This window comes from Paenibacillus sp. GCM10027626, from assembly GCF_042676285.1.
In the GTDB taxonomy this organism is placed as follows: domain Bacteria; phylum Bacillota; class Bacilli; order Paenibacillales; family Paenibacillaceae; genus Paenibacillus_Z.
On sequence record NZ_JBHTHC010000027.1, the window covers coordinates 56,885 to 99,244 of the forward strand.

Consider the following 42,360-nt stretch of genomic DNA (forward strand, 5'->3'; position numbering starts at 1 on the left):
TGTGATAAAATGCTTTTTATTGTATTGAAAGGAGGTGAAATCAAAATAATGAAGAAGCTTCTTATAAACAAAACAGCAGCTGTCCTTGTTTTCGCCATGATGCTATCCATTCTTACTCCTATTATCGCTTTTGCTGCGTCTTTCCAGAATGTTAAGCAAGACGGTAATAGAGTAACAGCGGATGTGTACCTGACTGACTCCGAATACCAACAATTAGGGACAGACAAGACCAAAATCACTGTAGGTGTTTATGGCAAAGATGGAGTTATTACTTCCGTCTATGCGACATATAACACTTATAAAAATGCTTTTGTGCTTGATTACACCATTACTGAGAATACATATTTTATGTATGGTTCAGTAGCCACTGACACTTACCAATACAGTGGTGGTGGTGGATATCCTGGTTTTCCCGGCGGTCCTTTCCTGCCAGGAGGTAACGGCATTGTCAACTCTGACGGTACTGTAAACAAGGCTGCTCTGATCGCTGCTCTTAAAGCAAATGAACACGCGGTGGTAATGACTCCATCTGATGTTGTTTATTTGCCAGCTGACGCTCTCATCGAAGGAAAAATCCTGACTCTGAAAATGGAAGATGGTACTTCCTACACTTTGCCAATCGCTGCACTGAAACTTGAAGAGCTTGCTAAATCCCTCGGGGTTGAGCTTAAAGATCTCATTATCCGTGTAGAGATGAAAAAAGTAACTGGTGAGAATGCAACTAAATTGGAAGAAGCTGCTAAAAAAGCAGGTGTTAAAGAACTTGCTAATGCAGTTGATTTCAAAGTATTTGCAGTAGCAAACGGCAAAGAGAAAGAGTTGAAAAACTTCGATCAGTACATCACTCGTACGCTGCCTCTGAAAGAAGAGCTTGCTGATGCGAAGAAAGCAACTGGTGTTATGTTCGATCCTGTTACAGGTAAGCTGAGCTATGTCCCAGCTACTTTCGCAACAGAGAACGGCAAATCAATTGCTACTCTTCTGCGCAAAGGCAACAGCATCTACACTGTAGTTTCAGCAGAAGCAATATCCTTCAAGGATATTCCTGCTAACCACTGGGGTAAAGCTGAGATTGAAGCTCTTGCAGCTAAGCTGATTGTTCAAGGTACTGGCAAAGACTTGTTCACGCCAAACCGTAACATCACTCGTGCTGAATTTGCGACAATGATCGCTCGTGCACTTGGTTTGGACACTAGCGCGACAACTTCCTCCTTCAAGGACGTTGCATCCAATAAATGGTTCACTGGCGCAGTAGCAGCAGCTGCTGAAGCTGGTATCGTTAAAGGAACTGGCGCTGGTAAGTTCTCACCAGACGCGAACATCACTCGCAAAGAAATTGCAGCTATGGTCGTTCGTGCATTGGCCTACACTGGTAAAAATGTAACGCTGACTGATGCTGAAGCAACACAGGCGCTTGCAGCTTATACTGACGCTGCTAACCTTGGTTGGGCAAAAGGTGAAGTTGCAGCAGCTATCAAAGCGGGTATTGTTAAAGGTCAATCTTCTACGAAAGTAGTTGCTGACGCTAAAGCAACTCGCGCTGAAGCTGCTACAATGATCTACCGTACGCTGGATCAAGCTGGATTCATTAACTAATCCAATTTAAGAAGCACCCTTTGGGGTGCTTCTTTCCTATTTAATAAAGCGCTTCTAGGTCCTCCAAGTTGGGAATCGCACCTGAGAGTTTTTTGTCCTTGCATATGAATTCATAGTAGTCGCAAGAGAAGTCGTCGAATACTGATAATTTTGCTGCTAACACAAGATGTCCGTCAGTTGATGGTGCAAGTTGTCTTGCTGGTGATGGAAAAACTGTCCGAACATGAGGAAGAGAAAGGGAAAATCGATAATTCTCCCTAGATGTCGCACTTAAGTATATGAACGTCAATGATCTGATTTTGTTTTGAGTGCCATAGATAAAACAGTGCGTACATACTTTGTTTATCAACCGAGCGGCACCACTCGAGAACCAATAGATGTCATCGATTGTGACATTGGTGAAGATGTCATGCTCCGTGCCGGTGAATGTCAGTGACCGCGAATGTAATCGCCTGTCTAAGACCGCTCGTAATGCGAAAGCTTTGCACTGTAGGTCGATGCGCCGGCGGATCGCCGCATGCTTGCTGATTGAGGAAGATTCCAAAACCCACTCTGACCGACCAGGATGAGCGCCATGGGCTTTGCGCATCCATATTGAAGTTGAACTTCCTCCAGAATTTCACGATGCAACTGGCGTTTAGTGTCACCACGATAAAACTTGGATTTGCAGCCGAGTTGTTCAATCAATCCTTTGTTGAAATGGTGGGGCCAGCTTGGAGTCGGACAAGTAAAGCGCTTTGTACTTCACCGGATCCAGCACTTCGGTGAGCCGTCGAATCGTCGTCGTTTTACCTGTACCGCATCGCCGGTGATGACCGTGAACCACTGACGCTGTGCAACGTATTCAAGATACCCGAGCGTTTCCTCCAGCATGATCAACTCATGCAACTCACTCATGCACATCTCGCGGGAAAGTCGACCGACCGAGACCGTAAAAGGACTCAAACATGACCACCCTCCGTGCTCACCCGGCGGTAGGCTACAGTAGGAGCATGCTGCGCCTTGCGATCCCAGTTGCGTTCTTCCGCTGCCGATAACAGCCTTGAAGTGTCTGCCGCTGCTACTTTCCCCAGATGCTTCGGCAGCGCGGTGGACAATTGCTAGCGCGTTCATCGATGACAAGCTCACGCACACGCCACGAAGTATGGCTTTGTACTCGAGTGTGAGCTCCAAGATTTCTGCCGGGTCGAATGCCACATCCATCGTACAGCCGATGGGATGGTAGGCCATCCTCGTACTTGCGCCTCATGAAGCTGATGCAGCCGGGTTTGTCGACCTTGCGCGTCTCACAGTGCAGGAAGGCATTCGCGAGCTCAACCAGATCGACGAACCGAAGAGGCTTTTTGTCGTTGCGGTATACGGTTTCTGGGTTGTATTCGGAATACGGCTTTTTCTGATATCACTCTAACAGCCGCACCTGGAACAGTTCATTCAGCCGCTGCAGCGTGGTTTCTCAAGCGCAGCTTCGCTTAGGAACGCATCGACCACGCGATTGAAACGTTCGCCTTGCCTGCACTCCGGCAAATAGGGCTTCGCAAATAGCAGACCGATGAATTGTTATTCCGACCTTGATACTGTTTCTTCTTTTATAGATTCACCAGTAGTAGAATGTAAGTTTCCGTTCTTGAGTAAAGTTGTCTTCACAATACGGTTCGCTGGTCTATCAACCCATAGATAAGTTTCATCTACACGATCAATACCTTGCCCCGATCCATAAGTCGGTGGCTTTATTCGCTCTACAAAATTGAAATTCTTTCCGTCAAAGTGATAATGATCTAGTCCATAGGCATATTCCATTCCAAAATGATTTGATCCATGCAAGTTAGCATAAAGCTCACCGTCTTCAAAAATTATTCCTTGGTATCCTCCCTCTTTCTCAAAACTTGAGGACAGTCGATATTTCTCAAGCAGATTGAATTGCTCATCGAATCTTCGTATTTCATTAATGTCATGGTATACAATCCAAAACGAGTTATCGTAAAAGTCAACTGATTCCGCTGAGCCTTCACCAATATAATACTCATCCACGATCTTCAATGAATTTAGATCATATTTAACAACCCTACTCTCACGTAGGTTTACAGATAATTGAGCGCTACCGCCGTTAAAGTCATATACCGGCACATATAAAGACCCATTAATCACACTACCATCACCAAATGACATAAATTTTCCAGTTCTGCTTTTTTGGGTGTATGCTTCTGTTTTCTCCTTTATAAACTTACCATCAAGTGAGTAAACAGAAATAATGTTGTTAAGCTCAAATTTTTCGTCGCGATCTGAAAATACATAGATGTTGTTCCCATCTGATGCAACTCCCTGCCACATACGATAATCCTTTAATCCACCAAAGTACGAAATAGATGGAATATTTTTGTCCTGATTGAATATCTTAATGATCCCGTAGATTGTAATTGGGGCTACAACAAATAATAATACAAGCATAAGTGCTAGTCTCTTCTTCAATTTATCGCCTCCAACAGTAGATCTATAACTTATCTTTATACTTTTCTATAAGGCAGGGGTTCAGAGAGAATTTATATTCTGTATAGTCATTGCATTTTTTAACGAAAATAAATGCTCTGATAGTGTAATTTTACCCGTTTACTTCAATATTTCGGCATCAAATTTCATAATCTAGGTTTACAATACAAAACCCCACCCCTTCAGCCTAAGCCTCTGGGATGGGGTTTTCACGCACGCAAGCTCACGCCGCGGCTAAATTATTTTTGGATAGTTGCAACTGCGCCGGCGCCTACAGTACGGCCGCCTTCGCGGATCGCGAAGCGAGTACCTTCTTCGATCGCGATTGGAGCGATCAGTTCAACTGTAACAGCGATGTTGTCGCCAGGCATAACCATTTCAGTACCTTCTGGCAGGTTGATGATGCCAGTTACGTCAGTTGTACGGAAATAGAATTGTGGACGGTAGCCTGTGAAGAAAGGCTTGTGACGGCCACCCTCTTCTTTAGTCAGAACGTAGATTTGAGCTGTGAAGTTAGTGTGAGGCTTAACCGAACCTGGCTTAGCCAATACTTGACCACGCTCGATGTCGCTGCGGTCTACACCGCGAAGCAGTGCGCCAATGTTGTCGCCAGCTTGAGCGGAGTCAAGCAATTTGCGGAACATTTCAACGCCTGTTACGACGGATTTACGAGTTTCTTCAACCAGACCGATAATTTCGATCTCGTCGCCAACTTTTACTACGCCACGCTCTACGCGACCAGTAGCAACTGTACCGCGACCAGTGATTGTGAACACGTCCTCAACAGGCATCAAGAAAGGCTTGTCAGTGTCGCGCTCTGGGTTAGGGATGTACTCGTCGATTTGGTTGAACAGATCAACGATGCGGTCAGCCCACTCGCCATCTGGGTTGTTCAGCGCTTCACGAGCGGAACCACGAACGATTGGAGTGTCATCGCCAGGGAACTCATATTCGTTGAGCAGGTCGCGAACTTCCATTTCAACCAGTTCCAGCAACTCTTCGTCTTCAACCATGTCGCATTTGTTCAAGAATACGACGATGTAAGGTACGCCTACTTGGCGGGACAACAGGATGTGCTCGCGAGTTTGCGGCATTGGGCCGTCAGCTGCGGATACAACCAGGATTGCGCCGTCCATTTGAGCAGCACCAGTGATCATGTTTTTAACGTAGTCGGCGTGGCCTGGGCAGTCAACGTGAGCATAGTGGCGGTTAGGCGACTCATACTCAACGTGGGAAGTGGAGATAGTGATACCGCGCTCGCGCTCTTCTGGAGCTTTATCGATTTGATCAAATGCAACAGCTGCACCGCCATTACGTTTCGACAGAACAGTTGTGATGGCAGCAGTCAGAGTTGTTTTACCATGGTCAACGTGACCAATCGTACCAATGTTAACGTGCGGTTTATTACGTTCAAATTTAGCCTTAGCCATTGAACTTCGTCCTCCTTAATATAGAGAAATATTTTATATGTGATCGGGCGGAGCAGACTGCTTAAAGTAGTCTAACTCCGTCCAAAATACAACTTATTCGACAACAATAAGCTATTCGCCTTTGCTTTTCGAGATAATCTCTTCAGAGATCGATTTTGGTACTTCTTCATAGTGCGACAGCTCCATGGAGAATACACCACGGCCTTGCGTACCGGAACGGAGAACTGTCGAGTAGCCGAACATTTCTGCCAAAGGCACCTTAGCACGGATAATCAGTGAACCATAGCGAGCATCCGAACCTTCGATGCGGCCACGGCGGGAGCTCAGCATACCCATAACGTCACCCATGTACTCTTCAGGGACGCTCACTTCTACCTTCATGATTGGCTCAAGCAGAACCGGGTTACATTTGTCCTTCGCTGCTTTAAGCGCCATCGAACCAGCAATTTTAAACGCCATCTCCGAGGAGTCAACGTCATGGTAAGAGCCATCTACGATAGTAGCTTTGATGTCAACCAGCGGGAAGCCGGCAAGGACACCATTCTTCATAGATTCTTCAATACCCGCTTGTACTGGACCAATGTATTCGCGTGGTACTGCACCGCCGACGATTTTGTTTTCGAAGGCAAAGCCAGCACCTGCCTCCTGAGGTTCAAATTCGATCCATACATGTCCGTATTGACCACGGCCGCCGGATTGGCGAACGAACTTGCCTTCAACTTTTGCAGGTGTGCGGAAAGTTTCGCGGTAAGCAACTTGTGGTTTACCAACATTGGTCTCAACTTTGAACTCACGACGCATACGGTCAACGAGGACTTCAAGGTGAAGCTCACCCATACCAGCGATAATCGTCTGGCCGGTCTCTTCGTCCGTATGAGCGCGGAAAGTCGGATCTTCTTCAGCCAGCTTCTGCAGAGCGATACCCATTTTGTCTTGGTCGGCTTTCGTTTTCGGCTCAACCGCGAGCTGGATAACAGGATCTGGGAAGTTCATGGACTCAAGAATTACCGGATTTTTCTCATCGCAAAGCGTGTCGCCAGTCGTCGTGTCTTTCAGACCTACTGCAGCGGCGATATCGCCGGCATACACTTCGCTGATTTCTTGACGGCTGTTGGCATGCATTTGCAGAATACGGCCGATCCGCTCGCGCTTGCCTTTTGTCGCATTTACAACGTACGAGCCGGAGTTAAGAACGCCGGAGTATACGCGGATAAATGTCAAGCGGCCTACGTACGGGTCAGTCATAATTTTAAAAGCAAGAGCTGCGAACGGTTGATCGTCTGCCGATTTGCGGACAGTTTCAGTACCGTCTTCGAGAATACCTTTAATGTCAGCTACATCCACTGGGGATGGCAGATAGTCGACTACAGCATCCAGCATCGATTGCACGCCTTTGTTGCGGTAAGACGATCCGCATACTACCGGGAAGATCTTAACGTCACAAACGCCTTTGCGCAGCGCTGATTTCAGCTCGGCAACTGTAATTTCTTCGCCTTCGAGATATTTCATCGTCAGCTCTTCATCCAGTTCAGCTACACGCTCAATCAGCTCATTGCGAAGCTCTTCGACTTGATCCGCATATTCAGCAGGAACTTCGATTTGCTCCGGTTCTTTGCCAAGATCGTCTTTGTAGCGGTAAGCTACTTGCTCTACCAAATCGATCAGACCGACAAAATCGTTCTCAGCGCCGATAGGCAGTTGGATGGCCACAGCATTGGCTTGCAGACGCTCGCGCATGTCGCGTACGACATTCAGGAAGTCAGCGCCGATGATGTCCATTTTGTTAACATAAGCGATCCGCGGAACGCCATAACGGTCAGCTTGACGCCAGACCGTCTCGGATTGAGGCTCTACGCCTTCTTTTGCACTAAATACCCCAACGGCCCCGTCCAATACGCGCAGGGAACGTTCAACTTCTACAGTGAAGTCAACGTGCCCCGGGGTGTCGATGATATTGATGCGGTGACCTTTCCATTGAGCGGTAGTAGCAGCGGAAGTAATCGTAATTCCGCGCTCCTGCTCTTGCTCCATCCAGTCCATCGTAGCGGAACCTTCGTGGGTTTCGCCGATTTTGTGCACGCGGCCTGTGTAGAACAAGATACGCTCGGTAGTCGTCGTTTTACCGGCATCAATATGCGCCATAATCCCGATGTTGCGCGTATCTTTCAAGGAGAACTCTCTTGCCATAATTACGTCTCCTTCCGTTTATGTGAATCCTACCAGCGGTAGTGTGCGAACGCTTTGTTCGCTTCCGCCATTTTGTGTGTGTCTTCGCGTTTCTTAACGGAAGCACCGGTGTTGTTGGATGCATCGATGATTTCAGCAGCTAAGCGCTCTTCCATCGTCTTCTCGCCGCGGTTGCGGGAGTAGTTTACAAGCCAACGGAGACCAAGCGCTGTACGGCGCTCAGGTTTTACTTCTACCGGAACTTGATAGTTAGAACCGCCTACACGGCGAGCTTTAACCTCTAGCACTGGCATGATGTTTTTAATAGCCGCTTCGAATACTTCCATCGGCTCTTTACCCGTACGCTCATTGATCAATGTGAATGCATCGTACAGAATCGTTTGGGCAACGCCGCGTTTGCCGTCGATCATGATGCGGTTGATCAGACGAGTAACGAGCTTGCTGTTGTACAGCGGATCCGGAAGCACATCACGTTTTGGTACTGGACCTTTGCGTGGCATAATGGGAGTCCCCCTTTCTCAATTATTAACTTCGTCATTTATAGCAATACCTGCCCTGCAGCAGTCTTGCATTACTTCTTAACTTTCGGACGTTTCGTACCATATTTGGAACGAGCTTGCATCCGGTTGTTAACACCTGCAGTATCAAGCGCACCGCGAACGATGTGATAACGTACACCCGGAAGGTCCTTAACCCGGCCTCCGCGAATCAGAACAACACTGTGTTCTTGCAAGTTGTGGCCGATCCCTGGAATATAAGCCGTTACCTCGACTTTATTCGTCAGACGAACCCTTGCGTATTTACGCAATGCAGAGTTCGGTTTTTTCGGAGTCATCGTACCTACACGCGTACAAACACCACGCTTTTGTGGAGAGCTGATGTCAGTAGCTTCGCGTTTCAGTGCGTTAAAACCTCTTTGCAGAGCTGGCGATTTCGATTTCGTTACTTTCGCTTCGCGTCCTTTGCGTACAAGCTGATTAATTGTTGGCATGCTGCCACCTCCTTCCCATATTTTAAAACAAAAGATCAGGCTATTTATAAGCCCACAGATCCAGGCGGTTCATTAAGAAACAAACAAAAATTTTCACCAGAATTATTGCCGGCAAAAACGTAGTCGCTTATTCAATTTCCGGTATGACCGCCGCCATGGCAGCTCCGACTGTGATACCACAGGTTATCCCGAGGTTCTTCATCGTATCGACCCAGGTGATGGGCACATCCGCCGCCCCGCATAGCTGGACAATTCTGTCCTTCATACGCGGATCTGCATCTCGTGCAACATAGACTTGAACGGCCTTCCCTTGCTCTACCATCTTGGCCGTCTGTTTACTGCCAATTATGAATTGCATGAGATCCCTTCCTCCCAATCCGCCGATCCGCTTAATCAACCGGATCATTCCGTTCTGAGTTCTAGCTTTCAGGGGTCATACAAATAGGCACACTTCGACATATTAGCATCTAGACTAGTAACATGTCAAGCAATTTCCACCTTCAGCATAAATAAATATTTTGTAACTGGAATTGCCTGTTCCAATCATAGGAGAAGAGCGAAGCGGATCGCCGTCTTCACGGCTTCCCGCAATTCGCTCTTCCTTGATATGACTAGGATTCTATCGATACAGTCTCAGCTTCAAGCTGATCTGCTGCTTCATCCGCTTCTTCTTCCATGCCGGCGAATCGCACGCTCCGGTAACGGTTCATGCCAGTACCTGCCGGAATGAGCTTGCCGATAATAACATTCTCTTTCAGGCCAAGCAGCTGGTCTACTTTTCCTTTGATCGCTGCATCTGTCAGGACACGCGTAGTTTCCTGGAAGGATGCCGCTGAAAGGAACGAGTCGGTCTCCAGAGACGCTTTTGTAATACCAAGCAGCACCGGCTTTGCTACCGCAGGCTCGAGGCCGGCAAAGATCGCTTCGCGGTTAGCCGCTTCGTATTCATGAATGTCTACAAACGCGCCTGGAAGCAATGTCGTATCGCCAGCATCGACGATGCGGATTTTGCGCAGCATCTGCTTGATCATAACCTCAACGTGCTTGTCGTTGATTTCAACGCCCTGGTTCCGGTATACGCGCTGAACTTCCTGCAGAATGTAGTTCTGCACGCCGCGGATACCTTTAATGCGCAGCATGTCTTTCGGGTCGATTGAACCATCGGTCAATTCGTCCCCTGCTTCAACCTGCTGTCCTTTGGCTACGCGAATGCGGGAACCGTAGCTGACCGCATAAACCTTGTTCTCAGCTTCGCCTTGAACCTCAATTTCACGACGATCCTTAGCTTCGCGAATATCTTTGATGACACCGTCAAGCTCCGTAATCATCGCTTGCCCTTTCGGATTGCGCGCTTCAAACAGCTCCTGGATACGCGGCAAACCTTGCGTAATATCGTCACCGGCAACACCGCCGGTATGGAATGTACGCATTGTAAGCTGCGTTCCCGGCTCGCCGATCGATTGGGCCGCAATAATGCCGACTGCTTCGCCAATCTCTACGTGCTTGCCGGTTGCCAGATTGCGTCCGTAACATACTTTACATACGCCATGGCGCGCGCGGCAGCTCAGTACCGAACGAATTTGCAGTCGTTCAATGCCTGCTTCCACAATCGCTTCCGCTTTGTTCGAATCGATCAGCTCATTGCGGTGAACGATAATTTCACCGGTCTGCGGATGACGGATCGTCTCAAAGGAGTAACGGCCTTCAATACGGTCGTACAGATCCTCGATGACTTCCTTGCCGTCCTGAATCCTGCCGACCATAAAGCCTTTATCTGTGCCGCAATCTTCTTCGCGTACGATCACATCCTGCGCAACGTCAACCAGACGGCGAGTCAAGTAACCCGAGTCCGCGGTACGCAGCGCCGTATCGGCCAGACCTTTACGCGCGCCGTGCGTCGAGATAAAGTACTCGAGGACTGTCAGGCCTTCGCGGAAGTTCGATTTAATTGGCAACTCGATGATACGCCCCGATGGGTTGGCCATCAGGCCGCGCATACCGCCGAGCTGGGTAATCTGCGATTTGTTACCCCGCGCTTTGGAATCGACCATCAACATAATGGAGTTGTAGCGATCCATCGACTTCATGAGGATATCGGTGATCTTATCCTTTGTCTGTCCCCAAATATCGATAACGCGGTCGTAACGCTCCTCGTTCGTAATCAGACCGCGGCGGTACTGATTCGTAACGACTTTAACCTTATCCTCGGACTCCTTCAGAATGCCGGCTTTTTCTTCCGGAACGATAACGTCGGAGACTGCGATGGTAATACCGGCGCGCGTCGAATACGTGAAGCCCAGCTGCTTGATCCGGTCAAGCGTAATCGACGTTTGCGTCGTTTGATAGATCCGGAACACTTCAGCAATAATATTGCCGAGATATTCCTTGCCGACGCCGCCCACTATAGGCAGTTCATTCATGAACTGCAGCAAATCGGTGCCTTTTTCTTTTACAAAATATTTGTCCGGCGTTCCATGAAGCAAGTTAGCTTTGCTTGGCTCATTAATATATGGGAACGTCTCAGGGAAAATCTCGTTAAAAATAATTTTACCCGTCGTTGTCAGCAGCAATGAGTTCTGCTGCTCAGCAGTAAAGGTAACTTTATTAAGCAAGCGCGCAGGAATAAAGACGCGTGCGTGCAGAGAAACGATACCGCGCTGGTAAGCTGAAACAGCCTCATTCACTGACGAAAATACAGATCCGCTGCCTTTGGCTTCATTGTTGTCCATCGTCAGGTAGTAGCTGCCGAGAACCATATCCTGAGACGGAGTAACGACCGGCTTGCCGTCTTTCGGGTTCAGGATATTGCCGGATGCCAGCATCAGCAGGCGCGCTTCCGCCTGTGCTTCGGCAGACAAAGGTACGTGTACTGCCATCTGGTCACCGTCGAAGTCAGCGTTATACGCTGTACATACGAGCGGATGCAGCTTGATGGCGCGGCCTTCCACCAGAATCGGTTCAAATGCCTGGATACCGAGTCTGTGCAGCGTCGGGGCACGGTTCAGCAGAACCGGATGCTCCTTGATCACTTCCTCAAGCACGTCCCATACTTCCGGGCTGACGCGCTCTACTTTGCGCTTTGCGCTCTTAATGTTATGGGCCAGGCCTTTATTGACCAGCTCTTTCATTACAAAAGGCTTAAACAGCTCCAGCGCCATTTCTTTCGGCAGACCGCATTGATACATCTTGAGTGACGGGCCGACAACGATAACCGAACGGCCGGAGTAGTCAACGCGCTTACCGAGCAAGTTTTGACGGAAACGTCCTTGTTTACCTTTCAGCATATGGCTGAGCGATTTAAGCGGACGGTTGCCCGGTCCTGTTACCGGACGGCCGCGACGGCCGTTGTCGATCAGGGCGTCAACCGCCTCTTGCAGCATCCGCTTCTCGTTTTGCACGATAATGTCCGGCGCACCGAGATCAAGCAGACGCTTCAAACGATTGTTGCGGTTAATGACCCGGCGGTACAAATCGTTCAAGTCGGAGGTCGCAAAGCGTCCGCCGTCTAACTGTACCATCGGCCGCAGCTCTGGCGGAATAACCGGAAGCACATCGAGAATCATCCACTCCGGTTCATTGCCCGAGTTGCGGAATGCCTCGATAACTTCAAGACGCTTAATCGCACGATTACGGCGCTGTCCTTGAGCTGTACGCAGCTCTTCCTTCAATGTCTCAAGCTCACGCTCGACATCGATATCCTGCAGCAGACGTTTAACCGCCTCTGCTCCCATGCCTGCCTGGAATCCGTAGCCATATTTTTCGCGATAGCTGCGGTATTCTTTTTCAGACAACAGCTGCTTCTTCTCAAGAGGCGTATCCCCTGGATCAGTTACAACATACGAAGCAAAGTAAATAATCTCTTCCAGTGAACGAGGCGACATATCGAGAGCCAGCCCCATACGGCTTGGAATTCCTTTAAAGTACCAAATATGCGATACAGGAGCAGCAAGCTCAATATGCCCCATCCGTTCACGTCGCACTTTGGCTCGCGTTACTTCAACGCCGCATCGGTCACAGACGACGCCTTTGTAACGCACCCGTTTGTATTTGCCGCAATGACATTCCCAGTCTTTCGTCGGCCCAAAGATCTTTTCGCAGAAAAGACCTTCTTTTTCCGGTTTAAGCGTCCTGTAGTTGATCGTTTCTGGTTTTTTCACCTCGCCGCGGGACCAGGAACGAATTTTGTCTGGCGATGCCAACCCGATCTTCATGTACTCGAAGTTGTTCACATCCAACAAGGAGCAACCCTCCTTCGCTATGTTTCGCTTGTTTCATATCTATTGCAACTTTATTGCCGCAAAGATCCGCGGCCTGCAGACGCAAACCACGGATCACCTGCATAGACATGTTGTATCTAAAGCAAAGACTACTCGGCTCCTACTTCGGCGCCTTCAAGATTCAGGTTCAGCTTGTCGCTTTGCCCGTCATCCTCGTCGTCCATTTCCTTCATTTCAATCTCTTCTTCGTTCTCGGTCAAAATTTTGACATCCATACCTAAGCTTTGCAGCTCTTTAATCAAAACTTTGAACGACTCTGGAACGCCCGGCTCCGGCACGTTCTCGCCTTTGACGATCGACTCGTATGTTTTCACGCGGCCGACAACGTCGTCGGATTTGACCGTAAGGATCTCTTGCAGCGTATAGGCTGCGCCGTAAGCCTCGAGTGCCCAAACCTCCATCTCGCCGAAACGCTGTCCGCCGAACTGCGCTTTACCGCCCAGCGGCTGCTGGGTAACAAGCGAGTAAGGGCCAGTAGAGCGGGCATGGATTTTATCATCAACCATGTGCGCCAGTTTGATCATATACATGACGCCAACAGTTACTTCACGTTCAAACTCTTCACCGGTACGACCGTCATACAGCTTCGTCTTGCCGTTACGCTGCATGCCGGATTCTTCCATCGTGTCAAACACGTCATACTCGCTGGCGCCGTCAAATACCGGCGTAGCAGCGTGAATGCCCAAATGCTTGCAGGCCATACCCAAGTGAACCTCAAGCACCTGGCCGATGTTCATCCGCGAAGGAACGCCCAGCGGGTTCAATACAACTTCTACAGGCGTGCCGTCCGGCAAGAACGGCATATCCTCTTCCGGCAAAATCCGGGCGATAACCCCTTTGTTACCGTGACGTCCGGCCATTTTGTCGCCTTCGGAAATTTTCCGTTTTTGCGCAATGTAGGCGCGAACCAGCTGATTAACGCCCGGCGGCAGCTCGTCGCCGTTCTCGCGCGTGAACACCTTGACGTCGACTACGATACCGTCGGTACCATGTGGCACGCGCAATGACGTATCGCGAACCTCGCGCGCCTTCTCACCGAAGATAGCATGGAGCAAGCGCTCCTCAGCAGTCAATTCCGTCACGCCTTTTGGCGTAACTTTACCGACGAGAATATCGCCTGCGCTAATCTCCGCACCGACGCGGATAATGCCGCGCTCATCAAGATTGCGCAGCGCTTCTTCCCCTACGTTGGGAATATCGCGCGTAATTTCTTCCGGTCCAAGCTTCGTATCACGGGCTTCGGATTCATATTCTTCAATATGAATCGACGTATAGACATCTTCCTTAACAAGCTTCTCGCTCAGCAAAATCGCATCCTCGTAGTTGTAGCCTTCCCATGTCATGAAAGCAACTACTACGTTGCGCCCTAATGCCAGCTCGCCCATTTCTGTAGACGGTCCATCCGCCAAAATGTCGCCCTTGCGCACCAGATCGCCTTTCCGGCAGATCGGACGCTGATTGATGCAAGTACCTTGGTTGGAACGCATAAACTTGTGCAGCTTATATTTGATCACGTCGCCAGTGACCGGCTTGCCGTCAATAACCTCGATGCGGCGCAGCCAAATTTCATTGGCGGATACACGTTCAATAACACCGTCGTATTTCGCTACGATACATACGCCGGAATCCTTGGCCGACTTATGCTCCATCCCTGTACCGACAAGCGGCGCTTTAGGAATAAGGAGCGGTACAGCTTGCCGCTGCATGTTCGATCCCATCAGCGCACGGTTCGAGTCATCGTTCTCCAGGAACGGAATGAGCGCTGTCGCAACCGATACAACCTGCTTAGGCGAAACGTCCATATAGTCAACGCGTTCGCTTGGCATCGTCAAAATATTGTCTGCCTGCTTGTTATAACGAACGATAACCATATCCTCGGCAAACTTGCCTTCTTCCGTCAGCTGCGCGTTTGCCTGCGCAATGACATAGTTATCTTCCTCATCCGCCGTCAAATATGCGATTTGTTCGGTAACAACGCTTGTCTTCGGGTCAACCCAGCGGTATGGAGCTTCAATGAAGCCATACTCGTTAATGCGGGCAAACGTGGACAAGGAGTTGATCAGACCGATGTTCGGTCCCTCCGGCGTCTCGATCGGACACATCCGTCCATAGTGAGAGTGGTGGACGTCGCGAACTTCAAAGCCTGCGCGCTCCCGCGTCAGACCGCCAGGGCCGAGGGCTGATAGACGGCGCTTATGCGTCAGCTCGGCAAGCGGGTTGGTCTGATCCATAAATTGGGACAGCTGCGAGGAGCCGAAAAACTCCTTGATCGAAGCGATAACAGGGCGAATATTGATCAGCGCCTGCGGCGTGATTGCATTTGCATCCTGAATCGACATCCGCTCGCGCACTACGCGCTCCATCCGGGACAGACCGATACGGAATTGGTTTTGCAGCAATTCGCCGACCGAACGCAGACGGCGGTTGCCCAAGTGGTCAATATCGTCTGTGCTGCCGACACCATGCAGCAAATCGATAAAGTAGTTGATCGAAGAAATAATATCCGCCGGCGTAATATGCTTGACACTCTTGTCAATTACACCATTGGCAATCACTTTAATCACTTTTCCATCTTCTGTAGGCGAGAATACACTTACCGCTTGCAGAGGAATACTATCAGCATCAAGCACACCATTAGCGACATGGTACGTTTTGAAGCCAACATTATTCTCCAGATGAGGTAAGAGCTCATCCAGCACTCGACGGTCGATCATTTGGCCAGCTTCCGCCAAAATTTCACCAGTCGAAGGATCAACCAGTGTTTCGGCTAGACGCTGGTTAAAAAGACGGTTTTTAATGTGAAGCTTTTTATTGATTTTATATCGGCCGACATTCGCCAGATCATAGCGCTTCGGATCGAAAAATCTTGCCACGAGCAAGCTTTTCGCATTATCAAGCGTCGGCGGTTCGCCTGGACGCAGGCGCTCATAGATCTCGATCAGCGCTTTTTCCGTCGAGTCGGTGTTGTCTTTATCCAGTGTGTTGCGAATATACTCATCATGACCGAGCAAATCCAAAATTTCAGCATCCGTTCCAAAACCAAGCGCGCGAAGAAGAACGGTCACAGGGATTTTCCGCGTCCGGTCAATCCGGACATAAACGATATCCTTTGCGTCTGTTTCCAATTCCAGCCAAGCACCGCGGTTCGGAATCACTGTTGCTGTGTACGTCTTCTTGCCGTTTTTATCCACTTTTGTGCTGAAGTACACGCTAGGTGAGCGAACCAATTGGCTAACGATGACCCGTTCCGCACCATTAATAATGAAGGTGCCGGTCTCGGTCATCAGCGGGAAATCGCCCATGAAAACTTCTTGCTCTTTCACTTCGCCGGTTTCCTTGTTGATGAGCCGAACTTTTACACGCAGCGGGGCCGCGTACGTTACATCGCGCTCCTTCGATTCATCGACGGAATATTTTGGTTCGCCGAGCGAATAGTCAATGAACTCGAGCATCAGATTTCCTGTAAAATCCTGAATCGGCGAGATATCTTGGAAAAGCTCAAGCAAGTCCTTCTCCAAAAACTTCTCGTACGATTTTTGTTGGATTTCAATCAGGTTCGGAACTTCGAGCACTTCGTCGATACGAGCATAACTTCTGCGCGTGCGCCGACCATACTGAACAAGTTGTCCTGCCAACTTAACCTCACCCCTCATGTCTGCTTCACAGAAAATGAACAATACATCTTTCCGGCAGGCGTAAACGTCCCACTGTCTGAACAACGGCGAGAACCTATACACAATGTCGAATTGAGATGTACAGCATGTAAAGCCTGATTCAATAAAGAAAAGCCCTTATCGAAAAATTCGAAAAAAGAGCATGCTTCCGTCAGTCGCCCTCGCATCCCTAGAACGCAAAGTCTCATATCAAGTAATTTTGCCCAAAATGTAAACATTATACGTCAAAACGGTAATTTTTATTCATAACCACTAACACCAAAATTTAAGCTTGACATTTTAGTAGACTAAAGAGATTGAGCCCATCTTAATACTGACATTTTATAATTATACCGCAAACGAAGTGCCGAGTCAACATTTATACTGCCCGGAAAACTTTTCCTCTCACAGCATGTACGACCAAGCTTTTTTCGGCTTCTTCTTCAGCCCTTTCGGGCACGCAATATACGGTATCCTTTATCCTTTTTCACTTCTTCTACTTCGGAAAATAAAGCGGCCAGCTTCGCTTCCGCAGAAGGAGCCCCCTGCTTTTTCTGAATGACAACCCACATCGAGCCTCCCGCATGCAAGCGCACTGCCCCTTCCTCAAAAATCTGATGAACGACAGCCTTCCCTGCCCGTATCGGAGGATTGGTGACAATCACATCAAACGATTGCTCCGCAACTTTTTCATAGATATCACTTTGCAGTACAGTTGTGCTCTCAGATACCTTATTCAACACTGCATTATCACGGGCTAACTGAACGGCACGCTCATTCACATCGATCATCGTGACGTGGCAGCCTGGCACCATTTTAGCAATCGCGATGCCAATCGCTCCATAGCCGCATCCAACATCAAGTACTTGCGCACCAGGCGGGATTTCCAGCGCTTCTATAAGCACGCGGCTTCCATAATCGACACCAGATTTGGAGAAAACGCCAGCATCCGTCATAAATTGAAAGCTCATTCCACGCAGCTTCACATCATGCTTCTGACGCTCCGACTTTGCCGCTGGCTGCTTTGAATAATAATGTTCTCCCATCATCACCCTCCAAACTCGCAGCAATAAACCTCCGCCGTATGTCTGACTTCCTCATGCGACGCACGTTTGCAGCTGCGATCATAATTATCGAACAGGAATAAAGCGAACCCCTTGAAGCAAGCCGCTTTCAAGGGGTTCATTGTATTAAAGTGAAATTACTTCACTTCTACAGATGCGCCTGCTTCTTCCAGTTTTGCTTTGACAGCTTCTGCATCTTCTTTGCTTACTTTTTCTTTGATTGGTTTTGGTGCGTTGTCAACCAGTTCTTTCGCTTCTTTCAGGCCAAGACCTGTAATTTCGCGAACAACTTTGATAACGTTGATTTTGGAAGCGCCAGCGCTGCTCAAAATTACGTCGAACTCGGTTTGCTCAGCTGCAGCAGCTGCGCCGCCGCCAGCAACAACTGCAACTGGTGCTGCAGCAGTTACGCCGAATTCTTCTTCGATTGCTTTAACGAGATCGTTCAGTTCCAGAACATTCATGCCTTTAATGGCTTCCAAGATTTGCTCTTTGCTCATGGTTAAACCTCCAATAATATATGGTTAATTTTTGTTGTATTACAGTAAAACACTTGCTTAGCACCCGATAAATGAGTGGATTAAGCTTCTTTTTGCTCAGATACAGCTTTAACCGCAAGAGCGAAGTTGCGCATAGGCGCTTGCAATACGCTGAGGAGCATGGAAAGCAAGCCTTCGCGCGATGGCAGCTCAGCCAGTGCTTTAATTTCGTTCTCGTCGAACACGTTGCCTTCAACGACGCCGCCTTTCAGCTTCAATGCATCGTTTTTCTTAGCGAACTCGTTCAAAATTTTAGCCGGAGCTACAGCATCCTCTTTCGAGAAAGCTACAGCTGTCGGTCCTGTCAGCACGTCGTTCAGCTTAGTCAACTCCGCGCCAACAGTCGCACGGCGAAGCAGCGAGTTTTTCAATACTTGAAATTCAACGCCAGCCTCGCGCAATTGTTTCCGAAGCTCAGTCACTTGCATAACATTCAAACCGCGATAGTCCGCAACAACTGTGCAGGAGCTTTCACGCAGCTTTTCTGTCAACACTTCGACAGCTTCTTGTTTTGCTTGAATAACTTTTGCGTTTGCCAACTGGTACACCTCCCGTTAATTTCTCGACATCCCGTTCCAAGTATCTTCGCCCGCGATGCACAATAAAAGGCCTTCGCAGACGAAGCGAAGGCCATGATCGTCCATTGTTACGCACTTGCCAGGCAAGTCATGCAGCAACAAACTATTTATCATAACACCTCGGTAGGAAATTAAGCCTGACGGCACCTACTGTCTACGGTATGCATATTCGAATGTCAGTCGTGTATCTTAACGGAATGCAGCAGCATTCACGCGAGCGCTTGGGCCCATTGTCGAAGATACAGCGATGTTTTTCAGGTAAACACCTTTAGCCGCAGCCGGTTTTGCACGGTTCAATGCTTCGATCAGCGCACGAAGGTTTTCGTTCAACTGCTCAGCACCAAACGATACTTTGCCGATTGGAGCATGGATTTGACCTGCTCTGTCGAGACGGTACTCGATTTTACCGGCTTTGATCTCTTGCACAGCTTTTGCAACGTCAAACGTTACAGTACCTGCTTTAGGGTTAGGCATGAGACCTTTACCGCCGAGAATACGACCCAGCTTACCAACTTCAGCCATCATGTCCGGAGTCGCAACGCAGACGTCGAACTCGAACCAGCCTTGTTGGATTTTGTTGATCATGTCAGCATCGCCAACATAATCTGCGCCAGCCGCTTCTGCTTCTTTAACTTTCTCACCTTTAGCAAAAACGAGAACGCGCTTTGTTTTACCTGTGCCATGCGGAAGGACAACAACGCCACGAACCGCTTGGTCTTGTTTTTTCGGATCTACGCCGAGACGTACAGCTGCTTCAACAGTTTCGTCGAATTTAGCAGTTGCCGCTTTTTTGACAAGCTCGATAGCTTCCAAAGACTCATAAGTAGCCTCAGAGTCGACCAGCTTGGCAGCTTCCAAATACTTTTTGCCGTGTTTAGCCATTTCGAAAACTCCTCCTAAGTGTGGTTTTAACGGAAAAGCTCCTTAATTGGAGATCCTCCCACTTGATGCAAGTGCATGCACCCGCATCCTGCTTCACCACGCCCGTTGGCGCGATTCAAGCAAATTGCACATTACGAACGATAATCAAAGATTAGTCCTCGATTACAACGCCCATACTGCGAGCCGTACCTTCAACCATGCGCATAGCCGCTTCAACGGATGCTGCATTCAGGTCTGGCATTTTTGTTTCCGCAATTTCACGAACTTTGTCGCGTTTTACGGTAGCAACTTTCTTCTTGTTCGGTTCGCCTGAACCTTTGTCGATCTTTGCGGCTACGCGCAGGAGAACGGCTGCTGGCGGCGTTTTGGTCTCGAACGTGAAAGAACGGTCTTCAAAAACAGTGATCACGACTGGAATAATCAAACCAGCCTGGTCTGCTGTACGAGCGTTAAACTCTTTACAGAATGCCATAATGTTCACACCTGCTTGACCGAGTGCAGGACCGATCGGCGGAGCCGGGTTCGCTTTACCTGCAGGAACTTGCAATTTTACCAGCTTGATGACCTTTTTTGCCATGTTGTGCACCTCCTTGCCGTAATAATCCGGTCACGCCAACATTAACAAAGTACCGCACGCCGAATAACAATCAGATTTTTTCAACCTGAGTGTACTCCAGCTCAAGCGGAGTCTCTCTGCCGAACATATTGACATGAACCTTCAGCTTGCTCTTGTCGAGCAAAATCTCTTCTACTGTTCCAACAAAATTCGCAAACGGACCTACCTTTACACGCACCGTCTCTTGCAGCTCGAAGTCGATCTTCGGCTTCGGCTCCTCGATGCCCATATGCTTGAGGATTTGTTCCACCTCGTCAGGCAATAGCGGAGTCGGTTTGGAGCCAGATCCTGTCGATCCGACAAATCCGGTGACGCCGGGCGTATTACGAACGACATACCAGGAATCATCCGTCTGAATCATTTCCACAAGAACATAGCCGGGGTAAACTTTACGCATGACGGTCTTCTTCTTGCCGTCTTTATTTACCACTTCTTCTTCCATAGGAACAAGGACACGGAAGATCTTGTCTTCCATCCCCATCGATTCAACCCGTTTTTCCAGGTTGGCCTTCACTTTATTCTCATACCCGGAGTAAGTATGCACAACGTACCATCTTTTTTCCATAACAAGCCACCTTTGGACCCTTCTTAAACAATCAGTTCAACCAGTGCAGAGATCCCGATGTCAAGAACCCAAAAATAAACAGTCACAAGCACGATCGTAAACAGAACGACGAGCGTATAGCTTGTCAACTCTTTACGGCTTGGCCAGCGGACTTTCTTCAACTCCGCGAAGCTCTCGGAGAAAAAAGAAAACGTCGTCCCAAAGCTTTGCTTCACTTTAGCTAGAAATGCCACGTCCACACCTCCAAGTCCTATCTTGTTTCGCGATGAGGAGTATGCTCGTTACAGAACTTGCAAAACTTCTTCATCTCGATGCGGTCGGGGTGATTGCGCTTGTTTTTGCTGCTGGCATAGTTTCTTTGTTTGCAGTTTGTGCAAGCCAACGTAATAATAACCCGCATTGCCGTACACCTCCTGGGCTTACCAAATAAAAAAAGCGTGAACCGTTGTATGTTGTAAGCTGCGTGATTCAAAACCCACAATAAAAAACGCCTATTTAAGGGCTACCTAAAACACTTTATCATACGGCCCTAGTCAGTGTCAACAAGAAAGCTAGCTACTACGCCGATTCACCGCCTGTATCTGCCTCGCCTGCTTATCCATCGGAATTTCTTTTTGATCAAAGCTCGTTCACCTGTTTATTGAGTACGAACAGTTCTAGCATCATCTAGTATCGACCGGAATTTTCCTTCTGAAACATAAAAATGAGATTGTCTGTGATGGAGCGGCCGGCAATGGCTCTTTGAGCAGCCTTGCTGTGCAGCTCGCGAGCCGCGCGGACCTACGATCCGTTATTTGGTCGAAAACCGGCTAATTCAGAGGTTTCGCGGACACACGATCCGTTATTTATGGATTTCGCCTGGTTTTTACGGCGTTTTGAGGCCAATAACAGATCTACGGTCCGCGAGCCAGCCGTTTTAGCTATTTTGTTCACAGATAACGGATCTACGGTCCGCCAAACTGTTCAAACAACAAAAAAGAGCCCATCCAGAGCTCTCTGTCTTCTGCAAATTCATTCAACATTGTGCGCGAAGTAGAAATAGAGATACAAGACCTGTTATCCGCCAATATTGCGAACTTCCAAATAACGTTCCAACTTGCGCTTGACTCGCTGCAAAGCGTTGTCAATCGATTTGACATGACGATCAAGGTCGACGGCAATTTCTTGATAAGAACGTCCATCCAGGTAAAGCATCAGCACTTTACGCTCCAGATCACTTAAAATCTCCGACATCTTGTCTTCAAGACCAACGAATTCTTCTTGATTAATGATCAGCTCTTCCGGATCTGAAACTCGCGTACCGCAGATGACATCCAGCAGCGTCCGATCTGAATCCTCATCATAAATAGGCTTGTCCAGCGAAACATACGAATTAAGGGGAATATGCTTCTGGCGCGTTGCGGTCTTGATCGCAGTAATAATCTGGCGTGTAATGCACAACTCCGCAAATGCTTTGAATGAAGCAAGCTTGTCTCCTTTAAAATCCCGTATTGACTTGTACAGGCCTATCATACCTTCCTGCACAATGTCTTCGCGATCGGCCCCGATAAGAAAATAGGAACGTGCTTTTGCACGGACAAAGTTCTTATACTTGTTAATCAAATATTCCAGCGCTTCGCCGTCACCTTCACGAACCGCTTCTACTATGTCTTCGTCCGTCCTGCAGTCATAGTCCAGCGTATTCCATTCTCTGAGGTCGATGCTCACGAACAATCCCTCCGGCTCTAAAAGCGCGCGCTTTCCAAATTGCTCTCCCCGCGCAAACGTTCTCCGTCATGCTGAGAAGAAACGGCTGACGCCGTCCTTGGCGCGAAACAAGTCACTTCCCTGAAATTTTATAGGATTTATTGGAGAAAGCGTATAAATTCTATAAGATCAAGTGAAGGCGCCGTTTATTATCGCCATAATTGTAAATTGCGGCGAACTAGCCGCCACCTGACTTTGTCCAAAGACATAGACACAGTATACATTATGTAACCTGCCAACGTCAATGTCGATCCGCTTACGACTGCCCCCGCCGCAGCCGCTCCAGCTTCATTCGCACATCCAGGCTCAAATTGTCGTCAAGTTCGTTGCGCTTTCCGAGCGGCCGTTCCAAAGTGCGCTCGATTTCCTTCCGGTTCTGCGTCACATCGATCAGCAGCTCGCGGGCAGAGATGCGCAGCGCTCCTTGCGCGAAAACGACGTGCTGCTCAATCATATCCGATGTCGCCACATAAAGATTGCGGCTCCGCATCCTCATCTCTGCCGCCAGCCGTTCAATGCATATATCCGCCGTTTCCTTTTCTTTCGTAAACACAATCTTAATGCGGTACTGCTTGAATGACGCTCCCGCTCCCGGCACCTGATGCGCATCAAAAACAACAATTATCTGCATCCCTGTAAAGCCTTGATAATCGGCCAGCATTTCAAGCAGACGATCCCGCGCCTCTTCCAAATTCCGGTCTTTCAAGCCCGCCAGCTCCGGCCACGCGCCAATCATATTGTAGCCGTCCACCAGCAGCGCATCGTCCCGACGTTGACGCATTGCTAATCACACCGCCGCTGCCGCACCACTTCATACATCAACACACCGGCTGCCACCGACGCATTAAGCGAATTCAACTGCCCATGCATAGGCAGCTTGATCAGAAAATCACATTTTTCGCGGATTAGTCTGCCAATTCCCTTGCTTTCATTGCCGATAACGATCGCCAGCGGCATATCAAAGCTTGTTTTGCCGGCATATACATCCTGGTCGGCACCGACATCTGCCCCTGCAATCCAAATGCCGGCTTCTTTCAGCCGTTCAATCGTTTGCGCCAGGTTAGTGACCCGCGCTACCGGTACATATTCCACCGCGCCCGCTGAAGTTTTGGCGACGGTAGCCGTCAATGCCGCGGAACGTCTCTTGGGGATAATGACGCCGTGCACCCCTGTACATTCGGCTGTACGCAGAATGGACCCCAAGTTATGCGGATCCTCGATTTCGTCAAGCAGGATGAAAAACGGCATTTCTCCGCTTTCGGCCGCCCGCTCCAGCAATTCGTCCACCTCAAAATAGCGGTAGGCTGCCGCCTGCGCCACAATGCCTTGGTGTGCGGAGCCGCCGGTCATTTGATCCAGCTTGCGCTTATCGACGGTCTGAATAACAATTCCCGCCTTTTTAGCTTCTGCAAGAATAGGAGCAATGTTCTTTTGCGCCTGCTCGGCCACCCATATTTTGTTTAGTTCCCGCCCGGAGCGCAGCGCCTCCATCACAGGATGCTTTCCGGCAATCCATTCTAGTTCTTCATGATCTGTCATCCGAAACTTCCTCCTCTTTGCTGCCAACCATTATTCAAACGCAGCCGTCATCAGCTCCTGGAGCCGTTCATCCTGCTTAGTGAAATACAAATATCCGATCAGGCATTCCAGTCCCGTAGCATAGCGGTAATCGCCGGGATCGGCATTTTTGGGCGGCGTCCCGGATTTGGTGTTGCGCCCTCTGCGCACGATATCGGCTTCTTTGTCTGTGAGGAGCGGCTCCCACCGCTCCAGCAGCCGGCGCTGCGATTTGGCCGAAACAAAGCCGGTTGCTTCTTTGTGAAGATGATGCGGCTTATGATTCGTGTGCGAAATTAAATACTGCCTGACCAGCACTTCGAACACCGCATCTCCCATATAGGCTAATACGACAGGATTCAACAGCTCCGGCGGCTTCGCCGGAGGGTGCCATCGCATTCCGTCGCTCATTTGCGTTTCCAACGTATCCCTTGAGGCGTATCCTCAAGTACAATATTTTGCGCTGCAAGCAAGTCGCGGATTTCATCGGCTCGCGCCCAGTTTTTCATCCGCCGCGCTTCTATCCGCTCCTCGATCAAAGCTTCTATCTCCGCATCCGGCAAGCCTTTTTCATCATTGCCCCCAGCCTGCGGCAGCAAGCCCAACACATTATCCATCATTTGCAGAGCGTCGATAAACAATTGCAGCCCTTGAACCGTGACAACAGCCTGCTTCATATACTGATTGGCCTCGCTAACCAGCTCGAACAGCGCGGTAATCGCATCAGGCGTATTGAAATCGTCGTTCATCTTTGCCTTGAATTGCTCGACAATGAGGGAAACACGCTCCCCAATCTCCGCCAGGTTTTCTTGCGCAATTGTGCCGGCTGCCGCCATGCGATGCTGCAAATTGTCCATGCAATTGGTGATCCGCTGCACGCTGCTTTCGGCCTGTGCTATCGTATCGTGATTAAAATTGAGCGGACTGCGGTAGTGAGACGACAGCATAAAATAACGAATGGCCGCCGACTTGGTGCGCTTGAGCAGCTCATTTACTGTAACGCCGTTGCCGAGCGATTTGGACATTTTTTGATTATCGATATTGATATAGCCGTTGTGCATCCAATAGCGGGCCATCGGTTTTCCAGTCAGCACCTCGGATTGGGCAATCTCGCACTCATGATGCGGGAACTGCAGATCAAGGCCGCCGCCATGAATATCCAGCGTATCGCCCAAATATTTGCGCGCCATAGCCGAGCACTCGATATGCCAGCCCGGACGGCCTTGTCCCCAAGGGCTATCCCAGTAGATTTCACCTGGCTTGGCTGCCTTCCACAGCACAAAATCCTGGCCGTGCTCCTTACGCTCGTCGACTTCAATCCGAATGCCCAGCTGCAGCTCCTCCATATTTTGATGCGAAAGCTTTCCATAATCGGCAAATTTATTTGTACGGTAGTAGACATCGCCGCCGCTTTCATAAGCATACCCTTTTTCGACAAGCTCATGAATAAAGGCCACAATTTCGCTCATATTCTCCGTTACCCGCGGATTAAGCGAAGCTTTTCGCACGCCCATGCCCTCGATATTTTCATTGAAAGCGGCAATGAATTTTTCAGCCACCTCAGGAACGGTCGTTCCCAACTGCTCGGCTTTGCGAATCAATTTATCGTCCACATCGGTAAAGTTGCTTACATACTCCACTTCATAGCCTGCAAATTCCAAGTAACGGCGCACTACATCGAAGAAAATAACCGGCCGTGCATTGCCGATATGAATATAGTCATATACAGTCGGGCCGCAAACATACATTTTCACTTTGCCCGGCTCCAGCGGCACAAATGTTTCCTGTTCGCGCGTCATCGTATTATATATTTTTAAACTCATTCCTCTTGCCCCTCTCCAGAAATTTGCTCGCTTTGCACCTGCTTCAGTTCAGTCTTCAAATCATCGATTTGCCGCTGCATGTCGCGCAGCATTTCAATAATCGGGTCAGGGCACTTCGTGTGATCCAGCCGATCCACTACCCGCTCTCCATTCTGCTTCACAATACGCCCCGGATTGCCGACAACTGTGCTATTGGACGGCACTTCACGCAGTACGACCGCATTGGATCCAATATTTACATTATCTCCGATCGAAAAAGATCCCAATACCTTCGACCCGGAGCCAATAACGACATTATTGCCGATTGTCGGGTGCCGCTTTCCCTTCTCCTTACCGGTTCCCCCCAAGGTCACGCCTTGATAAATAAGCACATTATCGCCAATCTCACATGTTTCGCCAATGACAACGCCCATTCCATGATCGATGAACAGCCGCTGGCCAATCTTTGCGCCCGGGTGAATTTCGATTCCGGTAAAAAATCGGCTGACCTGTGATATTATACGCGCAACTGTGCAAAAACGGCGCTTATAAAACCAATGAGCCACGCGATGCGCCCAAATAGCATGCAGTCCGGAATAGGTGAAAATGACCTCAAATTTGTTGCGGGCGGCGGGATCATTATCGAATACAGTATCGATATCGGATTTCATTTGGCGAAACATACCTTCGTACCCCTCTCCAGCTTGGCGCTGACGGCATTCTTGCTGCCGTTTTATAGAACAAAAAAACGCCCCTACAGCCTAACGGCTGCAGAGGCGTTCATGCTGTAAACGCGGTTCCACTCTGCTTGAGGCCCGATCTACTCTTGTGCCGCGTACTTTAACACGAACCAAGAGCGCCCGCTCCTCGTCTTCATTGCCTTTAACGCAGACATACGGCAGCAGCCTACCCCGGTCGTCATCGTCCGGATCGGCAGCGCAGCTCCCAGGTGCAGCGCTCATTTCGCAAGAATTAAGCGGCTCCCAGCCAATCGGTTAGCAGCATACACTGCCGGACCAATAGTCCGCCTTCTCTGTCAATTCTTATCCCTTAATGAGCAATCCTGTTCTAAGCTTTTCAACCGGTACTATACAAATAATAGTTCAAGTATAGCCGACGGCCGGCTTGCTGACAAGCGAAATCGCTCCGCTTCGTGCAGACCATGCGGCAATTCCGCTAGACCAGACGGCGCTGCAGCCGCTCCATTACTTTTTCTTTGCCCAACAAGACAATCGTCTGATTGAGATCAGAGCCATGCGTCTGGCCGGTCAAAGCCGCGCGAATCGGCATAAACAATTGCTTGCCCTTGCAGCCGGTTGCCTTTTGCACAGCTTTAATCGCCGCTTGTACAGCTTCTGCATCGAACTGTCCGATCGCCGACACTTGCTCTTTAAAGGCGCTTAGTACAGCCGGCACCTGTTCATCGGCCAGTACTGCTTTCGCTTCATCTTCATCGGCTACTTCCTCGCTGAAAAACAGCTCGGTAAGAGGTACAATTTCCGAACCGAAGCGCAGCTTGTCCTGATATAATTGCACAAGCTTACCCGCCCATTCCATTGCCGCTTCATCCATCGCCGCTGGCAGGCGCCCTGCGCGCTGCAAATGCGGCAAGCACAGTGCAAGCAGCCGCGGCTGCTCCAGCTTTTTCATATATTCGTTATTCATCCAGGCCAGCTTATTCGTGTCGAAAACGGCCGGACTTTTGCTAAGGCGGGCGGCATCGAAAACAGCGATCAGTTCATCGCGGGTAAACAGCTCCTGCTCCCCTTCCGGCGACCAGCCAAGCAGCGTAATGAAATTGAACATCGCTTCCGGCAAGTAGCCAAGCGAATCGTACTGCTCGATGAATTGAATGATCGATTCGTCGCGTTTGCTCAATTTTTTGCGGCTTTCATTGACGATCAGCGTCATATGGGCAAAGATTGGCGGTTCCCAGCCGAAAGCTTCGTAAATCATCAATTGGCGCGGCGTATTCGAAATATGGTCCTCGCCCCGCAGCACATGGCTGATGGCCATCAGATGATCGTCGATGGCGACGGCGAAGTTATAGGTCGGTATGCCGTCCTTTTTCACAATAACAAAGTCTCCGAAGCCTTCCGACTCGAAGCTGATGGCGCCTTTGACCATATCGTTAAAAGAATAGGTTTTCCCTTCGGGCACGCGGAACCGCACACTCGGCACCCGTCCCTCGACTTCGTAAGCCTGCTGCTGCTCGATTGTTAAATCGCGGTGCTTGCCGGAATAACGCGGCATCTCGCCCCGCGCCATCTGCTCCTCCCGCTCCTGCTCCAGCTCTTCCTCCGTACAGTAGCATTTGTACGCCAGTCCGCGATCAATCAGTTCCTGCCAGTATTTGCGGTAAATATCGAGCCGCTCCATTTGGCGGTATGGGCCGTACTCCCCGCCGATATCGACACTCTCGTCCCAGTCCATCCCCAGCCATTTCAAATATTTCAGCTGGCTTTCCTCGCCGCCCTCGACGTTGCGCTTCACATCCGTATCTTCGATCCGAATAATAAACTTGCCGCCGTGATGGCGGGCAAACAAATAATTAAATAAGGCCGTTCTAGCATTGCCGATATGAAGATGTCCTGTTGGCGACGGCGCATACCGCACCCGTACTTGATTGGACATAAGCTGTATTCCCCTTCCGTCTCTTTCATTCATTTCACGATCATAGCATATCCTTCACAAGACAGACAACCGCCTGTGCGGCAATCCCTTCGCCGCGGCCGACAAACCCCAGCTGCTCTGTCGTCGTCGCCTTCACATTCACCTGCGACAGCTCCTCGGCATCCAGCGCCTTGGCGATTACTTCCACCATTTGCGGAATGTACGGCAGCATTTTTGGCCGCTGCGCCATAATGGTGGCGTCGACATTGCCCAGCTTGTAGCCGCGCTCTTTAATCATCGCCCATACTTTTTTCAGCAGCACCAGGCTGTCGGCATCCTTGTAGGCTGCATCCGTATCGGGAAAATGCTTGCCGATATCCCCCAAACCGAGCGCTCCCAGCAGCGCATCGGTAATTGTATGCAGCAGCACGTCCGCATCCGAATGTCCCAGCAGCCCTTTCTCATATGGAATCGTTACACCGCCAATGATACACGGTCTCCCCTCAACCAGTTGGTGCACATCAAAACCTTGTCCCACTCGGATCATTGTCATTCTCTCTCCCTTTGTGTAATCAGAAACTCTGCGTATGGCAAATCCTCCGGCGTTGTCAGCTTAATATTCGTATAATCCCCTTCAACAACCTTAACCGTTACACCGCCAAAACGCTCTACGACTACCGCATCGTCCGTGCCGAGAAAGCCCGCGGCAGCCGCCTGCTCATGCGCATCCAGCAGCAGCGAACGACGAAAAGCTTGCGGCGTTTGGATGGCCCACAAGCTTCTCCGGTCCGGAGTCGCAACGATGACCCCGGCCTCATCTACTTGTTTAATTGTATCCTTTACAGGTACAGCAAGTACAGCTGCTTCTGTCCGCTCAGCTTCTCTCATGCAGGCTTGTACAGCGCGCGCCGTCACGAGCGGACGCACGCCATCATGTACCATAACCCATTTTGCAGTCAAAGCTTCCAGTCCGAGCTTTACCGAATGCTGGCGCTCTTCTCCCCCGGCTACGACCGCTTTAACCTTATGTAAACGATAATCCCGAATGTACGCCTCGCATCGCTTTACATCGCCGGCACCCACAACAAGTACGGTTTCCGCCACTTCATCAATTTGCTCGAACAATTCCAGTGTATGAATGATGACAGGCTTGTCCCTAAGCATCAAATATTGCTTGCTTTCCGCTGTTCCCATCCTTGTTCCGCGTCCGGCCGCCACGATGACGACGCCCCATTCCGCGCACTTCAGCCCCATTGCCCTTCAACCGCCTCGCTGTAATCTCGCCCTATCCTAAGGATACGGCATATGATTCTATCATAACGTGTTACAGCGCTTTTTCCAACAGCTTGGGCTTGGCGAAAATCATTCTTCCCGCCGACGTTTGCAGCACGCTCGTCACCAGCACTTCCATCGTCATGCCGATATATTCGCGTCCGCCCTCTACGACGATCATCGTACCGTCATCCAGGTAGGCCACGCCTTGCCCGTGTTCTTTCCCGTCTTTAATAACCTGAACGACGATTTCCTCCCCCGGCAGCACGACAGGCTTAACGGCATTGGCCAGATCGTTGATGTTAAGCACCGACACGCCCTGCAGCTCACAAACCTTATTCAAATTAAAATCGTTGGTCACAACTTTTCCTTGCAGCACCTTCGCCAATTTCACCAGTTTGCTGTCTACTTCGCCATCTTCCATGTCGCCTTCATAGATCAGCACTTTGACATCAAGCTCTTTTTGGATTTTGTTCAAAATGTCCAAGCCGCGGCGGCCGCGGTTGCGCTTGAGCAAATCGGACGAGTCGGCAATATGCTGCAGCTCCTCCAGGACAAATTCTGGAATGACCAGCGTCCCTTCGATAAAGCCGGTTTTGCAAATGTCGGCAATTCGCCCGTCGATAATGACGCTTGTATCCAATATTTTATGCTCCTCATAGGGACGCTCTTCGTCAGCTGCCGCCGCTTTGCTCCGCTGCGACAATAAATTTGCCATCAGCTCCGCCAGCTCGGCCCGCTTGTCCATTCCGATACGTACACCGAAATAACCGAGGAACAATGTCATACAAACCGGAATAACCACCCCTGCCCCGCTAAGCCGGGATACCGCCGGATATAATAGCGCGGACAAGGCAAGTCCGCCCAGCAGGCCTAATGCGCCGGCCACCAGCTCTTCTGTCGGCAGCGCGGTTGTACGCTGCACACCTTGATCAATCAAGCGAACGATCGTTCCGGCAAATATAGAAGCCAGCACCACGCCACATAATGCGCCAATTGCAACATTCATGTAGTAGCTGCCCGATTGCAGCAGCGTGCCGTAGGATGCGTCTGACCACATAGATCCCACATGCATCCAGTCATACAACTGCGCCCCGGCAATGCCGCCAAATAACAATCCGACCGCCTGAATAATTCGTTTCATCATAATAAATCCACCTCCACTACAAGTATGTTCCAATCTTTCGCCTGCTAAACCGTCGTCAACCAGAAAACAATTAATTTTGAAATGGCAGGGGAGTATGCTTATAATAGGGATAGCATTGCCAATCCTGAAATGAGGTGGAATCGATGAACACGCCCACATTGGAGCAATTTCAGCAGCAAGTATCTGAGCTTTTGCTTAGACACCGCAGTCTGCTGGATGTTTTATCGAAATACGGCCAGTCCGGCGCGTCCGTTAACCGTGCAGTTGCCAAGTCAGTGACCGAATGCGGCTGTATTGAGCTCAATGCCCGCAAGCAGGAATTTCCGGATGATATTAATTCAGAGCAAGCGCGCACAAAGCTGCAGCATCACATCAATGGCGAGTTATGCGAGCATTGCCGGGATGCAATCAAAAATGAGCTCGGACGCAATCTGTTTTATATGTCTGCGATGTGTAATTTGCTGGGCATCGAGCTGGACGATGTTATCGCCCATGAATCAGACAAATGTTCCACGCTTGGCATTTTCAATTTCACCTAGCCGGGAAACGTTTAATAAAACAAAAAAACCTTCATCTCCTAAGCGGAAATGAAGGTTTTTCATGGTTTTAGGCACTATGCTCGGAATGAGAGCCGTCCTCTGTCAGTTTTTTTCTGCGCTTGCGCTTTCTTCCTGGCAAACGGCGCTCAACGTTTTTTTTTAAACCGTAGAGGGCATACAGCACAAGCGGAATGAAAATGATCTTTGACAAATGATTCGGAAATACGATGCCCAGCACTACGGATACGAGTACTACGAGCGGTACAACCCAGATGGCATTTTTAGGAATGCCGATTTTTTTGAAATTCGGGTATTTCACTGTACTAACCATCAAAAAGGATAAAGCAAGTGTGCTTGCTAACAATACCGCAATTGGAATTTCCTTGTGAAATAAGGCCAATGTCGCAAGGACCCCGCCTGCCGCCGGAATAGGAAGCCCGATGAAATAACCCGGCATGCCGGAGACCACATTGAAGCGGGCCAGCCGCAGCGCTCCGCAAATCGGGAATAACGCCGTAATAATCCATGCCGGTGCCGGACTCAGCTCCATAAAAGCAACACTATACATAATAAAAGCCGGCGCAACGCCGAAAGAAATAACGTCGGAAAGCGAGTCCAATTCCTTACCAAATTCACTCTGCGCATTCAATGCGCGGGCCACACGCCCATCAACCCCATCCAGCAGCATGGCGATGATGACCATCATTGCGGCAATATCTGGCTTGGAGTTCTCTGGAAACACCAGCAGAATCGCAACGATTCCCAAAAACAGGTTCGCTACTGTAAAAAGACTCGGTATCGATTTCGTAAACATTCTGTCCCACCTCATCTTTACTATACCCCAAAACATGAATGTCCCGATGGACCTAAGCTGTTAAATGACACCATAATTGTCTGCATTCTATTCATTGTATGAGATTTAGATTTGTCTGTCAATGAACATCTGCTCCTGAAGTCGCCGCAGCCCTTCTTTAATGGCGCGAGCCCGCACTTCCCCGATTCCTTCAACAGAGTCTAGCTGCTCGATCGTAGCAGATAAAATATGATGGAACGAGTTGAATTGCTCGACCAGATTGGTCATGATCGCAGCCGGGAGACGCGGAATTTTATTTAATAACCGATACCCGCGCGGCGAGACCACTTCTTCCGCTGCACTTCCCGTACCGGCATATCCGAGCAGCTTCAAGATCGGCGGCACATCAAGCAGCTCTTCCGAGCTTAGCCTTCGCAGGCCCATGCGTATTTCGCTAATCCGCTCTTCATTCGTTTCCTTCGCATAGTCCTTAAGCAGAAACCACAGCTCCTCTTCAACACCGCCGACGAGTTCCTCCATCTGCATGCTGATCAGGCGCCCTTCTGTTCCTAGCTCATTAACATAACGTTTGATTTCCATTTTGACGCGAATGACCATCTCTACCCGTTTGATGACATGCGCCACTTCCTGCAAAGTGACAAGCTCTTCAAACTCGGCCGCCGACAGGTTCGTAAACGATTGATTCAAAACAGCCTTATACTTCTCCAATGTCTGGATCGCCTGATTGGCTTTCGTTAAAATAACCGCCATATCCTTAAGTGAGTAGCGCAGCTGCCCTTGATAAAGCGTAATTACATTCCGCCGCTGCGATATGGAAACGACCAGCTTGCCCGTCTGCTTGGCCACCCGCTCAGCCGTGCGATGCCGGATGCCTGTTTCGGAGGAGGCAATTGCACTATCCGGAATCAATTGTGTGTTGGCATACAAGATCCGTTTGCGGTCTTCGCTTAAAATGATCGCGCCATCCATCTTGGCCAGCTCATACAGATAGTTCGGCGAGAAATCGCAATTGATCGAAAAGCCGCCGTCAACGACCTCCATCACTTCCGGACTGTAGCCGACGACAATAAGCGCCCCTGTTTTCGCCCGCAGTACATTTTCCAGCCCTTCGCGAAAAGCGGTGCCGGGAGCCACCATTTGCAGCAACTGGTTCATAATCTCTTGTTGAGTCGGTTCCTTCATGATTTGCCCCCTCTATCCCAACGCTGCCGAGAGTGCTTGTGCCACTGTCTCGACGCCGATAATTTCAATGCCAGATGGCGGGCTCCAGCCCTTTAAACTTTTTTCCGGCATAATGACACGTTTAAACCCAAGCTTTTGCGCCTCCTTCACCCGCTGATCTGCCCGCGATACCGCCCGCACCTCGCCGGTCAGACCGATTTCGCCAAAAACAACATCGAATGGACGGGTTGGCGCATCCCGAAAGCTTGAAGCAATGCTGACCGCCGCGGCCAAATCTACAGCCGGTTCATCCAGCTTCACACCGCCGGCCACATTCAAATAAGCGTCCTGCGTTTGCAAAAACATGCCCATCCGCTTCTCCAGCACAGCAATAATTAACGCCAGCCGGTTATGGTCGATGCCGGTCGACATCCTTCTCGGAGACGGAAAATTGGTCGTGGCGACGAGCGCCTGCATTTCGACAAGCACAGGTCTTGTACCCTCCATACTGGCGACTACTGTCGAACCTGACACCCCTAGCGGCCGCTCAGACAAAAACAATTCTGAAGGATTGCTGACCTCACGCAGACCGGTTTCGCCCATTTCGAAAATGCCGATTTCATTCGTGGAGCCGAAGCGGTTTTTCACGGCCCTTAATAGACGATAAGAATGATGGCGCTCCCCTTCAAAATAGAGCACGCAATCCACCATATGCTCAAGCAGGCGGGGGCCGGCAATGGCTCCTTCCTTTGTAACATGTCCGACCAGTACTGTTGCAATCCCTTTAATTTTCGCTACGCGCATAAAATGCGCTGTGCATTCCCGCACCTGCGAGACGCTGCCGGGAGCCGATTGAACATTCGGATCATAGACAGTCTGAATCGAGTCGATTACTAGGAAATCCGGCCGCACCGTATCGATTGCCTCGTTAATCCGATCTATATTCGTCTCGCACAGCACATAAAGCTTATCAGTCAATGCGCCGAGACGATCAGCTCGCAGCTTCGTTTGCCGCACCGATTCCTCGCCGGAAATATACAGCACGGTCAAGGCCTTGACCGCAAGCGCATGCGAGGTTTGCAGCAGCAGCGTCGATTTGCCGATCCCGGGGTCGCCGCCTACTAAAATGAGCGAGCCCGGAACAACCCCTCCGCCCAAGACACGATTCAGCTCCGGCATTGCCGTTTCGATGCGCGGTTCTTGGCCACTTTCTATATCTATGATCGGTTTTGCCTTTTCTTGCGTCTGAATAATCGCAGAGCCGCTTGACTTTACAACCGTCTCTTTCTCCTCGACCATTGTATTCCAGGCGTGACAGCCTGGACATTTGCCCAGCCATTTGGGCGATTCCGTGCCGCATTCAGTACAAGCAAATTTTGTTTTTATTTTAGCCATTGGCGTTCCTTTCTACAATCATCCGTCCTGATCAAAGTTTACCATACCTTGCGGCTTATTCCTCTCCAGCCAGACGAGTCACTAAAACGGAGTGCGTGGTCATTTTGGAGCCAAGAATGACCGATTCATTGCCGGCCTCCTGCGACGACTGCTGCTCAGCTGCACGCTTGACATGCGCCTCTTTGAAATTATCGCTGCTAACCCAACCTTCGAACGCAGCCTTATCCGCCCAAGTTGTACATACCTTCAATTCGTCGTATTCCTCTAAGCCCTGCGTTAACAGCACCTCCATCCGCACAAAGCCCGGCTGAAATTGCACGCCTTTCGAACGGCCGAACCGGGATGCCACTTCCTCCCCGTGACCTTTTTTCACTTTAATTGTATTCGTTACGACTATCATCGCTTCTCCTCCTATCATCGGTCAGTTTGTACTTTTATTTTACCAATCCTTCCCCATTGAAACAAATGTTCTCTTCCCAATTTGCAAAAAAAAGAGGCTCACCCTCTTGTTATCAAAGATAACAAACTGGGTGAAGCCTCGTAAATTCAGCTTATTTCGCAGCCGGCTCCTCAGTAGAGGCGCCTGCCCGTGTAACGGTCAATTCCCCGTCTTGCACATCAATTGTCAGTGTATCGCCCTTGCTGATCTTTCCAAGCAGCAGATCCTCGGACAACCGATCCTCGATATGCTTCTGGATCGCGCGGCGCAGCGGCCGTGCGCCGTATTGCGGATCAAAGCCCTCTTTCGCCAAAAATTGCTTGGCAGCATCGGTTAGCGTAAAGTCAACTTCTTGCTCACGCAGCCGCTTGCGCAATTCGTCCGCCATCAAGCTTACGATTTGGGCGATATGCTCTTGCTCCAGCGAATGGAAGACGATCGTTTCGTCGATCCGGTTCAAGAACTCTGGACGGAAGCTCTTCTTCAACTCCGCCATCACTTTGTTGCGCATCACTTCAAACTCATGGCCTGCATCCTGCACAGCCGTAAAGCCAAGCGACGTATTGCGCTTAATTTGCTCTGCGCCGACATTGGAAGTCATAATAATCAAAGTGTTGCGGAAATCGACTACACGCCCTTTGGAGTCTGTCAGACGGCCGTCCTCCAGCACCTGCAGCAAAATATTGAATACTTCAGGATGAGCCTTTTCGATTTCGTCCAGCAAGACAACCGAATACGGCTTGCGGCGTACTTTCTCAGTCAGCTGTCCGCCCTCTTCGTAGCCGACATACCCCGGAGGAGCGCCGACGAGCCGCGATGTGGCATGCTTCTCCATATATTCGGACATATCGATCCGAATAACGGCATTTTCATCACCGAACATCGCCTCTGCCAACGCTCTGGCCAGCTCGGTCTTGCCCACCCCGGTCGGTCCAAGGAAAATGAAAGAGCCGATCGGGCGCTTTGGATCCTTCAAGCCGGCGCGTGCGCGGCGGATTGCCCGTGAGACTGCTTTGACAGCGTCGGATTGGCCGATCACGCGATTGTGCAAAATATCTTCCATTTTGAGCAGCCGCTCTGTTTCTTCTTCGGCCAGCTTGCTGACCGGAATTCCGGTCCAGCTTGCCACAATCTGGGCAATGTCTTCAGGCGTAACCTCGGAATCTGTTCGGCCCTGCTTTTCTTTCCATTGGTTTTTGGTGACATCCAGCTCTTCACGAAGTTTTTGCTCTGTATCGCGAAGCGCTGCCGCCTTTTCAAATTCCTGGCTTTGTACTGCAGAATCCTTTTCCTTGCGGATATCCTCCAGACGATTTTCCAGCTGCTTCAAATTAGGTGGAACTGTATATGATTTTAAGCGTACTTTTGACGATGCCTCGTCGATCAAATCAATCGCTTTATCCGGCAGGAAACGGTCTGTAATATACCGGTCAGACAATTTTACCGCCTGTTCGATCGATTCATCAGTAATTTTTACACGGTGATGGGCTTCGTAGCGGTCACGCAGTCCATGCAAGATTTGGATCGCTTCTTCCGGAGACGGCTGGTCAACCGAGATCGGCTGAAAGCGTCGTTCGAGTGCTGCGTCCTTTTCAATATATTTGCGGTATTCATCAAGCGTGGTCGCCCCGATGCATTGCAGTTCGCCGCGCGCAAGAGCCGGCTTCAAAATATTAGAAGCGTCAATTGCCCCTTCAGCTCCGCCTGCACCGATCAAAGTATGCAGCTCATCGATGAATAGAATAATATTGCCGGCCTGGCGAATTTCATCCATGATCTTTTTCAGGCGATCCTCGAACTCGCCGCGATATTTTGTACCGGCTACGACAGAGCCCATATCAAGCGTCATGACGCGCTTGTCGCGCAGCGTTTCCGGAATTTCGCCGGCAATGATCTTTTGCGCCAGTCCTTCGGCAATTGCAGTTTTACCTACGCCCGGCTCGCCGATCAATACCGGATTGTTTTTTGTGCGCCGGCTCAATACTTGAATAACGCGCTCAATTTCTTTGCTGCGGCCAATGACTGGGTCTAAATTGCCCTCCTTGGCTGTTACCGTCAAGTCGCGCGCGAGGCCGTCCAGTGTCGGTGTGCTTACATTAGCCGTCGCTCCGTGATTGGAGGATACCGCCTCGCTGCTGCCGAGCAGCTGCAGCACCTGCTGCCGCGCTTTATTGAGGCTGATGCCCAGATTGTTCAGCACTCTTGCCGCGACACCTTCGCCTTCGCGAATAAGCCCCAGCAAAATATGCTCTGTTCCTACATAGGTATGGCCAAGCTTGCGGGCTTCGTCCATTGACAATTCAATAACCTTTTTGGCGCGCGGTGTATAGGCAATATTGGTCGGCTGCTCTTGGCCGCGGCCAATTAGCGATTCGACTTCATCCTGAATTTTTTCCAGGCTAAGCCCAAGACCGATTAGCGCCTTCGCCGCGATTCCTTCTCCTTCACGATTCAGGCCCAGCAAAATATGCTCTGTGCCAATATTATTGTGACCGAGACGAACAGCTTCTTCCTGCGCCAGTGCCAGCACTTTTTGGGCACGTTCAGTAAATCTTCCAAACATCATTCTCCAGCACCTCCATGGTCGAATTTACGATGCAATTGTTTGCGGATCAGTTCGGCCCGCCGAACATCCCGCTGCTCTGTACTCAGCTTTTCCTCGAAGGTTTGCTGTAAAAAGCCAGGCTGAGTCATTACCAAAAGTTCATTCATAATTTGCGGCGATACATCAGTGATCAATGCCAGGTCAATACCAAGCCGTACATCAGAAAGACGCTGCGCCGCTTCTTTGGAATCGATAATAAAAGCATGCGATAAAATGCCGAGTGAGCGATATACACGATCCTCCAGGTGAATGCGGGATTCATGTTGCAGCATACGCTCGCGCGCCGCTCGCTCATGCTCAATAATTTGCTTGGCTACGCTATACAAATTATCGATAATTTCTTCCTCAGACTGACCTAATGTAATCTGGTTTGAAATTTGAAATAAATTGCCGAGCGCCTCACTGCCTTCTCCATACATCCCCCGAACTGCAAGCCCGACCTGTGTAATGGCTGATAAAATCCGGTTAATCTGCTGAGTCATAACAAGTGCTGGCAGATGCATCATGACTGAGGCTCGAATGCCTGTGCCGACATTTGTCGGACAACTTGTCAAGTAGCCGCGCCGTTCATCAAATGCGTAGTCTATCTCTTCCTCAAAAATGTCATCAATGCCGCTAGCCGCAGACCAAGCTTCCTTAATTTGAAAACCCGGATACAAACATTGTATCCGCAAGTGATCCTCTTCGTTCACCATAATGCTGATCGCTTCATTTTCACTTAACATTAATGCGCCGCATCTTGACTCATTCGCCAGCGTCGGACTGATGAGATGCTTCTCTACCAGTACCCTTCGTTCCAGTTCAGAAAGGTCTGCAAGCTCAATCTTCTCAAACGGTCCTAGTGCAGCCATCGCTTTATTGCTGCCTACCGCCGTCAACTTTTCCATCACTTCGCGCGACTGTTCATTAGTCGCCAGCATCGGAAACGGGTGACCCTGCATATTCCGCGCAATGCGTACTCTGCTGCTAATGACGATGTCAGAATCAGGCCCTGAGCTGTGCATCCACTCACTTAAAGCATGCTGTGCAAAAGATCGTTTCGACATGTGAGGTCCTCCTTCCTTTTTCTGACGTTTAATTTTCAGTCATGCTCCGTTCTAGCTCGCGAATCCGATCGCGAATGCTCGCTGCCTGCTCGAATTCCTCGCGTGCAACAAGCTCAAGCAGCTTATGTCTTAGCTGCTCCACTTCTCTTTGCAGCTGAATTTTGCCTCCGGAGCGCTTTGGTATTTTACCGACATGAACTGTATTGCCGTGGACGCGTTTTAAAATCGGATCCAGCTTGTCTCCAAATTGCGAATAGCAGTTGCTGCAGCCAAAGCGTCCCATTTTGCTAAATTGCGCATAAGTTAGACCGCATTCTTCACAGCGCAGCGTTTGCGGCTTGGAGCCAAAAGTACCGCTATTATTAGCCGGATCGAAATCAAGCAGCCCCGACAATAAGCTATGGATCGAAAAGCCGTTCGCTGTTCCCGGAATACCCTCTCCCTTTTCCCTGGCACAAGACTCGCAAAAATGAAATTCTGTTTTATCGCCATTTATAATTTTAGTGAAATGTAATGTTGCAGTACGTTTACCGCATTCTTGGCATAACATGGCCGCATAATCCCTCCTTGAGCTAGAATCTTAGCGTGCCCCGCTGACATAAACCATCTACCTTCACTTCATGAGCAGCGTTATTAGCATAGCTTTCAACAGCCTCGCCCGAACCTCATCCCTGACCGGAAGTTTCAGCCCAATTACCTCCCGCGACACAGCCGCTCGTAATAAGTTGGCCTCTCGCTTGGAGATAAGCTCCGCTTCTTCCAGTTGATAAATGAGTCCTTCTGCTGCTGTTTGATCAACCCGCGACCCAATCGTCTGATCAATATGTCCCTGAATATACTTCAAGGTCGGCAGCTCTACACGCTGAATACGGATATAACCGCCGCCGCCACGCTTGCTTTCTACGAGATAGCCTTTCTCCAGAGTAAAGCGCGTACTAATGACATAATTGATCTGCGAGGGTACACACGAGAAGCGATCCGCCAAATCATTGCGCTGAATTTCGACCGCCCCTTCAGGGCTATCCTGCAGCATATGCTTCAAATACTGCTCAATTAGATCGGAAATGTTGCGCATCCCGCAAACCTCCCTCAACTGACAGAACAGCAAACAGCTCTTCTTACTGAAAAGTCAAACTAATCAGAATTCACTGAAAATAGAGTTCGCTTGACTTTGACTTTCTTTGACTTTAACTTTATTATACGCTTTTTTTCCAAAAGGTCAATAGTGCGCTTTATTAGCTTTGGGCATCTGGCTTCCATTTATACACGCCGGCAAATGCAACCTTTATATTCCAAAGCTCGTCTTATTATTAAAAGTGCTTTGATTTCACTCTCGAGTGTTTTACAATTATAGATACAAGCCGTCAAAATACAACAGAAAGGTCGTGTCCGCATTGAGTCATTCGACTTCGTTACATAAACGTTGTTTGCTTACGGCCTCCATTTTACTGGGCGTCTCGTTTGCAACAGTTCCTGTACTGGCTTCAGCAGCTCCAGTCCCTTCTGCCGCTAATTCCGCTGTTCATGCGCAGCAGGATCGCTTTACCCTTGCCTTCTATGATTCACTAACCGGAAAAACCTTTGTTAATGCAACTGATGCATCAGGTGAACGATATATTATTTTTCAAGACAACGACAACAAATGGTACAAGTTTCCGAAAGGCTACAATGCTGTATGGAAAAGTACAAATGAATCTCTGGCCCATATTGAGCTGTCTGCTGACCTGCCTGGCTTTGACTCGTCGCTATGGGGCGCATTATTGTATGATGAAACCGACAATACGATACATTACGGCAAAACCTATCTTCTTTCGCCCAATAAAGGATATGGCATTCGTGAGCAAGAAGACTATGTTGTGACCGAAACCGGCACTAAACGCATGTTCAGCGTATGGCTGCAGGATCGTACCAGCGGCGTCGTCCGCGAAATATGGCGTAATGAGGAGCGCGGACAATATCGTTTTCATTGGACTAACGATGATCGGCTGCTTACTGAACGCTATAACGAAACAACCAAAAAGGCCGAAATATTGCTGTATGATGCTGCAGCAGGCGATTTCAAGCCATTGATCGACGGACAGCTGTGGCGTCTGAATGCAGACAAGAATCTGTTGCTTTATATCGACAACAGTGACCAAAGAAATATTTGGATCTATGATCTGAATACCGGTGAAAAAAGAAAATCGGGCGGTGTGTCGGAAGAATATCAGCTCTTTCCTTTTCAACCCCTGACAGCCTTGCCTTCTGTAGATGATTTAAAGATTGGGCAATTGGATGCTGCCGCACTTCCTGAGGTAGTACCGCAATTTGTAAGCACAACCGTCGCTGAACTTATTTATAACGGCTCACGCTATCCTTTGCCGCACGCTATTGTTAGCGGCACTAATAATTTCATCCCAGTCGCTGCAATTATGAAGCAATTCAATCTTCAGATCGACTCTAGCGTTATTAGTGAAGCATCTCCAGCTAAGCAGTATACTTTGACACATAATGATAAGGTCGTTCAATTGACCCCTGAACAAATACGCATTCATGATAATCGCATCTTTATCAGCCTGGATGTATTGAAGGAGATTACCCAAGCATCTGATTTACAGCTGCAGTGGACCCCGCCGGTAGGCCTTCATGAGGAAGTGCAATCCCCATTGACAGAGGGGACATACTAAAAAAACCGTCTCCTGTTAGAATTCAGGAGACGGTTTTTGTTGTGTCTTGACTGCCCGATTGTTATCTGTCTGCCTGCCTGCTATCAACAATACACCAACAGAACGGTTGTTCACAGCTTATCCCCAAATTTATTCACATTTTATCCACAACAATGGGGATTATTCAAATGAGAAGGGCGGCTATTCCCGCAAGGCAATCGAGCAGCCTCGCTGTGCATCCCATCGGCTGCTCAAGTGGACCTACGAACCGCTATTTTGTCGAAAAACAGGCCGATTCGCGGCTTCGCGGACAGACGAGCCCTTATTGGCGGATTTTGCTGGATTTTTGCGGTGATTGGGTCCGCGAAGCAGCCGTTCGGGCTGTTTTGTTCACAAATAGCGGATCTACGGTCCGGCAATCGGGAGAACGCCCTCAAATGTTGCAGGTTATGCAACAAATCCGCGGCTTGAGGGCAAGCATGCCCCGAAATGTTGTACGAAATGCAACAATCTGCTCCTCTATGGGGCCGAAATGGCGGAGATTGTTGCAGAACATACAACATTTCGTACAATTCGCCACCATCCTCCTACAAATGTTGCATGTTGTGCAACAATCGGCTACCCTCCCCAGCCATAACACAAAAAAACAGAAGAACAACAAAAAACCAGCTGCAACACTGCAGCCGGTTCTCCGTGCTTGGCGACGTCCTACTCTCC

At 49.5% G+C, this 42,360-nt stretch carries 41 protein-coding genes and 1 other annotated feature; of the genes, 4 read left to right on the plus strand and 37 right to left on the minus strand.

What is annotated here, in order from left to right:
- Positions 1-48: 48 nt before the first annotated feature.
- Positions 49-1,596: an S-layer homology domain-containing protein gene (locus ACFQ0N_RS33125; protein WP_379334392.1), complete on the plus strand. Its 1,548-nt coding sequence runs from the start codon at positions 49-51 to the stop codon at positions 1,594-1,596.
- Positions 1,597-2,003: 407 nt separating this feature from the next.
- Here the strand turns inward: ACFQ0N_RS33125 and ACFQ0N_RS33130 are convergent, their stop codons facing one another.
- The 29 genes from ACFQ0N_RS33130 to ACFQ0N_RS33270 form a co-directional block, all read right to left on the minus strand.
- Positions 2,004-2,189, minus strand: a complete 186-nt coding sequence (locus tag ACFQ0N_RS33130) for a hypothetical protein (protein WP_379334393.1) — start codon at positions 2,187-2,189, stop codon at positions 2,004-2,006.
- Positions 2,190-2,340: 151 nt separating this feature from the next.
- The gene (locus ACFQ0N_RS33135; RefSeq protein ID WP_379334394.1) at positions 2,341-2,541 is read right to left on the minus strand and encodes a hypothetical protein; all 201 of its coding nucleotides are present in this window, start codon (positions 2,539-2,541) and stop codon (positions 2,341-2,343) included.
- Positions 2,538-2,693, minus strand: a complete 156-nt coding sequence (locus ACFQ0N_RS33140) for a hypothetical protein (protein WP_379334395.1) — start codon at positions 2,691-2,693, stop codon at positions 2,538-2,540. Before ACFQ0N_RS33140 ends, ACFQ0N_RS33135 begins: the two co-directional genes overlap by 4 nt.
- Positions 2,694-3,153: 460 nt before the next feature.
- Entirely contained in the window at positions 3,154-4,062 is a 909-nt protein-coding gene (locus ACFQ0N_RS33145; RefSeq protein WP_379334396.1) for a hypothetical protein, read from the minus strand.
- Positions 4,063-4,319: 257 nt separating this feature from the next.
- On the minus strand, positions 4,320-5,510 hold the full coding sequence (gene tuf, locus ACFQ0N_RS33150; protein WP_379334397.1) for an elongation factor Tu: 1,191 nt from the start codon (positions 5,508-5,510) through the stop codon (positions 4,320-4,322).
- Positions 5,511-5,621: 111 nt separating this feature from the next.
- Positions 5,622-7,697, minus strand: coding sequence for an elongation factor G (fusA, locus tag ACFQ0N_RS33155; protein ID WP_379334398.1), 2,076 nt, complete (start codon positions 7,695-7,697; stop codon positions 5,622-5,624).
- A 29-nt stretch (positions 7,698-7,726) separates the two neighbouring features.
- The gene (gene rpsG, locus ACFQ0N_RS33160) at positions 7,727-8,197 is read right to left on the minus strand and encodes a 30S ribosomal protein S7 (protein WP_379334399.1); all 471 of its coding nucleotides are present in this window, start codon (positions 8,195-8,197) and stop codon (positions 7,727-7,729) included.
- A 71-nt stretch (positions 8,198-8,268) separates the two neighbouring features.
- Positions 8,269-8,688 carry a 30S ribosomal protein S12 gene (rpsL, locus tag ACFQ0N_RS33165; RefSeq protein ID WP_379334400.1) on the minus strand — a complete coding sequence of 140 codons (420 nt, stop codon included), beginning with the start codon at positions 8,686-8,688 and terminating at the stop codon, positions 8,269-8,271.
- 127 nt (positions 8,689-8,815) lie between these two features.
- The gene (locus ACFQ0N_RS33170) at positions 8,816-9,046 is read right to left on the minus strand and encodes a ribosomal L7Ae/L30e/S12e/Gadd45 family protein (protein ID WP_379334401.1); all 231 of its coding nucleotides are present in this window, start codon (positions 9,044-9,046) and stop codon (positions 8,816-8,818) included.
- Positions 9,047-9,299: 253 nt separating this feature from the next.
- Complete coding sequence (rpoC, locus tag ACFQ0N_RS33175; protein ID WP_379334402.1) at positions 9,300-12,926, minus strand: DNA-directed RNA polymerase subunit beta'; 3,627 nt, start codon at positions 12,924-12,926, stop codon at positions 9,300-9,302.
- A 128-nt stretch (positions 12,927-13,054) separates the two neighbouring features.
- Positions 13,055-16,618, minus strand: a complete 3,564-nt coding sequence (gene rpoB / locus ACFQ0N_RS33180) for a DNA-directed RNA polymerase subunit beta (protein WP_379334434.1) — start codon at positions 16,616-16,618, stop codon at positions 13,055-13,057.
- A gap of 443 nt (positions 16,619-17,061) precedes the next feature.
- Positions 17,062-17,664 carry a class I SAM-dependent methyltransferase gene (locus ACFQ0N_RS33185; RefSeq protein ID WP_379334403.1) on the minus strand — a complete coding sequence of 201 codons (603 nt, stop codon included), beginning with the start codon at positions 17,662-17,664 and terminating at the stop codon, positions 17,062-17,064.
- Positions 17,665-17,819: 155 nt separating this feature from the next.
- A complete protein-coding gene (gene rplL, locus ACFQ0N_RS33190) occupies positions 17,820-18,182 on the minus strand; it encodes a 50S ribosomal protein L7/L12 (protein ID WP_379334404.1) in 363 nt (120 codons plus the stop codon).
- 80 nt (positions 18,183-18,262) lie between these two features.
- Positions 18,263-18,760, minus strand: a complete 498-nt coding sequence (gene rplJ / locus ACFQ0N_RS33195; RefSeq protein ID WP_379334405.1) for a 50S ribosomal protein L10 — start codon at positions 18,758-18,760, stop codon at positions 18,263-18,265.
- Between the two features lie 53 nt (positions 18,761-18,813).
- Positions 18,814-18,977: a sequence feature (ribosomal protein L10 leader region), on the minus strand.
- 11 nt (positions 18,978-18,988) lie between these two features.
- Positions 18,989-19,681 carry a 50S ribosomal protein L1 gene (gene rplA / locus ACFQ0N_RS33200; protein WP_379334406.1) on the minus strand — a complete coding sequence of 231 codons (693 nt, stop codon included), beginning with the start codon at positions 19,679-19,681 and terminating at the stop codon, positions 18,989-18,991.
- Between the two features lie 151 nt (positions 19,682-19,832).
- Complete coding sequence (gene rplK / locus ACFQ0N_RS33205; protein WP_204822519.1) at positions 19,833-20,258, minus strand: 50S ribosomal protein L11; 426 nt, start codon at positions 20,256-20,258, stop codon at positions 19,833-19,835.
- A 70-nt stretch (positions 20,259-20,328) separates the two neighbouring features.
- A complete protein-coding gene (nusG, locus tag ACFQ0N_RS33210) occupies positions 20,329-20,862 on the minus strand; it encodes a transcription termination/antitermination protein NusG (RefSeq protein ID WP_379334407.1) in 534 nt (177 codons plus the stop codon).
- A 23-nt stretch (positions 20,863-20,885) separates the two neighbouring features.
- Positions 20,886-21,095, minus strand: coding sequence for a preprotein translocase subunit SecE (secE, locus tag ACFQ0N_RS33215; protein ID WP_379334408.1), 210 nt, complete (start codon positions 21,093-21,095; stop codon positions 20,886-20,888).
- Positions 21,096-21,112: 17 nt separating this feature from the next.
- Positions 21,113-21,262 (minus strand): 50S ribosomal protein L33, encoded by a 150-nt coding sequence (gene rpmG, locus ACFQ0N_RS33220; RefSeq protein ID WP_183604319.1) that lies wholly within the window; start codon positions 21,260-21,262, stop codon positions 21,113-21,115.
- Positions 21,263-21,918: 656 nt separating this feature from the next.
- Positions 21,919-22,569, minus strand: a complete 651-nt coding sequence (sigH, locus tag ACFQ0N_RS33225) for an RNA polymerase sporulation sigma factor SigH (protein ID WP_379334409.1) — start codon at positions 22,567-22,569, stop codon at positions 21,919-21,921.
- Between the two features lie 295 nt (positions 22,570-22,864).
- Entirely contained in the window at positions 22,865-23,389 is a 525-nt protein-coding gene (locus ACFQ0N_RS33230) for an NYN domain-containing protein (protein ID WP_379334410.1), read from the minus strand.
- 2 nt (positions 23,390-23,391) lie between these two features.
- Complete coding sequence (rlmB, locus tag ACFQ0N_RS33235) at positions 23,392-24,147, minus strand: 23S rRNA (guanosine(2251)-2'-O)-methyltransferase RlmB (RefSeq protein ID WP_379334411.1); 756 nt, start codon at positions 24,145-24,147, stop codon at positions 23,392-23,394.
- Between the two features lie 30 nt (positions 24,148-24,177).
- Positions 24,178-24,564, minus strand: a complete 387-nt coding sequence (locus ACFQ0N_RS33240; protein ID WP_379334412.1) for a Mini-ribonuclease 3 — start codon at positions 24,562-24,564, stop codon at positions 24,178-24,180.
- 8 nt (positions 24,565-24,572) lie between these two features.
- A complete protein-coding gene (gene cysS / locus ACFQ0N_RS33245) occupies positions 24,573-25,988 on the minus strand; it encodes a cysteine--tRNA ligase (protein ID WP_379334413.1) in 1,416 nt (471 codons plus the stop codon).
- Positions 25,985-26,650 (minus strand): serine O-acetyltransferase, encoded by a 666-nt coding sequence (gene cysE, locus ACFQ0N_RS33250; protein ID WP_379334414.1) that lies wholly within the window; start codon positions 26,648-26,650, stop codon positions 25,985-25,987. Before cysE ends, cysS begins: the two co-directional genes overlap by 4 nt.
- Positions 26,651-27,143: 493 nt before the next feature.
- The gene (gltX, locus tag ACFQ0N_RS33255; RefSeq protein WP_379334415.1) at positions 27,144-28,601 is read right to left on the minus strand and encodes a glutamate--tRNA ligase; all 1,458 of its coding nucleotides are present in this window, start codon (positions 28,599-28,601) and stop codon (positions 27,144-27,146) included.
- A 40-nt stretch (positions 28,602-28,641) separates the two neighbouring features.
- A complete protein-coding gene (ispF, locus tag ACFQ0N_RS33260) occupies positions 28,642-29,127 on the minus strand; it encodes a 2-C-methyl-D-erythritol 2,4-cyclodiphosphate synthase (protein ID WP_379334416.1) in 486 nt (161 codons plus the stop codon).
- A gap of 2 nt (positions 29,128-29,129) precedes the next feature.
- The gene (ispD, locus tag ACFQ0N_RS33265) at positions 29,130-29,834 is read right to left on the minus strand and encodes a 2-C-methyl-D-erythritol 4-phosphate cytidylyltransferase (protein ID WP_379334417.1); all 705 of its coding nucleotides are present in this window, start codon (positions 29,832-29,834) and stop codon (positions 29,130-29,132) included.
- A 70-nt stretch (positions 29,835-29,904) separates the two neighbouring features.
- Positions 29,905-30,999 carry a PIN/TRAM domain-containing protein gene (locus ACFQ0N_RS33270; protein WP_379334418.1) on the minus strand — a complete coding sequence of 365 codons (1,095 nt, stop codon included), beginning with the start codon at positions 30,997-30,999 and terminating at the stop codon, positions 29,905-29,907.
- Between the two features lie 143 nt (positions 31,000-31,142).
- Here ACFQ0N_RS33270 and ACFQ0N_RS33275 point away from each other — a divergent pair, with 143 nt between their 5' ends.
- On the plus strand, positions 31,143-31,538 hold the full coding sequence (locus ACFQ0N_RS33275; RefSeq protein ID WP_379334419.1) for a nucleoside triphosphate pyrophosphohydrolase family protein: 396 nt from the start codon (positions 31,143-31,145) through the stop codon (positions 31,536-31,538).
- A 67-nt stretch (positions 31,539-31,605) separates the two neighbouring features.
- Here the strand turns inward: ACFQ0N_RS33275 and pssA are convergent, their stop codons facing one another.
- The 8 genes from pssA to ACFQ0N_RS33315 all read right to left on the minus strand — a co-directional run bounded on the left by pssA (position 31,606) and on the right by ACFQ0N_RS33315 (position 40,073).
- Positions 31,606-32,352: a CDP-diacylglycerol--serine O-phosphatidyltransferase gene (gene pssA / locus ACFQ0N_RS33280; RefSeq protein ID WP_379334420.1), complete on the minus strand. Its 747-nt coding sequence runs from the start codon at positions 32,350-32,352 to the stop codon at positions 31,606-31,608.
- A gap of 105 nt (positions 32,353-32,457) precedes the next feature.
- Positions 32,458-33,534 carry a DNA integrity scanning diadenylate cyclase DisA gene (gene disA / locus ACFQ0N_RS33285; protein WP_379334421.1) on the minus strand — a complete coding sequence of 359 codons (1,077 nt, stop codon included), beginning with the start codon at positions 33,532-33,534 and terminating at the stop codon, positions 32,458-32,460.
- A 12-nt stretch (positions 33,535-33,546) separates the two neighbouring features.
- A complete protein-coding gene (gene radA / locus ACFQ0N_RS33290; protein WP_379334422.1) occupies positions 33,547-34,908 on the minus strand; it encodes a DNA repair protein RadA in 1,362 nt (453 codons plus the stop codon).
- Between the two features lie 55 nt (positions 34,909-34,963).
- On the minus strand, positions 34,964-35,308 hold the full coding sequence (locus ACFQ0N_RS33295; RefSeq protein ID WP_379334423.1) for an antibiotic biosynthesis monooxygenase: 345 nt from the start codon (positions 35,306-35,308) through the stop codon (positions 34,964-34,966).
- Positions 35,309-35,459: 151 nt separating this feature from the next.
- Positions 35,460-37,913: an ATP-dependent protease ATP-binding subunit ClpC gene (gene clpC, locus ACFQ0N_RS33300; RefSeq protein ID WP_379334424.1), complete on the minus strand. Its 2,454-nt coding sequence runs from the start codon at positions 37,911-37,913 to the stop codon at positions 35,460-35,462.
- Positions 37,910-38,998, minus strand: a complete 1,089-nt coding sequence (gene mcsB, locus ACFQ0N_RS33305) for a protein-arginine kinase McsB (RefSeq protein WP_379334425.1) — start codon at positions 38,996-38,998, stop codon at positions 37,910-37,912. The genes clpC and mcsB overlap by 4 nt, the downstream gene beginning before the upstream one ends.
- Positions 38,999-39,026: 28 nt before the next feature.
- Complete coding sequence (gene mcsA / locus ACFQ0N_RS33310; RefSeq protein WP_379334426.1) at positions 39,027-39,548, minus strand: protein-arginine kinase activator protein McsA; 522 nt, start codon at positions 39,546-39,548, stop codon at positions 39,027-39,029.
- 63 nt (positions 39,549-39,611) lie between these two features.
- Positions 39,612-40,073, minus strand: coding sequence for a CtsR family transcriptional regulator (locus ACFQ0N_RS33315; protein WP_379334427.1), 462 nt, complete (start codon positions 40,071-40,073; stop codon positions 39,612-39,614).
- Between the two features lie 319 nt (positions 40,074-40,392).
- On the opposite strand from ACFQ0N_RS33315, the gene ACFQ0N_RS33320 reads away from it, so the two are divergent.
- Both ACFQ0N_RS33320 and ACFQ0N_RS33325 read left to right on the plus strand, forming a co-directional pair.
- The gene (locus ACFQ0N_RS33320) at positions 40,393-41,664 is read left to right on the plus strand and encodes a hypothetical protein (protein WP_379334428.1); all 1,272 of its coding nucleotides are present in this window, start codon (positions 40,393-40,395) and stop codon (positions 41,662-41,664) included.
- Between the two features lie 416 nt (positions 41,665-42,080).
- Positions 42,081-42,360, plus strand: a 280-nt coding sequence (locus tag ACFQ0N_RS33325; RefSeq protein ID WP_379334429.1) for a hypothetical protein, incomplete at its 3' end; no start/stop codon positions are given.

Coding starts and splice junctions, on each gene's coding strand:
- nusG (WP_379334407.1), bottom strand. CDS start 20,862: ATGGAAAAAAGATGGTACGTTGTGCATACTTACTCCGGGTATGAGAAT.
- ACFQ0N_RS33185 (WP_379334403.1), bottom strand. CDS start 17,664: ATGGGAGAACATTATTATTCAAAGCAGCCAGCGGCAAAGTCGGAGCGT.
- mcsA (WP_379334426.1), bottom strand. CDS start 39,548: ATGTTATGCCAAGAATGCGGTAAACGTACTGCAACATTACATTTCACT.
- ACFQ0N_RS33130 (WP_379334393.1), bottom strand. CDS start 2,189: ATGGATGCGCAAAGCCCATGGCGCTCATCCTGGTCGGTCAGAGTGGGT.
- clpC (WP_379334424.1), bottom strand. CDS start 37,913: ATGATGTTTGGAAGATTTACTGAACGTGCCCAAAAAGTGCTGGCACTG.
- tuf (WP_379334397.1), bottom strand. CDS start 5,510: ATGGCTAAGGCTAAATTTGAACGTAATAAACCGCACGTTAACATTGGT.
- gltX (WP_379334415.1), bottom strand. CDS start 28,601: ATGTCCAATCAAGTACGGGTGCGGTATGCGCCGTCGCCAACAGGACAT.
- radA (WP_379334422.1), bottom strand. CDS start 34,908: ATGGCTAAAATAAAAACAAAATTTGCTTGTACTGAATGCGGCACGGAA.
- rpsL (WP_379334400.1), bottom strand. CDS start 8,688: ATGCCAACAATTAATCAGCTTGTACGCAAAGGACGCGAAGCGAAAGTA.
- rlmB (WP_379334411.1), bottom strand. CDS start 24,147: ATGACAGATCATGAAGAACTAGAATGGATTGCCGGAAAGCATCCTGTG.
- ACFQ0N_RS33170 (WP_379334401.1), bottom strand. CDS start 9,046: ATGCAATTCATAATTGGCAGTAAACAGACGGCCAAGATGGTAGAGCAA.
- rpmG (WP_183604319.1), bottom strand. CDS start 21,262: ATGCGGGTTATTATTACGTTGGCTTGCACAAACTGCAAACAAAGAAAC.
- ACFQ0N_RS33125 (WP_379334392.1), top strand. CDS start 49: ATGAAGAAGCTTCTTATAAACAAAACAGCAGCTGTCCTTGTTTTCGCC.
- ACFQ0N_RS33230 (WP_379334410.1), bottom strand. CDS start 23,389: ATGCGTCAACGTCGGGACGATGCGCTGCTGGTGGACGGCTACAATATG.
- ACFQ0N_RS33295 (WP_379334423.1), bottom strand. CDS start 35,308: ATGATAGTCGTAACGAATACAATTAAAGTGAAAAAAGGTCACGGGGAG.
- rplK (WP_204822519.1), bottom strand. CDS start 20,258: ATGGCAAAAAAGGTCATCAAGCTGGTAAAATTGCAAGTTCCTGCAGGT.
- rplA (WP_379334406.1), bottom strand. CDS start 19,681: ATGGCTAAACACGGCAAAAAGTATTTGGAAGCTGCCAAGCTGGTCGAC.
- disA (WP_379334421.1), bottom strand. CDS start 33,534: ATGAAGGAACCGACTCAACAAGAGATTATGAACCAGTTGCTGCAAATG.
- ACFQ0N_RS33240 (WP_379334412.1), bottom strand. CDS start 24,564: ATGCGATGGCACCCTCCGGCGAAGCCGCCGGAGCTGTTGAATCCTGTC.
- mcsB (WP_379334425.1), bottom strand. CDS start 38,998: ATGTCGAAACGATCTTTTGCACAGCATGCTTTAAGTGAGTGGATGCAC.
- rpsG (WP_379334399.1), bottom strand. CDS start 8,197: ATGCCACGCAAAGGTCCAGTACCAAAACGTGATGTGCTTCCGGATCCG.
- ACFQ0N_RS33315 (WP_379334427.1), bottom strand. CDS start 40,073: ATGCGCAACATTTCCGATCTAATTGAGCAGTATTTGAAGCATATGCTG.
- rpoB (WP_379334434.1), bottom strand. CDS start 16,618: ATGAGGGGTGAGGTTAAGTTGGCAGGACAACTTGTTCAGTATGGTCGG.
- fusA (WP_379334398.1), bottom strand. CDS start 7,697: ATGGCAAGAGAGTTCTCCTTGAAAGATACGCGCAACATCGGGATTATG.
- ispF (WP_379334416.1), bottom strand. CDS start 29,127: ATGATCCGAGTGGGACAAGGTTTTGATGTGCACCAACTGGTTGAGGGG.
- rplL (WP_379334404.1), bottom strand. CDS start 18,182: ATGAGCAAAGAGCAAATCTTGGAAGCCATTAAAGGCATGAATGTTCTG.
- cysS (WP_379334413.1), bottom strand. CDS start 25,988: ATGAGTTTAAAAATATATAATACGATGACGCGCGAACAGGAAACATTT.
- ACFQ0N_RS33270 (WP_379334418.1), bottom strand. CDS start 30,999: ATGATGAAACGAATTATTCAGGCGGTCGGATTGTTATTTGGCGGCATT.
- pssA (WP_379334420.1), bottom strand. CDS start 32,352: ATGTTTACGAAATCGATACCGAGTCTTTTTACAGTAGCGAACCTGTTT.
- cysE (WP_379334414.1), bottom strand. CDS start 26,650: ATGTTTCGCCAAATGAAATCCGATATCGATACTGTATTCGATAATGAT.
- ispD (WP_379334417.1), bottom strand. CDS start 29,834: ATGGGGCTGAAGTGCGCGGAATGGGGCGTCGTCATCGTGGCGGCCGGA.
- ACFQ0N_RS33275 (WP_379334419.1), top strand. CDS start 31,143: ATGAACACGCCCACATTGGAGCAATTTCAGCAGCAAGTATCTGAGCTT.